The following is a 51,185-nucleotide window of genomic DNA, read 5'->3' on the forward strand; positions in this document are numbered from 1 at the left end:
ATCCCCCAGAGCCCCCAGAGCCCCCAGAGTCCGCAGATCCTGCCGGAACAAGGCGGCCCGCAGGAACAGCCTGGGCAGGAGCAGCCCGGGCAGGAATAGCCTCGGGACGATCAACGCTGACGCTGGCGGAGGTGACCGGCTGTGGCCGATGAACAGCGGGATGAACAGCAGGAGACGTACCGGATCGAGCACGACTCCATGGGCGAGGTGCGGGTTCCGGCGGACGCGAAATGGCGGGCGCAGACCCAGCGGGCCGTGGAGAACTTCCCCATCTCCGGGCAGCACCTGGAGCGGGCGCACATCGAGGCCCTCGCCCGGATCAAGGCGGCGGCCGCCAAGGTGAACGCCGAACTGGGGGTGCTCGACAAGGATGTCGCGGACGCCGTCCAGGACGCGGCCGGCGAAGTCGCCGAGGGGCGCTGGGACGCGCATTTTCCGGTGGACGTCTTCCAGACAGGTTCCGGCACCTCCTCCAACATGAACACGAACGAGGTCATCGCCACGCTCGCGACGGAGCGGCTCGGCAGGGACGTACACCCCAATGACCATGTGAACGCGTCACAGTCGTCGAACGACGTCTTCCCCTCCTCCATCCACATCGCGGCGACCGCCGCCGTCACCCGCGATCTCGTCCCCGCCCTGGAGCACCTCGCCGCGTCCCTGGAGCGGAAGGCCGAGGAGTTCGCGGACGTCGTGAAGTCCGGGCGTACGCATCTGATGGACGCGACACCCGTGACGCTGGGCCAGGAGTTCGGCGGGTACGCGGCCCAGGTGCGGTACGGGATCGAGCGGCTCAGCGCCTCGCTGCCGCGGCTCGCCGAACTGCCGCTTGGCGGAACGGCCGTCGGCACCGGTATCAACACACCGCCCGGGTTCTCCGCCGCCGTGATCGCCGAGGTCGCGCGGACGACCGGGCTGCCGCTCACCGAGGCGCGCAACCACTTCGAGGCGCAGGGCGCGCGGGACGGGATCGTCGAGACGAGCGGGCAGCTGCGGACCATCGCGGTCGGGCTGACCAAGATCGCGAACGATCTGCGGTGGATGGCCTCCGGGCCGCGTACCGGCCTCGCCGAGATCACTCTCCCCGACCTCCAGCCCGGCTCGTCGATCATGCCGGGCAAGGTGAATCCGGTCATTCCCGAGGCGGTGCTGATGGTCGCCGCGCAGGTGACCGGGAACGACGCCACCGTCGCGGCGGCGGGCGCGGCCGGCAACTTCGAGCTGAACGTGATGCTTCCGGTCATCGCGAAGAACGTCCTGGAGTCCGTACGCCTCCTCGCGAACGTCTCCCGGCTGCTCGCCGACCGGACCGTCGACGGGATCAGCGCGAACCGCGAGCGGGCCCGTGAGTACGCCGAGTCGTCGCCGTCCGTGGTGACGCCGCTCAACAAGTACATCGGGTACGAGGAGGCCGCGAAGGTGGCCAAAAAGTCCCTCGCCGAGCGCAAGACGATCCGCCAGGTCGTTCTGGAGTCCGGGTACGTCGACCGGGGCGACCTCACCCTTGAGCAACTGGACGAGGCGCTGGATGTCCTGGGGATGACACGCCCGTAACGTCCTGACGCGCGGCGGGCGAACCGTGACGCGCGCCGCAGCGTCGTATGTCCTGGGCACCTAATATCTGGCCATGACAGAGGGCGGAGCGGTGGCAGACGTGCGGACGGGCGGAGCGGCGGCGTTCTGGACCCCCGGGAGTCAGATCCTGTGGCGGTACCGGGAGAACGGCGGCGCGGGCGTCCACATCTGCCGTCCCGTGACCGTCGTACGGGACGACGCCGAACTGCTCGCCGTGTGGATGGCGCCCGGCACGGAGTGCGTGAAGCCGGTGCTCGCCGACGGCACACCCGTCCACGAGGAGCCGCTGGAGTCCCGCTACACCAAGCCGCGGACCGTACAGCGCGACCGCTGGTTCGGCACGGGCGTGCTGAAGCTGGCGCGGCCCGGCGAGCCGTGGTCGGTGTGGCTGTTCTGGGAGCCGGGCTGGCAGTTCAAGAACTGGTACGTCAACTTGGAGGAACCGCTGGTCAGATGGGCCGGTGGGGTCGACTCCGAGGACCACTTCCTGGACATTTGCGTGTATCCGGACCGGACCTGGGGCTGGCGCGACGAGGACGAGTTCGCGCAGGCTCAGCGGGACGGTCTGATGGATGTCCAACTGGCCGAAGAAGTAAGGGAAGCGGGGCGGTCCGCGGTGGAGGTGATCCGCGCCTGGGGCCCGCCGTTCTCGGACGGCTGGCAGCACTGGCGCCCTGATCCTGCCTGGTCCGTGCCGTCGCTGCCGGACGACTGGGACCGTACGCCCGCCCACGTGTCCACATGAGACCCTTGTTGCGCCCCCGTGGTACAACCGTAGGATCGTCCTCCGCAACGAGATCGCAGTCGGCGCGCAGCGTCGTCGTTGAGGGGTGGTGGTCGGGTGGCGGGCGGGTGCGCAGCTGCAGCAACTCCCGTGGCATGCGCTGGGCTTGACCATACGTCACCGAGGGGCGGCAGGACGTGAGCGAGGGGTACGAGGGGTACTGTCGTACGGCTGGGAAACGGCCGGACGGGCTGTCCTTGTCGGCGTCGTCGGCCGGGCCCGGCCCTGAGAGGCTGTCTGACGACGCGGGAATTCCGTTCCTGGGGCACGTATTCCGGGTATCGGCATTCCTGCGGGACGAACCGCACGCACGGCGCGCAGCCCCGGACGGATGGATTCGACAGGCGTGACGGAGCACTCCAACTCCCACGAGGGCCACCAGCCAACGGCTGCCAGGCCCACCACCCCCGCGGACCCCCGCGGGGCGCTCCTGCGTACCCCGGAGTCGCCGGTGCAGGCCTCCGCCGCGTTACCGGCGCAGAGCCCCCTGGGTTCTCCCGCCCCGGCCGAGGCCCGCAGTGCCGCCACCGATACGCCCGCGGGCAGCCACGGCACGCCCACCCCTTCCGACCGTCACGGCCCGGCAGGTACGCCCGCGCCCTCGGGCCCCGAGCACTCCCAGCCGTCGGCCGCTGAACCCGATCCGCACCGGCCGCGTCCGGTTCCGGAGGCCATTCCGGCGCAGTCGGCCGGCGAGGCGGCCGCGGTTCCGGCGGGCCAGGACCGCCGCAAGGGTCAGGGCCCGGCTCCGGGCGCCCCCATGCCCATGCGGCGCGACGGCGACCGGCTGCGCTTCGTGGGGGCCGCGACCCGGCGGATCGCCCGCGGCATCGACCTCGACGAGATCGTGATGGGCCTGTGCCGGGCCACCGTGCCGACGTTCTCGGACGCGATCCTGGTCTATCTGCGCGATCCGCTGCCGGTCGGCGACGAACGGCCCACCGGGCCCGTCGTGCTGCGGCTGCGGCGTACGGACCGGATCCCGGAGGACCGGGACACCGAGGGTTTCCTGCTGCCCGCGCTCCAGCCCGAGCCCGACCTCGGGGCCACCTCCGAACTGTGCACGGTGCGGCCCGGCGGCGCGCTCGCCGAGGTGCTGCGCGGCGTACGGCCCGTCTTCGCGGACGCGCCCGCCGCACGCGCCGCGCTGCCCGAGCTGATCGGCGAGGAGTTGACGGTGCCGGGCGGCCAGCGCGCGATCCTCGCCCCACTGCGCGGCCGCAGACGTGTGATCGGCGCGGCGCTGTTCCTGCGCCGCCCCGACCGGCCGGCCTTCGAGGCCGACGATCTCCTCGTCGCGGCCCAGCTCGCCACGCACAGCGCGCTCGGCATCGACAAGGCGGTGCTGTACGGCCGCGAGGCGTACATCGCCGACGAGTTGCAGCGCACGATGCTGCCCGAGACGCTGCCGCGCCCGACGGGTGTGCGGCTGGCCTCGCGCTACCTTCCGGCGGCCGAGACGGCCCGGGTCGGCGGCGACTGGTACGACGCGATTCCGCTGCCCGGCAGCCGGGTCGCCCTCGTCGTGGGCGATGTGATGGGTCACTCCATGACGTCGGCGGCCATCATGGGCCAGCTGCGGACGACCGCGCAGACCCTCGCCGGGCTCGATCTGCCGCCGCAGGAGGTGCTGCACCACCTGGACGAGCAGGCCCAGCGCCTGGGCACCGACCGCATGGCGACCTGCCTGTACGCCGTCTACGACCCGGTCGCGCACCGGATCACCATCGCCAACGCCGGCCATCCCCCGCCGGTCCTGCTGCATCTGGGCGGCCGGGCCGAGGTGCTGCGGGTGCCGCCGGGCGCCCCCATCGGCGTAGGAGGTGTGGACTTCGAGGCGGTCGAGCTTGAGGCGCCCGCCGGGGCCACCCTGCTGCTCTACACCGACGGTCTGGTCGAGTCCCGGCTGCGGGACGTGTGGACCGGCATAGAGCAGCTGCGCGAAAAGCTCGCCGCCACCGCCCAGTTGACCGGTGCGGACCATGCGCCGCCCCTTGAGGCGCTGTGTGACGAGGTGCTCGACATGCTCGGCCCGGGCGACCGGGACGACGACATCGCGCTGCTCGCCGCCCGCTTCGACGGCATCGCGCCCAGCGACGTCGCGTTCTGGCACCTGGACCCCGAGGAGACGGCACCGGGCCGGGCCCGGCGCCTGGCGCGGCGTGCGCTGTCCCGCTGGGGCCTGGAGGAGATGAGCGACTCCGTGGAGCTGCTCGTCAGCGAGGTCGTGACCAACGCGGTGCGTTATGCGTCGCGGCCCGTCACGCTGCGCCTGCTGCGGACGGACGTACTGCGCTGCGAGGTCGGCGACGACGTACCGCAGTTGCCGCGGCTGCGCCAGGCGCGTGCGACGGACGAGGGCGGCCGCGGTCTGTACCTGGTGAACCGGCTGGCCAGGCGGTGGGGTGCCACTCGGCTGAGTACGGGCAAGGTGGTCTGGTTCGAGCTGAACCGGAGCTGACCCCGGGCCTCCACGACGGAGGACACCGCGGTAGGACACCGCGGGAGGAAACTTTTCGAGGGCGCCCGGTCACACCGGGCGCCCTCGCCGTTCAGCGCGGGGAAATCGCTGCGGGGAAATCGCTGGGGAGCTAGGGAGTTACGGGGCCGGTGTCCGCGTCGCCGTTCCCGTCCCCGTCTCCGCCCCCGTTCCCGTCCTCCGGGGGCTCGATCGGCGTAGTCGACTCCTCCGTGGACTCCTCCGGCGGTGTCGGCTCCTCCGCGGACTCCTCCGGCGGCGGCGGCTCCTCGCTGGATTCATCCGGCGTCGGCTCCTCGACGGGCTCCTCCGGCGCCGGATCCTCCGAGGGCTGCTCCTCCGGCTCTTCCGGCACCACGGTCGGTGTCGGCGGAGCCGTCGGCCGGACGCCCGCGCCCTGGTCGGTGTCCAGCTCGAACTTGCTCACGTCGCCCATCGCGTTGAAGGTGTACGCGGACCAGATCCGGGCGGGGTAACTGCCGCCGGCGACACGGCCCTTGCCCGGCAGAAGGCCGGTGGCACCCTGCAACGAGACCTGGGCGTCCTTGACGACCTTCACCGGCTTGTCGCCCTCACACCGCGTGGTGCCCGCCTTGGCCGCTTGACCGAACAGGCCCACCGAGGTGACGAGGTCCGGGGTGTAACCGGTGAACCAGGCCGACCTGTTGCAGTCGGAGGTACCCGTCTTGCCCGCCACCTGCTGACCGTCGCGGGCCGGGTTGTCCCGTACGGAGGTCTGGGCCGTACCGTCGTCGACCACGCCGGTGAGCACCGAGGTGACCGTGTCGGCGGCCTCGCGGCTGATGACCTGTTCGCCGATCGCTTCCGGGATCTCGACCGTACGGTCCTTGTGCTCGGCCGACTTGAGCATGGCGGGGGTGACCTTCTCGCCATGGTTGGCGAGAGTCGCGTACACCGCGGCCATCTCCATCGGGCTCGCGCCCATCGAGCCGAGCGTCTGCGCGGGCACGGCCTCCAGGCCCTCGACATCCATGCCGAGATCGCCCGCGGTCTTCATGACCTGGTCCATGCCGACGTCGACGCCCATCTGCGCGAAGACGGAGTTGATGGACTTGTTCATCGCCGTCTGCACGGTGACGTCGCCGTAGTCGTCGTCGTCCTCGTTCGGCGGCGAGAATCCGACCTTCTTGCCGTCATCCACGACGGGACGCTTGCTCGTGCCGTCGTAGATGGTGTCCGCCGTGATCGGAATGCCGTCCTGCGTCTCGGCCTCCTTCTCCACGGCTGCGGCCAGGATCACCGGCTTGAAGGTGGAGGCGGGCTGGTAGTCGCTGCGGGTCGCGTTGTTCGTGTAGTGCTTCAGGTAGTCCACGCCGCCGTACAGCGCGACGACCCTGCCGGTCTTCGGGTCGACGGAGACGGCTCCGGCCTGCACATCGGCGTCGACCTTGCGCTTCTTGGCATCCAGCTTGCTGGTGAGCTGCGTCTTGACGGCCTTCTCGAGCTGCTTCTGCTTCTTCTTGTCGACGTTCAGCGTGACGGTCCAGCCGCCCGCGTCGACCATCGCCTTGGCGTCGTCCAGGCCGGAGGCCGTGCCCTGGGCGACGAGTTGACGCTCCAGCGACCTGTTGGCCGCCTCCACCAGGTAGCCGGTCTGCCCCTGCAGACCCGGCGCGCCCTTGGGGTCCTCGGGCACGGGGAACTTCATGCCGTCGCGCTCGGAGGAGTCCAGCCAGTTCTCCTCGACCATGTTGTTCAGTACGTACTCCCAGCGCTGCTTGACGAGTTCCTTGCCCTCGTCCGTCGCGACCGCCCAGTCGTACTGGCTCGGGGCCTGCAACAACGCCGCGAGATAGGCGCCCTGTTCCACCGTCAGTTTGCTTGCGTCGACGCGGTAGTACGCCTGGGCGGCGGCCTGGATGCCGTAGGCGTTGCGGCCGTAGTAGCTGGTGTTGATGTAGCCCGCGAGGATGTCGTCCTTGGACGTCGTGCGGTCCACCTTCAGCGAGATGACCAGTTCCTTGAGCTTGCGCGTGACGGTCTGGTCCTGCTCGAGGTAGTAGTTCTTGACGTACTGCTGGGTGATCGTCGAACCACCCTGCTTGCCCTTGCCGGAGAGCGTGTTGAGCAGACCGCGGGCCGTGCCCTTGAAGTCGACGCCGGCGTCCTTGTAGAAGGACTTGTTCTCGGCGGCGACGAAGGTCCGCTGGACCTCCTTGGGGACTTCGGCGAGGTCCACGAGCTCACGGTTGACCGTACCCGTGCGGGCCAGGACCGAGCCGTCGCTGTACTGGTAGAGGTTGCTCTGCTGCCTCGCCGCGGCGTTGCCCTTGGGAACGTCGATGACCAGATAGAGCACGACGAAGGCGGCCATGCCGAGCAGGCAGAGGCCGAAGAACGTGCCCAGGACCTTCTTCAAGGTGAAGAACCGGCGTATGCCGCTGCCCCCGGCGGAGCGCTTCGGCGCAGCGCGGCGGCGGCCACCGCCCTGCCGCGCCCGTCTCTCTTCCGCTCTTCCCATGGGTCCGATCCGCTCCGCTTCGCTTTCAGGGGCCGTTCAACTCACGCGTCACACAGGTTCGCCGTTCAGGTCAGCTCAGCAAACTAACACCACGCGTTGCGACAAAGGACGGTCGATCCGGCCTTTTCCGGACGTGACAATCAGCACCCGTCCAGCACTCGTCGCCACAGGAACCGACGTCCGAGAGGGTTGGAAGGTTGTCGTGAGGGGGTAAAGTGATATCACTTAGATAGAACAAAGCTATGCAGCAAGCCAAGCAACAGAACCCGGCCTGAACCCAGCAGGACCCAGCAGGACTACGAAACGGGGGACCATCCATGTCCACAGAAGACTCCACGGCCACCAGCGACGTACCCGAGATGCCCGCGCCGCGCGTGCGCGAGTTCACCGCGCACAGCATCGGCGGCGGACTCGCGCTGCTGCTCGGCCTGGTCGGACTGCTCGTCGGGATCGGGTCGGTCGTCATCGGCGGGGCGGTGGCGACCGGCGGCGCCCAGCCGGCGCTGATCGTCCTAGGCATCCTGATCGCCCTCGCGGCCATCATCGCCATGTCCGGCCTGAACACGGTGGCGCCGGGTGAGGCCCGTGTCGTCCAGCTCTTCGGCCGCTACCGGGGCACGATCCGGGAGGACGGACTGCGCTGGGTGAACCCGCTGACCTCGCGTACGAAGATCTCGACGCGCGTACGCAACCACGAGACCGCCGTCCTCAAGGTCAACGACGCCTACGGCAACCCCATCGAGCTCGCCGCGGTCGTGGTGTGGAAGGTCGAGGACACCGCACAGGCCACTTTCGAGGTGGACGAGTTCCTGGAGTTCGTCGCCACGCAGACCGAGGCGGCGGTGCGGCACATCGCGATCGAGTACCCCTATGACGCGCACGACGAGGAGGGCCTGTCGCTGCGCGGCAACGCGGAGGAGATCACCGAGAAGCTCGCCGTCGAGCTGCACGCGCGCGTGGAGGCCGCCGGGGTGCAGATCATCGAGTCCCGCTTCACGCACCTCGCGTACGCACCCGAGATCGCCTCGGCGATGCTCCAGCGGCAGCAGGCGGGAGCGGTCGTGGCGGCGCGCCGCCAGATCGTGGACGGAGCGGTCGGCATGGTCGAGGCCGCGCTCGCCCGCATCACCGAGCAGGACATCGTCGAGCTCGACTCCGAGCGGAAAGCGGCGATGGTGTCGAACCTGATGGTGGTCCTGTGCGGCGACCGCGCGGCCCAGCCGGTCCTCAACACCGGGTCCCTCTACCAGTGACGGCACCCTCCGAGGGCCCCGCCCCCAAGCGACGGCCGCAGCAGCGCAAGCAGGTGCTGCTGCGGCTGGACCCGCTCGTGTACGAGGCGCTGGCGCGCTGGGCCGGCGACGAACTCCGTTCCACCAACGCGCAGATCGAGTTCCTGCTGCGGCGAGCTCTCGCGGAGGCGGGCCGCCTGCCCGGCGGGGCGGGCCCGATCGCCCGCAGAGGGCGTCCGCCCGCCTCCGAGGAACCCGAGGAGTAGGCGGCCTTGGCGCGCATCGCTCTCGCCATGCGCACCAGGGCCGCCCCCTGTCCGTCACTCCGTGCGCGTCACTCCGTGCGCAGCCCGTCCGGCCGCATCAGCCGCAGCAGCGGTGGCAGGCTGAAGAGGGTCACCACGAGGACGACTCCCGCGCCGATGCCCGTCATCGCGAGGACGCTCGACCAGTCGACTCGTACCGGTGTGCTCGTCATCTTCAGCAGGACCGCCCCGAGGGTCAGGCCGACCGCCGAGGCGAGGGCCAGGCCGAGTGCGATCGGAATCGCGGTCTGCCACAGCACCGACAGGCTCAGCGTGCTGCGCCGGGTGCCGAAGGCGACCAGGGCGGAGAGGAGCTTCTTGCGCTCGCGCAGCTGCTCCAGCTGGGAGACGAGCAGGCTCGCGCCGATCAGGAACAGGACGCACGCGGCGCCGACGAACAGGCCCGTACGGATGGACGTGTAGCGCCGGGACTGCTCGCTCGCGCTCCAGGTTATGGAGTCCGTGAGCGGGTCGAGCCGCGCCGCCGTGTTCCGTACGTACTCGCGGGCGTCCGGCACCGACGAGTCGAGCCCGACGTAGACCCCGCCGGTGAGGGCCGGCGCGGCCTTCGCGGGCAGGGCGCCCGGGGTGGCCAGGAGGCCCTCGCGCGCCCCACCTGCCGGGTCCTTGCCCTCGGTGGCCTTCTTGATGCCCTGGGGCACCGTCCAGACGACCTCCTCGCTCCTGGGGGAACCGGTGTAGGACGGGTCGATGTAGAGCTTCCGGCCGGGCTTGCCCAACTCCGGCGGGGCCGCGTCGTCCTGAGGCTGCGGCCCGGCCGTGTCGTACACAGGCCTCGGCAGGGCGAAGACGTCACCGTCGCGGCACGAGGGCAGCTTGGCCACCTCGCGCAGCGCCGCGCAGTCGCCGACGGTCAGGTTCGCGGCGTTTTCCGGGTCCTTCCTCCGGTCGCCCACCGAACTGTCGGACAGCGCGAACGTGTGCCGTACGCCCTTGGTCTGTTTCAACTGCCGGTCGGCCTCGGCGAGCGGGACGTCGCCCGGCACGCGAACCGACATCTGGGCGCGCGAGAGGTCCTTGCCCGTCTCCTTCGTGTAGTCGCTGGAGACCCCGGCGAACAGCATCTGCAGGGCGATCGCACCGGCCACCGCCACCGCGATGCCGTTGACCATGCGAGCCGCCGTACCGCTGCTCAACTGCAGTCGGCGTACGGCCAGTTGCCAGGCGACCGAACCGGAGCCGAGCCGCGCGACGACCGCCTCCACGATCCAGGGCAGCAGCGCGGTGATGCCGACGAGGATCAGGATGACACCGGCGGTCACCATGTACTGGTTGAAGTCGCCGTTGCCGCGACCCTGCCCGATCATCGGGTAGAGCAGGCCGAGTCCGCCCACCGGGAGCAGCAGCCGCCACCACAGCCGGCGCCGCGCGGGCCGGGCCGTGCGCACCACGCCGAGCGGCTCGATGACGACGCCGCGCAGCGCGAGCAGCGTCACCGCCACCGCGGCCGCCGGGACGGCGATCGCGACCAGCAGGGCGAGGGTGGGCGTCGGGTCGAGGTAGCTCGGGAAGACGCTGATGTCGAAGAGCTCGACCGAGCCCGCGATCTGACGGCCGATCAGGAAGAGACCCGTGCCGAAGACCAGCCCGAGCATCGCTCCCGCAAGGGCCTCTCCCGCGGCGATCCGCCGGGTCATCCGGCTGTCGGAGCCGACCAGGCGCAGCGCGGCGAGCCTGCGGTCGCGCCGTTCCCCGCCGAAGCGGACGGCCGCGGCGATGAAGACGCCGACCGGCATCAGCAGCACCACGAAGACCACGAGGACCAGCAGGAGGAGGACGGGGTCCATCCGCTCCGACGGCGCCCGCTCGGGCTGGAAGGTGTCGATGCGCGCGACCGTGGTGCCGTCGGCCTTCGGGGCGAGCCCGTCGGCGCCCGTGTAGAAGGCGAGTTCGGCCGAGCCGATCAGTCCGCTCTCACCGATGGTGCCGGTGACGCGGTACGGCAGCCGTTCGCGCAGCAGCTTGCCGTCCTGGGACTTCAGCAGCTCCTCCAGCGCCGGCGAGACCACCATCTCGCCCGGTGCCGGGAACTTCCCCAGCCCTGGTGGCAACGGCGCCCGGTCCCCCTCGGGCTCCAACTGCCGCCCGCGGACGTCCTTTCCGCGGTACTCCGTGTGGACCTTGGCGACGAGCAGGGTGTTGTCGGCCCGGGGAATGCCTGCGTCGCCGGTGTACGTGATGTCCATGCGGGCGTACTCGCGGTCGCTGCGGGCCTGCATCGCGTTCGGGATCGCCGTGGTGAGCAGCAGCAGCGCCACCCCCAGGCCGACGCCGACGGCGGTGAGCAGGACGCGCCCCCAGCCCTCAGGCCCGCCGGTGAACGCGAACTTGAAGCCCATGCCGAGGTCCCGCGACCACTGACGCAACCTCATACGACGCGCTCCATGTCCCGGGACTTCCCGTCCCGTACGACGATCTCGCGGTCCGAGTACGCGGCGACGCGGGGCTCGTGCGTGACGAGGACGACGGCGGCGTTGGCGGAGCGGGCGGCGTCCGTGAGCAGATCCATCACGCGCTCGCCGTTGAGGGAGTCGAGCGCGCCCGTGGGTTCGTCGGCGAACAGCACACGCGGGCTGGTGACCAGCGCGCGGGCGACGGCGACGCGCTGCCCCTGACCGCCGGAGACCTCGCCGGGCCGTTTGGCCTTGACGTCGTCGACCTCCAGGCGTTCCATCCAGGACAGGGCGGTGCGCTCGGCCGCCTTACGGCTGCTTCCGTTCAGGCGCAGCGGCAGGGCGACGTTCTCGACGCAGGTCAGCTCGGGGACGAGCTGGCCGAACTGGAAGACGAAGCCGAACTCCGAGCGCCTGAGCGCGCTGCGCTGGGCGTCGTTCATCGTCGCCATCTCCCGGCCGTTGTACGTGATCGAGCCCGAGTCGGGCGTCACGATTCCGGCGAGGCAGTGCAGCAGGGTCGACTTGCCCGACCCGGAGGGACCCATCACCGCGACGATCTCGCCGGGGTGGATGGAGAACTCCGCGCCGTCGAGCGCGGTGGTCGGGCCGTACGCCTTCCGCAGATCCTCGGCGGCAAGCAGGGAACCGGGGGGAGGAGTCACAGGGTCACCGCCTCAGCGAGTTTGTCGAGGCGCGCCGCGGTGAGCTCCAGCCAGCGCAGGTCGGCCTCGAGGTGGAAGAGTGCGTGGTCGCAGATGAGCTGGTCGGCGAGGTCGCCCTTGCGCTTGCGGTCGGTGAGGATCCGCATCATGCGCAGATGCTCGGAGCGCTGCGTGTCGAGGATCTCGGACGCGTTCCGGTGGGTGAGCAGCGCGAGGACGACCTTGGTGTACAGGGTCGACTGGAGGTACGGCTCCGGCTTCTCCGGCGTCCCGAGCCATCGCTGGACGTCGACGACGCCCGCCTCCGTGATCGCGTACCGCTTCCGCTCGGGGCCGCCGCCCGGCTCTATGCCGTCGACCTCCACGAGGCCGTTCTTCAGCAGCCGGGACATCGTCGAGTAGACCTGGCCGTAGTGCAGCGGCCGGTCGTGACCGAACTTCTCGTCGAAGGCCCGCTTCAGGTCGTAACCGTGGCGCGGCCCCGACTCCAGGAGCCCTAGAAGGGTGTGACCGATGGACATGCGGAGCACTCTACACACGGCGTATACACCACGTGTATACGCGTCGTGCATAGACCGCAGCAGGGCGTACGGGAGGGCAGGTCAGGGCCGATTGTCACGGTTCCGCTACACGGAACCGGGGCCTCCGTCGGCTACTCCGGCCGCGACGTGTCCGAAGGCGGGCCCTCCACCGGAGCAGGAGCCGGAGACGGAGCCGGAGCCGGCTGCGCCGCCGCATCCGTCGCCGTGGCCCCATGCGGTGCCGGCGACTGTTGTGGAGAAGCCTCACGGGAGTACGTGCGCAGATAGCCGACCACCGTGTTCGTCACGGCGACCAACGGCACCGCGACCACCGCGCCGCCGATCCCCGCGACCATGCCGCCCGCCGCGACCGACAGGACCACCGCGAGCGGATGGACGCGGACCGCGCGCCCGAGGATGAAGGGCTGGAGGATGTGACCCTCGATCTGCTGGACGGCCAGTACGACCACCAGGGTCATGACCGCCGTGAAGACGCCCTGCGTCACCAGCGCGACCACCACCGCCAGCGCCCCGGACACGACCGCGCCCACGAGCGGGATGAACGAGAACAGGAAGATGAAGACGGCGAGCGGGACGGCCATCGGGACGTCGAGGAAGAAGATGCCGAGGCCGATGAAGATGGCGTCGATCAATGCCACCATCACCGTCCCGCGGACGTAGGCGGTCAGTGTGCGCCACGCGCGCGGGCCCGCGCCCGCGACCCCGGGACGGGCGGCGGCCGGGACGAGCTTGAGCGTCCACTGCCAGATGCGCTTGCCGTCGTAGAGAAGGAACAGCGTCGAGAACATCGTCAGGAGGATGCCGGTCAGCGCCTCCACGATGACCGTCACGCCCTCCAGACCCGCCGAGGTGATCTCCTCGGTGTTCGCGCTGACCGCCTCACGCAGGTTCTTCGCGATGTCGTTGATCTGGTCCTCGGTGACATGGAACGGGCTGTTGAGCAGCCAGCGGCGCAGCTCGTCGATGCCGTCCTGGATCTGGTCGGAGAGGTTGTCGAGGTTCTCCATGACCTGCCAGGTCACGAACCACCCCATCAGGCCGATGACCACGAAGCCGAGGATCGCGGTGAGCGCGGTGGCGAGCCCGCGCGGCATCCCGTACCGCCGCAGGCGGGCCACCGTGGGCTGGAGCAGCGCGGTGATGAGGAGTGCGGCCGCGAAGGCGAAGACGACGAGCTGTACGGCGCTGATGACCCGCATCAGCACCCAGAGAGTGCCCGCGAGGACGAGAAGCCGCCAGCCGGCCTCGGCGGCCACGCGCATCCCCCACGGCACGACGGCGGCGGGATCGGGGCGAGGGGCGACACCAGGGGCGTACGAGGGCGGGGACGGCACGTGCTCGGGAGGGGCCGTCTCGGAGTCCTCCTGGGCCTCCTTCTCCGCCTCGGCGCGGCGCCGCTCTTCCAACCGCTCTCCCATGCGGGTGAGTCCGCCGCCGACCCGGCCGAGCCACCCTGGCACTCGCGACATGATCCGTCCTTTTCCCCCGAGCCCGCTCACCACTCCCCCCTGGAGTTGTCGGGTCCGACCGTACATGGCCGAAGCCCCTCACCGAAGGACGGTGAGGGGCTGCGCAAGGTTGAGCGGCGGACGGCTCAGTACCAGTTGTTGGCCTGCCAGAATTCCCAGGCCCCGCACGGGCCGCCGTAGCGGTCCTCCATGTAGCTGAGGCCCCACTTGATCTGGGTGGCCGGATTGGTCTGCCAGTCGGCGCCGGCCGAGGACATCTTGGAGCCCGGCAGCGCCTGCACGAGGCCGTAGGCGTCGGAGGTGGGGTTGTCCGCCCGGTAGTTCCAGCTGGACTCGTGGTCCACGATGTTGCTGAAGCACTGGAACTGGCCCGACGGGACGATCTGCCGCGCCATCTCCTGGACTTCCGCGACCGTGTACGACGCCTGGGGCGCGAAGCTGGACGGGTCACGCGTCGCGGACCGGCTGGCGGCCTCCTGCTGGGCCTCCTTGCGCTCCTTCGCCAGCTGCGCTGCCTTCTCGGCGGCCTTCTGCTTGGCGACGGCGTCGTCGGCGGCCTTCTTGCGCGCGGCTGCCTCGGCGTCCTTCTTGGCGGTCGCGTCCGCCGCGATGGCCTGAGAGTCTGCCTGCTGCGTCAGGGATGCGGTCTGCACCTGGGCCTGCTGGCCCGCGGGTATGTCCGCGAGGAGCGTCGAGTCGCCCGCGAGCGCCTCGGCGTCATCCGACGAGGTCTGTGCGGTGGTACCCGAGGCAACACCGACGACACAGCCGACAGTGGTGACCGCGGTGGCCGAGGCCACTGCGAATCCCCGGACCGAAATCCGGCTCACACGGTTTCCTTCCAGCATCGCCCGCCGCGGTGACCCTGGCGGACGCAATCGTGCCCCTGACTCTGGCCTCCCAACTGCGGGGTCACGGGAGGCACGGGCCCGGTGGGCAACCCCCTTGGCGGGAGCGCCGCGTGGTGCGCGGGCGGCATACGACGACTGTATGGAGTTCTGGGTCCTGCTGTTGTGCCGTACCGCTGGGGGTACAGGTGTGTCGTATGCGGGGCCTGACAGGAGTGAGACTCTGCCGTACCCCGATGGCGGTAGGCAATTCTGTGTTGCGTGTGAAAGCTCACACCTTGTTTGGTCCCGTAGATTTTCGGAAAACCGCACATGCCGAGGCGCCGCCCAACTAGGCTCACTGCCTTTGCTGGACGGCGCCAACTAGCGCGTAACCGCCGTGAAGTTGTGCAGTTCGGTCAGATGTGTCCGTCCTCCAGCATTTCCGTCACAAGGGCGGCAATCCGGGACCTCTCGGACCGCGTGAGGGTCACATGCGCGAACAGCGGATGGCCCTTCAGTTTCTCCACGACGGCGACGACTCCGTCGTACCGGCCGACCCTGAGATTGTCCCGCTGCGCCACGTCATGGGTCAGAACGACCCGTGAATTCGAGCCGATTCGGGACAGAACGGTCAACAGGACGTTCCGCTCCAGGGATTGGGCCTCGTCCACGATCACAAAGGCGTCGTGGAGGGAGCGGCCGCGGATGTGCGTGAGCGGCAGGACCTCCAGCATGCCGCGCGCGGTGACCTCTTCGATGACCTCGCGCGAGGTGACCGCCGACAGGGTGTCGAAGACCGCCTGCGCCCAGGGGCTCATCTTCTCGGACTCGGAGCCGGGCAGATAGCCGAGCTCCTGCCCGCCCACCGCGTACAGCGGCCGGAAGACCATCACCTTCTCGTGCTGTCGGCGTTCGAGCACGGCCTCCAGGCCAGCGCACAGCGCCAGCGCGGACTTTCCGGTGCCGGCCCGGCCGCCCATGGACACGATCCCGACCTCCGGGTCGAGCAGCAGATCCAGCGCGATGCGCTGCTCCGCGCTGCGCCCCTTGATGCCGAAGACCTCCCGATCGCCGCGTACGACACGGATGTTGCCCTCGGGCGTCATGCGCCCCAGGGCCTTGCCGCGCTCGGACTGGATCATCAGACCCGTGTGCACCGGGAGTTCGGACGCCTCGGGGACGTACAGGCTCTCCTGCTCGAAGAGAAGGTCCACCTGCTCGCCGGAGAGGGTCAGCTCGGACATTCCGGTCCAGCCGGAGGAGCCCGTGATGGCGAGCTCCGCACGGTACTCCTCGGCGAGGAGGCCCACGGACGACGCCTTGATGCGCAGCGGCAGGTCCTTCGACACGACCGTGACATCGAACCCCTCGGCCTGCAGATTGCGGGCGACCGCGAGGATGCGGGAGTCGTTGTCCCCCAGGCGGTAGCCGGTGGGCAGCACGCTGGGGTCCGAGTGATTGAGCTCGACACGTACGGTCCCGCCCAGATCCCCGATGGGGATGGGGGCGTCGAGTCGCCCGTACTTCACCCGGTAGTCGTCGAGCAGGCGCAGGGCCTGCCGGGCGAAGTAACCGAGTTCGGGATGGTGCCGCTTGGCCTCCAGTTCCGTCACCACGACGACGGGAAGCACAACCTCGTGCTCGTCGAAGCGGTTCATGGCGTGCGGGTCGGCCAGCAGAACGCTGGTGTCGAGAACGTAAGTGCGCCGGTCTGGCTTGTGGCGCTTTGTGCTGGTCACCACGGAAGGACGTACCCCCTCGGATGAGGTCGGGGAGCGACGGAGAGGATCTGGGCCGGTCGTCGGCCGCGATGCACGGGCCGAGAACCGGCCCTCCGCTTCGTCCGCGCTGTGACCGCACGGTCGGGCTGGTGCAAAGGGCCTCCCGGGCGGACGGCCCCGTGCCGTCCGCTGAGATACGACACCCGTGGTTCGGGTGTCGACCTGGAGGGCTTATGCCCTGGATGAGGCGCGGCCATGCCACGGCATATGACGGCGAACGCGTTAACTCCAGATGACATACATCACTGGCTACGTCACTGATGAGCGAGGGCTCGCCCGGCGAGTGAGCCGAAGGGGCGCGTCGGTGTCGAGAGTGCGACCGCGCGGAGTGCCCGACGAAGGAGGGTCGAGCACGGTCGTGCTCTCGACACCGGCTGCAGCGCCCCGGAGGCGAACCGAGCCCCAAAAAAGGGGGGCTCAGCCTCCGTAGCGGCGGTGTCGCGCCGCGTAGTCGCGCAGGGCGCGCAGGAAGTCGACCTTGCGGAAGGCCGGCCAGAAGACCTCGCAGAAGTAGTACTCGGAGTGCGCGGTCTGCCAGAGCATGAATCCGGAAAGGCGTTGTTCGCCACTGGTCCGGATGACGAGGTCGGGGTCGGGCTGGTCGCTGGTGTAGAGGTGCTTGCCGATCATGTCGACGTCGACGCTCTCGGCGAGCTGCTCCATGGAGGTGCCCTTGTCGGCATGGTCGAGGAGCATCGAGCGGACGGCGTCGGCGATCTCCTGGCGGCCGCCGTAGCCGATGGCGACGTTCACGACTATGCCGTCGACGTGCGCGGTGGACTGCTGGGCCTGCTTGAGCGCGGTCTGCACATGCGAGGGGAGGATGTCCGGCGTGCCGACGTGGTGTACGCGCCAGCGGCCGTCGGCGGCGAGGGTGCGTACGACGTTCTCGATGATGCCGAACAGCGGGACCAGTTCTTCCTGCGGGCGGTCGAAGTTGTCCGTCGACAGCAGCCAGAGGGTGACGACCTCGACGTCGGTCTCCGAGCACCAGCCGAGGAACTCCTCGATCTTGTCCGCCCCGGCACGGTGGCCCTGTGCGGTGGTGCTGCCGGCCGCCTTCGCCCAGCGCCGGTTGCCGTCCATGATGACCCCGATGTGCTTGGGCACCTGGTCGTGGTCGAGGTGGACTTCCACCCTGCGTGCGTAGACCCTGAGCAGCAAGCGGCGCAGGTTGTCGCGCAGGTTCACGTTATTAGTCAGCCCCTCCGTGCAGATGGCGGTCCCCCGAGGGCGACACCCTACCGCTGTGGGAGCCCCGCATTCCCTTGGGGTGCAAGGCCTGTGCGTTCCCGGCCGACCGCGATGCGACGGGCTGGGGCTGAGGAAACCTCGGCTGTTCGGGGGTGCCGTCGGCGGCAGCAGGGAGGAGTTCGAGGAGTGCTTTGAAGAGTGCTTCGAGGAGCGCTTCGAGGAGTGCATAGAAAACGGGCCGGTCCGTGGGGGGGAGACGGACCGGCCCGAGGGGGGGTTTCCACCATAACCCTTCGTAAGTGCTGCTGTGTGCATCGGCGTGCCACAACTACTCTCCGAAATCGCCCGGCAACGCCGAGGTGGATGCGGAGACGTTAATTCAGGTGCTGATCATGGCCGGATTGCAACAGAATCCAAGGAGAACGAGCGGGATGAGGGCGAATTCAGGGGTTCCTGACCCCTTGTGGGGCCTTCGGTGACATGTTCCCGGGGTACTCCGCATGGGTGACCGACCGCGAACGCCCGCTTGACGCCGTCGCTAACTTCGCAGCCATGGCCACCTTCACGACACCGGAGACGCCGGAGCCCATCCCGCTGGAGCTCGCCGAGTCGCGCCGGGCCCGGCGCCGCGGACTGCTCGGGCGGGACGGGATCGAGGGTGCGATGCTGCTGACTCCGGCGAGCGCCGTGCACACGGTGGGGATGCGGTTCGCGGTCGACGTGGCCTACCTGGACCGGACGTTTCGGGTCCTGGCGGTGCGGACGATGCGTCCGGGGCGGGTCGGGCTGCCCAGGTTCCGAGCCCGGCACGTATTAGAGGCGGAGGCCGGGGTGATGGAGCGGTGGAGCCTGCGGCCCGGGGTGCGGGTGACTGTACGGGACTTCTGAGCGGACCCGACGGACCTTCCGAGCGGACTTCCCACCCGGCCTTGCACCCGGTGGCCGGGCACCGCGCAGCCCCCTCCACTGCGCGGCACCGCCCGCGCAGCTTTGCTTACGCGAATTACCTTGGACTGAACCTATGCGAGGCGGAGAGGCGAGTCGAGCTGTTCCGGATAACGATGCGGAAAACCCGCCGGCCGATCTACCCGCCCCCTCCCATCTCAGCCCGCCTGCCCGACCGTCGACGGCTCTGCACTCGCGGCCGGATGTTCCGGGTGTTTACGGGTGATGATTTCCCTCATGTGGCGATCGCCCCATTCGCCCAGTGGCAGCAGCGCCGTGTTGAGCGCCTCGCCCAGCTCGGTCAGCGAGTACTCGACCCGGGGCGGCACCTCCCGGTACACCTCGCGGTGCACGACACCGTCCGCCTCCAGCTCACGCACCTGCTGGATCAGCACCTTCTCGCTGACCCCCGAGACATGCCGGCGCAGCTCCCCGAAACGCAGCGTCCCGCCCGCGTGCAGCGCCCACAGGATCATCGGCTTCCACTTGCCGCCCACCACATCCACGGCGGCGTCGAGACCGCAGCTGTAAGGACCCTTGCCCTTCGACATGTCCATCTCTCCCAACAGTGCCAACAACAGCAGGTAGCGGACAGGAACTGACCTAGTTCGGTTCTAACGTCGCCGCCATGACATCGAGGATCACATGGGACGAGGCAAGCGCGCGGCGCTATGAGCGACAACTGCTGCGTACGCCCTCGCCGTCCGGCACACCGGTCGCCGAGGTCGTCGGCGCGCTGCTCGCCGCGCACGCGCAGGTCCTGTCGGCGGCCGAGCTCTCGGTGGGCCTCCGGCTCGACGGCGCGACTCGGCAGGACGTACGCGCGGCCCTGTGGGAGGACCGGAGTGTGGTGAAGACGTACGGCCCGCGTGGCACGGTCCATCTCCTCGCGTCCGCCGAACTCCCCTTCTGGAGCGCCGCGTTGACCGCGATCCCGGTCGGCCCGAGCCCGTTCCCGCCGGACGTGCGGATGACGCCCGGGCAGGAGGACGAGGTGGTCGCCGCGATCGGTGACGCCCTGGACGGGAAGCAGCTGACCATCGACGAGCTGAACGAGGAGGTCGTCGCCCGCACCGGGCCCTGGGCCGGTGACCTGGTGATGGAGGCGTTCCAGGGCAAGTGGCCGCGCTGGCGACAGGTGATGCACCGGGCGGGCCAGTCCGGCGCCCTGTGCTTCGCCCCCAACCGCGGCCGCAAAGCCACGTACACCCGCCCGCCGCGCTTCGAGGCACTGCCCGCGGAGGAGGCCCTCGCCACGCTCGTACGCCATTATCTGTACGCCTACGGCCCGGCAACCCCTCAGCATTTCGCCAAGTGGGTTGATGGGCCGAAGAGTTGGGCTGCCGATCTCTTCGCCTCCCTGGCCGCCCGCAGCGGGATCGAGGAGGTCGACTTCGAGGGGGTGCCCGCCTGGGTCGTGGCGGGTGACACCGGCTTCCCCTCGGAGGGCGTACGCGGGGTGCGGCTGCTGCCGTACTTCGACGCGTACGCCATCGCCGCGCAGCCGCGTGAGCGGATGTTCCCCGGGGCCGCGTACCAGCGGGCCCTGGCGGGCGGCCAGGCCGGGAACTATCCCGTGCTGCTCGTCGACGGTGTGGTCGCCGGGGTCTGGCACCAGCGGCGGCAGGGGAAGCGCACGACGGTGACGGTGGAGCCGCTGGATCCGATGGGGCGCTTGGGGCGGCTGAGCGGGGCGCGGGAGCGGGAGCTCAGGGAGCAGGTCGAGCGGGTGGGTGAAATCCTTGAGGCCGCGCCGGAGTTGGTGGTGGGGAAGGTGACAGTCGGCGCGCACGCATGATCTGCGTCCGGCTGTAGTCCGCTGCGGCCGTTTCAGCTGTTTCAGTTGTTTCCGCTGTTTCGGCCGTTCCAGTGGTTTCGGCTGCTTGTCCGGTCGCGTCGATACGATGACGTCATGGGCCATGGAGTCGATGCGAAGAGCACCCGCGAACGTCTGGACGCCGTCGGCGCCGTGGACGTCGCCGCCACGCTCCAGGCCCTGGCCACGCCCTCGCGGCTGCGGATCCTGGCCCGCCTCCAGGAGGGGCCGTGCGCGGTCGGCGAGCTCGCGGAGGCGGCCGGGCTCGAGCAGTCGGCCTGCTCGCATCAGCTCCGGTTGCTGCGGAACCTCGGGCTCGTGACAGGTGAGCGGCGCGGGCGGTCGATCGTGTACGCGCTGTACGACGCCCATGTCGCGGAACTCCTTGAGCAGGCGCTGCACCATGTGGAGCACTTGCGGCTGGGGCTGCGGGACGAGACCTGAGGCCGCGTGGCTCACGGCCTGCGGGCCTCGATGAGGTGGCGGGTGCTGTGGGCCACGAACGGGCCCTCCGCCTCGATCCGTTCGTGCAGGGTGCGCAGGCGGTCCCGGTACCGGTCGACGGTGAAGCCGGGGACCATCCACACCACCTTCCGCAGGAAGTGCACGACCGCCCCGATGTCGTAGAACTCCATCCGCAGCCGTTCCGCCCGCAGTTCGACGATCTCGAGCCCGGCCGCCTCGGCCTCGGCGCGCTCGCGGTCGGGGTGGCGGGCGTTGTGCTGGGCGTCCGGCTGCGGGCCGAGGAAGTACTCGACGACCTCGTACGCGCTGCTGGGCCCCACGTGCTGGGCGAAGTACGTGCCGCCGGGTCTGAGGACGCGGGCGATCTCGGTCCAGTACGCCCGTACCGGGTGCCTGCTCACGACCAGGTCGAACGTCTCGTCGGCGAACGGGAGCGGGGCGTCCTCCGGGGACGCGACGACGACCGCGCCGCGCGGGTGGAGGAGGGCGGTGGCCTTGGCGACGTTCGGGGGCCAGCCTTCGGTGGCGACGGTCAGAGGCGGGAGCGTGTCGGCCGAGTTGAGGACCTCGCCGCCGCCGGTCTGGATGTCGAGCGCGGCCTCGGCCTTCGCCAGCCGCTCCCCCATCGCCCACGCGTATCCCCACGAGGGCCGCGCCTCGGTGGCCCGCCCCTCGAACCAGGAGAAGTCCCAGCCTTCGGTGGGGGCCGCTTCGGCTTCCGCGACGAGTTCTTCGAAGGTCGTGCGTGCGCGGCTCATGGCGTGATGGTGGCACCCTGGCTTTCCGGCTCGCGACTGATTTTGTTAGGCGTCGTTGTCGTGTCCGTGCCCCCGGCAGTCGGTGGGTGGGGTGTCGAAGCGGGTGGCCGTCGATGCGTTGCCGGTGAGGTCGTTGTCGGAGATCCGGCCGCCCGTCCAGGTGCCGTCGTGGGTGATCCAGATGCCGTGTGTCTGGGTCTTGCGTCGCTGGTCGTCCCAGACGCGGTTGCTGTGCACATGGGGGCCCGTGACAGCGGCCGCGGTGGTGAGTCCGGCTCGTACGGCGGGGGAATCCGGCAGTCGGTAGGCGGAGCCCGCTGCGGGGGTGCCGTCGCTCCAGGCCGTGGCCGCGCCGGGGTGCGCGGGAGCCAGGGCGAGTTCGGTCGCGGTGTTGAACGTGACCACGGCGCTCTGTGTGCCCACCGTCAGCTGCTTGCCGCGGTGTCCGTCCGGGGGCCAGTCGGCGTTTTCGTCGGTCATGGAGAGGCTGGTGAAGTGCACTCCTTCGCCGCCGCCCGATGTCGCCGGTGCGGCGCGGCGGCCGTTGTTGCGGATCCGGTTGCCCGCGATCGCCGTTTCCCGGAGGGCGGCGTCGATGCGTACGCCGTCGAGCGCGTTGTCCCGGATGTCGTTGGACTCCAGCACGATGTCCGTGGCCGGCTCCTGATCGCCGCCCGTCAGGTTGTGCTCCCAGTAGCCGTATCGTCCGTTGTTGCTGATGCGGTTGCCGCGGAAGGCGTACGGGCCTGGGGTGTTGCCGATCCCGAGGCCGTCGCGGACGTTGCCGTCGATGACGCAGCCGGTGACGATGCCGCCTCGTCCGCCGACGCCCGAGGTGCCCTGCGAGGACACGTCGAACCCGGCCTCGTGGTTGCCGAGCATCGTCGAGGAGGTGACCAGGAGTCCGTCGGCGCCCCAGTCGGAGATGCCGTACCGGTTGTCCTCGGCGTGGCAGGCGGTGATGCGGATGCCGCGGGGCGGCGGCCAGTTCTCCCGTTGCAGCTCCACGAAGATGCCGTTGGTTCCGTTGCCGATCGCGGTGCAGGCGGTCACCGTCAGCCGTTCGACGCCGCCCCAGCCGCCGATGCCGATTCCGATGCCCGCGCCTCCCATCTCCTCGCCGCCGATCTCCTCGCCGGGGTCCAGCCGTCCGCACCGTACGGCCAGGACGCCCTCGACGACCGTGTCCTGGAGGAAGTCACAGCCGAAACCGGTCGCCGCGGCGTCGTGCACGTACAGGTCGCTGAAGCGGCCCCGCAGCACGTACTGCAGGCCGATTCCCTTGGCCAGCGGGTCGTACCGCTCCGTCCGTACGCCCGAGCCGTCGACTTCGAAATGCGCGAAGGTGATGTCCGCCAGATGGTTGTCCGGGCCGGCTCCGTGCTGTGCGGCGGTGAACCAGGCGAGCGGCACCGGTGTCGTCGGATTGCCGGGATTGCACAGTACGAAGCAGGTGGCGCCCCGTCCGGCGCCGATCAGGGACACGCCGCTGCGCCAGAGTGTCGGCTGATCCCGCATCACATAGCGGCCGGCGGGGATGTGAATGGTCCGTGGTCGGCCGTCGGCGGCGCAGGCCGCGCCCACCGCGTCCACGAGCTTCGCGAACGCCGGCTGGTCGTTGGTGGTTCCGTCACCGACCAGACCGTGTTCGCGGGCGTCGACCGTCAACGGCATGGGCATGTGGGCGCTCCTCTCGGAGGGGACGCACACGAGTGGTGCGGCGGGCAGCCACCCGGTGGGGCGACGGCTCCTCAACTCCGAGTACCGGCTGTCCGCATCGCCCAATCATGCGGCCGGTCACGGATGCTGCGGGTGCCTTGGAATGTCCTTGCGGGTGCCTTGGGACGCTCTGAGCGGCCTTGGTCAAGCCCGGTGCGGCACCGCGCCCCGTAGGGGCGCGGGGAACTGCGCGACCAGCCCCCACCGGCCCGCGGGTTCACAACCGTTCCTCCAGCGGAGCGCTCAGCCTTGGGATGCCCTAGGGAACGAGAGGGCGTACCTCCTCGGCCGCGAAGCGGATGAAGCCTTCGGGGTCCGGTTCGTCGGCTGTGGGCTGGAGGATCACCGTGTCGGCTCCGGCGTCGGCCAGGCGTTCTACGGCCTTGGCGACCGTCTCCGCGTTGCCGGCGACTCCGGAGTCCGGGACCGATGCCCGGCCTTCTGTCTCCAGCACGGCCCGGAGGCGGGCGGCGGCGTCCGGGCCGGTGGCGGTGTGGAGGTAGACGACCAGCTTGTGGGGGTCGGTACGGCTGACCGACTGCCGCCCCTCGTCGATGAGTTGGCGAGCCTTCCGTATGCCCTCCGGCGGGGTGCCGGCGGTGAGGAGCGTACCGTCGGCGGCCTCGCCGGCCAGGCGCAGCGAACGGGGGCCGGTGACGCCGGCGAGGACTTCGGGGGCTGCGGGCGGGGGCCAGTCGAGGGCGACGTCGTCCAGCTTCACGTACCGGCCGTCGGTGGTGACGCGTTCGCCGCGCAGCAGGGCCCGCAGCGCGTCGAGGTACTCGCGCAGCAGCGTGACGGGCGACTCGGCCCGGGCGCCGACCTGCCCCATCCAGCTCTGCACCCCGTGCCCGACGGTCGGCATGAAGCGCCCTGGATACAGGCGGTCGAGCGTGGCGATCTCCATCGCGGTGACGGCGACGTTCCGCAGGGGCACGGGCAGCAGCCCGATCCCCACCCGCAACCGCTCGGTCCAGGCGAGCGCGGCGGACACGGTGGAGATCCCGCCCTCCAGAAAACAGTCCTCCCACAACCACAGCTCTTCGAGCCCCGCGGCATCGGCGGCGCGGGCCATGTCTCGCAGTTTTTCGGGCGGCAACTGGGGGCGGAACACGGCGCCGAGAGCAGTCATGGGACCTTCCTAACCCGGGGGTTCAGGACATACAACTCCTTTTTCAGTTGTACCTGAGTGGCGCAATCGCCCCATTGCCGCCCCTACTCCCCCTTGTTGGCCTCACGCGCGCCCGCATGATCAACTCTCGTGCCCTGCAAGGGAGACGGAGATGAGAACGATGGGAACAGGGCGACCGGGACAACTGCGGAACGGTGAAGACCAACCCCAGAAGCGTGAGGATGGGTGGCTTGGCTGCGCGGTGGCGCTGGGTGCGGGTTGCCTCGATCGGGGCCGACGCATCGTTCTGCACGGCCTCTGGCTCGGGGAACGCGCGTCGGGTGATGTCGCGCGTCGTCCTGTTCACGCGGCACGTCGCCAAGCGGCGGTCGTTCTGCGCGCCGCTCGGCGACGAAGTCCGCACCGACCCCGGCCTCGCCCTGCCTCGCCCTCTGCCCTGGGATCGGCTGGGATGCGCTGCCGGTCCCAGGGGGCGGCGGTCAGTTGTACATCTCCCAGTCGTACGTGAGCTGGTAGTGAGCTCCCTTCCCCGTGAAGTCGATCGTCTTCTCCGGGCTGTTGGGCTGGCCCGCCCAGCGGCTGTTCGGCGAAGAGATGACGGTTTGGACCGCGACCGGCTTCAAGATCTCGTCGCTCCACACGCGCTTGAGGAGGTCGACGATCTCGCCGAGCACGTAGCTCACGGCGAGCCCGATGGCCATGATGACGGCCGCGCTGGGATCGTCGAGCTTCCCGGTGATGGCTTTGGTGACCGCCTTGGCAACCTCTTCCCTCACCTTGTCGAGCAGGTTGCTGAGGAATTCGGAGATACCGCCCTTGTCGGCGTCCGAGAGCACCAGGATGACGGTGTACACCTTCGGGAATGTCACCTTGCTGTTCTCGGTGAGGCTGAACGTGGTGAACTGCTTCGGCGGCGAGTAAGTGTGCACCTCTCCGGAGTCGAATTGGCGCACCCGGAACTTCGGGACCGGGTGGGTGCCGCCGTCCTCGTCAACGGCCGTGCCGCTCAGGTCGATGTCGTCCTGGCCGATCTCGCCCCCAGTCTCCTTCACGCACTTGATCTTGTGGATCCGCAGCTCCAGGTTGCGCAGCTCGGTGCCGGTCGCCTGCGCCACCGACCCGCTCACGTCACCCACCAGCGAGTGGACCATCCGCTGCAGCTCGGTCTCCGGGAACTTCAGCGTCTCCGGGAACGGCAACCTGCTTATCTGCGCTTCGACGCCGGCCGACGACTTCAGGTCGACCCTGGCGAGGTCGCCGAACCGCTTCGTGCGGGACGTGCTGCCCTTCAGCTCCACCGTGATCTTGTCGACCGCCTCTTTCCGCTGCCCTTCGGGCAGTTCCTTGAAGCGACGGGCGAGTAATTGCTCGGTGGTCGTGGCTGCAGACGGCAGCGGATACTTGGCTGGGTCGCCGTGGTGCGCGGCGACCTTGTCCGCGGCGAGCTGGAATTGCAGCGCGACCCGGTCGGCGACGGCTTTGAGTTTGGCGCTGGGGATGTCGGTGACGACGAGTTCCTTGTTCTCGGCCATGGACGTGTCTTCTCCTGTGGTCGGTGGCTGCGTGACGGGACGACTCTTCTTGACGATGGATGTGGCTGCGGAGGAGGCCGCAGGTCGTTTCCGCCGTGTGCTTGCTCTGTCACCGAGGAGGCGTGAGGTGTCGTCTTACGCGGGAAGATCGGCCCTTACGACGGGCTTTACAGAAGGTCAATGGGGGCGAGGCGTGGTGGGCGAGTGTGCGAGCCGCAGGCGTGGAGCCGGTGGCAGCGGCGCGGGCGCTCCCGTCTCCGGCGTGGCACGGAACGCCTCGATCATGTAGGCGGCGAAGCGGCGGGAAGCCGTGAGCCGGGCGGGCCGCGGCAGATCCTGGACTCCCCGGTGGGCCATGAGCATGAGGGTCAGGTCGTCGACGACGAAGCCGGGGCGCAGCTGACCGGTCTCCTGGGCGCGTCGGGCCAGTTCGGCAACCGCGCTCGTGGTCCGCTCCCGGTCGGCGTCGAAATCCATGGCCTCGGGGAAGGCCGCCATGAAGGCGTCGGCGAACCCCCGGCTGTGCGCGTGGAGTTCGCAGATCCGCTCGATCAGGCTCCGGAGTCCGTGCCACGGGTCCGAGTCCGCGAGGGCATCGCGGACGGCGGCCTGGCAGGCTCGCCACTGCTCGGCGTAGGTCTCCACGATCAGTTCCTGCTTGGTCGGGAAGTGCCGGTACAGGGTGGCCGGGCCGACGCCTGACTGCCGGGCGACCTCGCGCATGGGCGCGTTCAGGCCCTCCTCGCCGAACACCGCGCGGGCGGCGTCCAGGATGCGGGCCCGGTTGTCGCGGGCGTCGGAGCGCACGAGGTGAGGCAAACGGTCGGTCATGGCCTCTCACTTTAGCCAAACGGACGGGGGCGTCCGTTACGGTCCGACGACGGGTGATGCCACAGGTGATGCCACCCCGTACGCAGTACCCGTGACCTGTACGTTCACCACCCCGAGGAGCAGCGATGAAAGCCGTCGTGATCAGGGAGTTCGGAAACCCCGACGGACTGGAGGTCGTCGACTTGCCTGTGCCCGTCCCTGGTCCGGGGCAGGTGCGGATCACCACGGAGGCGATCGGGGTGGGCGGTGTGGACGCCGTGATCCGCCGCGGAACGCTCGCCGGGCTCGGCCTCCGGGAGGGCCACCTCCTCGGCAGCGAGGTGGCGGGAACCGTCACCGCGGTGGCAGAGGGCGTGGACCCCTCGTGGATGGGGCGGCGGGTGTGGGCGTTCACCGGCCTGTCCGGTGGGTACGCCGAGCAGGCCGTCGCCTCGGTCGAGGACGTCCTTCCGCTGCCCGACGGCATGACCGGCGCGGACGCGGTGACGCTCGGCAGCTCCGGCGCGGTCGCCCACTTCGCCCTGGACCGGGCCCGTGTCGCGCCCGGCGAGACGGTGCTCGTGCGCGGTGCGGCGGGCAGCATCGGGATCACCGCGGTCCAGCTCGCGGCCAGGGGCGGCGCGGGCGCGGTGGTGGTCACCACCTCGTCCCAGGAGCGTGGCGCCCGCCTACGGGACCTGGGCGCGACCCATGTCCTCGACCGCTCCGGCGAGGGCGGCCCGGACGCGCCGTCGGGCTTCGACGTGGTGATCGATGTCGTGGGCGGTCCCGAGCTTCCCCAGTTCCTGGACCGGCTGAACCCCAACGGGCGGTATGTGGCGGTCGGCGTGGTCGCCGGGCAGCCGCCCGCGGACTTCGGCATGCGGCTGATCGACGCCTTCCGCAGCTCGCTGTCGTTCGCCACGTTCAGCCTGGACACCGTGCCCGGCCCCGACCGGCAGGCCGTCCGGTCGTCCCAGTTCGCCGCGGCCGCCCACGGGGACCTGCGCACGGTCGTGCACGAGGTGCTCCCGCTGGACAAGGCAGCACTGGCCCACCGCGAGATGGATGCGGGCAAGGTGTTCGGCAGGGTCGTGCTGGCCCCCTGAGCCAGCCGGCCAGCCGGCCAGCTCGCCCGGGGCCGGTCGCCGCGCGTGCGGTCCGTGCGGTCAAATCACTCCGCTTGGGGCCGCTGCGGTTGGCCTCGGTCACGCCCCCTTCGGGAACGTCACCTCCACTCGGCGGTTTTTGCGGCGGCCCTGTTCCGAGGTGTTGTCTGCGATGGGGTAGTCCTCGCTGTAGCCGCGTACCTCGAAGGTGACGTCGGGGCCGAGGCCTGCGGCTGCCAGCTCGTCGTGCACCACTTCGGCCCTGTTCTTGGAGAGGGTCACGCCGTGGGCGTACGAGCCGAGGTTGTCCGTGAAGCCGAAGACGCGGACCTTCGTGGCCTTCTGGGCCTTGATCTCGTCCGCGATCGCCTGGATCCGTGAGCGGGCCTCGGGGTTCAGTTTCGAGCTGTCCTTGGGGAACAGCACCTCCGCCTGGAGCGCGAACGTCACGTCCTCGTTCGTGTCCTCGCGGCGTTCCTCACCGCCGAGGTCCTCGACAACCGACTTGATGTCCAGCACGCGTGCGGGCGCGAGCGTCGCGCCGTCGGCGAGCTTCAGGCCCGGGCTGTTCGCGTCCACCTCCGGTGGTTGGGAGGTGGTGACGCTGCCCGGGGGCTCGCTGGGGTCGCCTTCGTCGGCGTACACGGGGGTGAGGGGGGTCATGAAGACGAGGGTGGTGAGGGCGGTGAGGGTGGTGGCGGTTGCCCTCGCTCGGAAGGTGGAGGGGAGGGGCATGGTTACTCGCCCTCGGAGAGTTCGACGGAGGCCGGGGGCATGGCGCCGACCTGGAAGGAGACCTTGGTGGTGCCTTCGGGAGGGGCCGGGAATTGCGCGTACCAACTCGCCGTAGCACCCGGGCTGATCTGGCCGCTGAACTTCGTACACAGGCAACGCCCCGAGGTATCCCGAAGGATGAGGTACTTCTTCTTGCCCTCGTTGTCGACCAGGCTGGCACCCGACAGGGACCCTCCGTTCGAGCGCAACTCCCGTTCGTCACTCGCCCAGTTGGCACCGAGCCAGGAACGGCTGCCGTCGTTCTTCACATTGCCGGAAACAGTGACGAAGCCACCGGAGTCGCGTTCGGCAGATGTGATCGTGACTGTAATGTCCCCGTCCTTGGCCGTCGCCAACGGATCACCGGACGGCGCTGCAGACGTTTCCTGACCCCCGTCATCGTCATTGCTCGCAGCAGGAGCCGACGAGGGTGACTCCTTGTCAGCCTTGTCGTCGTCACCGCCACCCCCGCCGCAGCCGGCCACCGTGAGGACCAGCCCAGTCGTGATCGCCACCGCGGTCAGTACCGTGCGGCCCTTCATGGTGTGCCGAAGATTCATCGGTCCGGCTTCCTTTCACTCAACCAGATGCACAGAGAACAGCACGGACGCGTCGGGAAGGTCGTCCAAAACGAAATCTTCGGGGTCGATTTCCACGGGGTCGCCGTCACAGTTGAGTTCGACGATGTCCGTGGGGTTGTCAGGTACCTCGAAGTCGCAGCGGGGCTCGATGACTGCCACGGCATTCGCCGTCGCCTGCATGTCCTCTGTGCCCGGGATGATCGAGTCCCCGACCGCGTAGTTCGTCTCGATCTCTACCTCGTAGCCGGGGTAGTCGCCCTCCTCCCAAGGCTGGAACCCCGTGACGCTCGCGTCGTTTTCGGCAGCCAGCTGATTGGCCGCGGCGGCAGCTCCGGCGCCGGTGGCCTCTTCGGGGTCGAGCCAGTCCAGCCAGTTGTCGTCCACGCCGATGGCGCCTTCCAGGCCCTCCATCAGCTCGTCCCGATCCTCTTGCGCAGCCGCCAACGCAGCAGCGTCCGCCGCGGATTGAGCTCCATTCCGCGCGGACGCTGCCTGGGCGAACGCAAAGAGGGCGAACGCGGCAAAGAGCAGAATCCCCGTCAGCCAGATGTAGATCGGGAGAGTCTGCCCTCTGTCGCTGCGTAGGTGGCTACTGCTTAGCCACCGCCTCCACCGATCACGTCGTTCACTGCGTCGCCGATCGCACCCGAGATCAACCCGTCCAACCCCAACTGGTCGATCAACGTGAAGATCCCCGCAATCAAAATCATCAGCCCCGCATACTCCACAAAGCCCGCGCCGCGATCCCGCTCGCGCCCCCGCATCCGGGAGACAACAGTCCGCTTCCACGTCCCGAGCCCGCGCTTGACACCGTCCATCGACATCTTCGCCACCATGGCCACTGTCCTCCCGCCCAAGACCACAACCGTCCCGCGCACCGTACGTGAGAACCCGCCTACTCCGGGTGGGCCCAGGGACCCAACTTCCCGAGATCGGAGTCACCGGTTCCACCCCCCGTGAGCCGTGCCCAGCCAGTAAGCGATTGCTTCGCTGCGCGAAGAACTGTGCAGCTTTGCGAAGATGCGGTTGATGTGGTTCTTGACGGTCTTCTCGCTGATGAAGCAGGTGGCGGCGATCTGCTGGTTGTTCATGCCGGCCGCGATGAGATCCATGACCTCCACCTCCCGTGAACTCAGTCCGAAATCCCGTCGGTTGTGGTCGCCGCGGTGGAGCCCCGCCGCGTAGCCGAGTCGAGCCTTTGACGACTGTGCCACAACTGGTTGCAGCTGCGAAGAGAATTCGTTCGGTTCGTACGAAACGCTGAGCGAATCCGAGACAGATTCCGAGACAGCCGCGGCGGAGGCCGTGAAGGCAGCACGCCCGTCCCTCAAGTCCCGTACCGCCGTGATCAGTTCCTCGGCCGTGAACTCGCCGTGGACCAGATAGCCCACCGCACCCAGGCGCAACGCCTCCGCCACCACCTCGGGTTCACGGCTGTACGTCAGCATCATCACCGGTGCCCGGCGTGCCAGCGAAGGGAGAGCGGTCAGGCCGTCCGTGCCGGGCATGCGTACGTCCAGCAGGATCACGTCCGGGCGTTCGTGGGTCGCGGACGTGAGCGCTTCCGCTCCGTTCGCCGCCTGTGCGACGACCCGGATGTCCGGGTGTGCGCCCAGCAGGGCCGCGAGGCCCGCCCGGACGACCGGGTTGTCGTCGGCCACGAGCACTCGCAGGAGCGGGCCGGGAAGTGCCTGGTCAGGCATGTGCGGCCTCCTCTTGGGGAGTGTGTGAGGGGAGCGGGGGCAGCGGAGTGCCGGACGTTCCCAGGGGGAGGTCCACCTTGACTTCCGTGCCTCCGTGCTCCCCTCGGTGCAGCTGGATGCCCGCGCCTATCGACGTCGCGCGTTCCAGCATTCCCAGCAGACCGAAGTGGCCGGATTTCGTCAGGTGTTGTACGTCATCGAGGGATACGGACGTGCCGGTTCCGTCGTCTCGTACGGTCAGGTGCAGTGTCGAGGTGTTGTCGGATTCGGATTCGGATTCGGCTTCGAGGGTTACCTCCACCGCCGTCGCGTCCCTCGCGTGCCGGTGTGTGTTCTCCAGTGCCTCCGAGAGGATGGCGAGGAGTTGGTCGGCTGCTCCGGGAGGGAGTACGAGGGTGGGGGCTGCCCTGTAGGCGAGCGTCGCCTTGGTGCCCGTACGGGATTCGAAGTCCTCCACCCTGGATGTCAGTTCCGTTCGCAGGTCCGTGGGTGGGCTCGACAGGGCTGTGTGGTGGCGGAGATCCGTCAGGACGTCCCTGGACTCCGCCGCCGCGCGGCGGGCCGCGCTCGCCACCGCCGTCGCCTGGTCCTTCAGCACACGCGGATCCGTGTCGTGGTCGGCGGAGACCGCGAGTGCCTCGGCCGCCAGGGACAGGCCGTGCAGGGTCTTGGCCACCGAATCGTGCATCTCGCGGGCGAGCCGGGCCCGTTCGGACTCGACGGCCTCGGCGACGGCGAGGCGGGAGTTGGCCTCCGCGAGCGCCTGGCTGGCCGTACCGAAGTGGAACATCAGATTGCGGAGGGTTACGCCGATGATGCCGGCCGCGATGCAGAAACCGGCGACGAGGAGGGTGCTGGCGCCGGCGCCGGGGCGGTGTTCCCAGGCCCTGAACACCGTGAGCAGGACGACGAGTTGGAGGCCCGTGAAGATGCCGGAGCCGCGCCAGCCGTACAGCAGGCCGGAGAGGAGGGGGGTGCAGACGGCCGCGTACGCGAGGGGGGAGGCGGGAGATGCCGTCAGCAGGAGTACCGCGCCGAAGACCAGGTCCACCGCCATGAGGGTGGGGTGGGCGAGGAGGCGGGGGGCGAAGCGGTCCCAGTCCCTGAGCATGGCGTACGAGCCCATGACGCCGAGGACGGCTGCCGCGAGCACTCCGTAGCGGGGTGGGCCGTCCGTCGCGTTGGCCATCGCGAAGGGGGCGCCGATCGCGATCAGGGTCAGGCGGACTGCGAAGGCCTGGCGGCACAGGGCCTGCAAGGCGTTGAGTTGAAGGCGGAGGCTGCCAGGCGCTGCCGCGTCCTCTGCGAAGTAGCCTGCGGCTCGCTTGGCGAGGGGGACAGTTTGGACGCTGCGGGTCCGTTGTGGCTTGTCGCGCCGTTCCCCGCGCCCCTGACGGGGCAAGGCAGTTCGGACAGTGCCGGTCCGTTGTGGCTTGTCGCGCCGTTCCCCGCGCCCCTGATGGGGCGCTCCAGCCGAGCTCTGCTTCCATAGGCCAGCCATCTCAACGCCCCAGAATCGAGCCGAAGTTCGTTCCCGACCCCAAGAACATCCCCGTGGCGATGAGGATCATCGTGGCCGGGAGCATGAAGACGAGGGTGACCATCGTGGCCTTGGGGATTGTTTTGGCGGCGCGGCGGCGGGAGTTCTGGGCGTCTGTCCTTCTCATGTCCGTGGCCAGTTGGATGAGGGTTTCCGCGATCGGGGAGCCCAGTTCCTCGCCCTGCTGTAGGGCCGAGACGAACTGGGCTACCTGCTCGGACGAGTTGCGCTTGCGGAGTTCGTCGAAGGCCTGGCGGCGGCTGACGCCCATGTCCATCTGGCGCAACGTGATCCTCAACTCATCCGCCCACGGGCCCTCGTAGTGGTCCGCCACCCGGTCCAGGGCCTGGCGGAAGCCGAGGCCCGCCGAGACCACGACCGCCAGGACGTCCAGGAAGTCCGGGAGGGTGCGGTCGATGACTTCCTTGCGTTCGCGGATGGCCTGCCAGATGAGGGCGTCGGCGGCCAGCAGGCCGAAGGCCAGGGTCAGCACGGCGAACAGGAGCTGTCCGTTCGTGAAGAAGACCAGTCCGAGTACGACGCCGAAGAGGCCGTAGACCGCGCGGCGGGCCGCGTAACGGTTGAGGGTGAGGCCGCCTGGGTTGCCCGCCATGTCGATGCGGCGGCGCTTGGCGTCGACGCGGCGCGGGCCCATCAGGCGCAGGACGAGGGGCGCGAAGCGCATGCCGAGGCGGTCGACGGCGGAGTCGGCCTTCGAGACGCGGGTGGATCCGACCTCCAGGGCGAGGGCCAGGTCGCCCGGGAGCTTGGCCTCCGCGCGGATCATACGGATGCCGAGGAAGAGGCCCGCGACGGCGAGGCCGGTCAGTGCGGCGAGCAGTAAGGCCAGCAACGTAACTCCCCCTCACACTTCGATCTTGCCGAGGCGGCGGATGACGAAGAAGCCGACCGTGTAGAGGCCCATGGCGATGAGGACCAGGACCTGGCCTACCGGGGAGCCTGTCACTCGGGCCAGGGCGCCCTCGTTCGAGGAGTTGATGAGCAAGAGCGAGCCGAGGCCTAGTAGCGGGACCGTGAAGGCGGTCGCGTTGACCTCGGAGAGCATCGTGCGGACCTCGCGGCGGGTCTCCTTGCGGTCCTCCAGGGTCTGGGTGAGGTTCCGCAGGGAGTTGACCACCGAGCCGCCCGCCTTGTTGGACAGGACCAAGGTGGTGACCAGGACTACGAGTTCGCGGGACGGGAGGCGTTCGGCGAGTTCGCCGAGGGTGTCGTCGATGGAGCGGCCGAGGCTCAGCTGGTCCGCGACCCGGGCGAGTTCCTCGCCGGCCGGGGCCTCCAGTTCCTCCGCGGCCATCGCCAGGGCCGTACGCAGGGCGAGGCCCGCGGCGGAGGCGTTGGCCAGGAGGCGGGCCACGTCGGGGAGTTGGTTGATGAAGGCCTCGATGCGTTTCTGGCGCTGGTAGTTGAGGAAGATCGCGGCGCCCCAGACGCCGATCGCGGCCGCGATGGGGCCGAAGAAGGGGGCCAGGGCGGCGGCCGCGATCAGCCACAGCGCCACGACGACGGCAGTGACGTACGTGAAGAACTCGCCCGCCGTCACGTCGAGTCCCGTCGCCGAGAGACGCAGGTGGATGGTGCGGCCCAGGCGGGTGTGGCGCAGGCGGCGGTCGACGGCCGCGAAGCGGCGGGCGCGGCCCGCGGCCGTGCGCAGCGGGCCGCCGGCGAGGCGATCGACGAGGGCCTGGCGCTGGGCGCGTCCGGACGCGTACGTGTGCACGCCCGCGACGGCGAGTGTGCCGCACAGGACGGTGGCGCCGAGGGCGAGCAGGGCGGGGTTGTTCATGACTCGCTCCTCTCAGTCTGGTCTGTCTCTGTCTGGTCTGTCTCTGTCTCTGTCTGGTCTGCCTGGTCCGTCTTGTCTGTCTTGTCTGTCTTGTCTGTCCTGGTGGTGGGGGTCATCCGATGGCCTGCCTCGTCTGGAGTACGTCGATGGCCTCGGCCACGCGGAACGCGGAAGGCAGCGGTTCGCCCGCGACGTACAGCTTCTCGGCGACCGGGCGGGGCAGCGGAAGGTGTTCGAAGTGGCCGTGGACGACGCGGTCGGGGCCGGTGGGGCGAGGGACGAAGCGGGTGACGGGGGCGATGCGGAACTGTTCCCGGCCGTGCGAGACGAGCAGGGCGATCTCGGTGACCTTGCGCGAGCCGTCGGCGTGGCGGGCGAGCTGGACGACCACGTCCACCGCGGAGTTGATCTGGTCCTTGAGGGCCTCGAAGGGGATCTGGACCTCGGACATCGAGCCGAGGGTCTGGAGGCGCATGAGGGCGTCCTCGGCGGAGTTCGCGTGCACGGTGGCCAGTGAACCGTCGTGGCCCGTCGACATGGCCTGGAGCATGTCGAGGGTCTCGCCGCCTCGGACCTCGCCGACGATGATGCGGTCGGGGCGCATACGCAGCGAGTTGCGGACCAGGTCGCGGATGGTGATCTGGCCCTTGCCCTCCACGTTCGGGGGACGGGATTCGAGGCGGATCACGTGCTCCTGCTGGAGCTGAAGCTCCGCCGAGTCCTCGATGGTGATGATGCGCTCCTGGGACGGGATGAGCCCGGAGAGCGCGTTGAGGAGGGTGGTCTTGCCCGTGCCCGTACCGCCGCTGACGATGACGTTGAAGCGGGCCCGGACGAACGCCGCGAGCAGCATCAGCATCTGCTCGTCGAGCGAGCCGAGGCCGATCAGCTCCGGGAGCGTGTACGCGCGGGGGAAGCGGCGGATCGTGAGGGTGGGGCCGGTGAGGGCGAGCGGCGGGATGATGACGTTCACGCGCTCGCCGGTGGGGAGGCGGGCGTCGACCATGGGGTTCGACTCGTCGACGCGCCGGTTGACGGTCGAGACGATGCGCTCGATGGTCTGCATCAGCTGCTCGTTGGAGGCGAAGCGCAGGGGCAGTTGCTCCACGCGGCCCGCTCGCTCGACGAAGATCGAGTCGGGCCCGTTGACCATGATCTCGGTGATGGACGCGTCGGCGAGGAGTGGTTCGAGTACGCCGAGCCCAAGGGCCTCGTCGACGACTCGCCTGATGAGCTGGGAGCGTTCGGAGGACGAGAGGACCGGCCCCTCGCGGCTGATGATGTGCCCGAGCACCCGCTCAAGGCGCACACGCCGCTCGGCCGCCGCGAGGCTGGACATCTCGGCCAGGTCGATCTCTTCGAGCAGCTTGGCACGGTAGACGGCGACGAGGTGGCCGTCCTCACGCGCGGCTCCGCCCTCTTCGGGGGCGGCGATACGGGCCTTGAGGCTCATGTCTTCAACTCCCTTCCGGGGGAGAGTCGTTCGGCATCGGCATCGGCATCGGCATCGGGATCGGGGGTTCAGTCGTCTTCGTCATTGGGCATGGTCGCGTGGCGGACGATGTCCAGGTCGGCCCAGTCGTCCCCCACGAACGGGATGAGGACGGGCACGTCCACGGTCACGGTGGAGGTGGTGGTGTCGCCGCCTCCCTTGGGTGCGGATACGTCCGCGTCGAGCCAGTCGCTCATCGCTGCGTACCCCGCCGCCTCCCCCGCCCCGTCCTGCGACGCGACCCGTGCCGCCGCCCGCGCCCCTGAACCGGCCTGGTTGATCGCGTAGCCGATGAGCCCGAGCTGGATGGCGGCCATGCCGATGATGAGGAGGATGGGCAGATACCCGGCGAACTCGAGCATGGAGACGCCTCGGTCGTCCCGAAGACGTTTCAGACGCTTGAGACGCTTCAGGAGGGGCTTCATCCGTCATCCCCCTCCCCCTCCAGCGCGGCCCCCGCCTCTCCGTCGACGGTCCAGTTCACGTCGAAGCCCGGGAAGAAGAGGGGTACTTGAGCCCTGACGCTGGCCTTCATGACCGCCCCGTCCACGGAGCAGCCGATCTGGGCGCCGTCCCAGGCACCCGGCAGACGCTCGCTGCCCGCGTCCTGGCAGGCACCGCCGTACGCGCCCGGAGTCACCGCGTTCGCCGCCGTGGCGGCCCTGGCCGCCTCATCCGCCGCGTTCCCCGCCAGCGAGTACGTGTAGCCGTACAACACGCACTGCCACAGGATCGTCATCACGACCAGCAACAGCGGGAACATCCCCGCGAACTCGAGCGTCACCGCGCCCCGGTCGCCGCCCTTGCGGCGCAGGGCCAGCGCGCCCCGGTCCGAGGAGGACTTGCGGCGCTTGCCGCCGCCCCCTTCCTTGGTGGCCACCAGGCCCAGCTCCCCCGCAAGACCCCACAGCGCCTGCTTCACGGTGGAGCGTGCGTCCAGGTCCTGCATGCGGCCCGCGTCGACCACGGACTGGAGTTCCTTGAAGGCGGCCGGGACCGCGGTGTGGGCCACCTTCGTGCCGGTGACCCGTTCGACGAGGGACGGCTGGATCTCCGTACCGCGGGAGAAGCGGTTGACGACCGTCAGCGTTTCCTCCGCCTTGCGGATCTGGAGGCGGTCCCACATGCGGACCATGCGTTTGGCGGCGCGGACGGCGACCACGTCGGGGGTGACGAGGAGGAGGGCCTGGTCGGCGAGTTCGACGGCGGCGGCGGTGGCCGAGTTCATCTGGGCGCCGCAGTCGACGACCACGATCTCGTAGCGGGAGCGCAGGGCGTTCAGGATCAGGCGGGCCGCCCGGTCGGTGATCTCCTCGCCGCGTTCGCCCTCGGCGGGGGCCAGGAGCAGGCCGAGCCCGGTGTCGTGGGTATAGACGGCGTCCTGGAGGACGCGTGGGTTGATGTCCGCGATACCGGCCAGGTCGGCGACGGACCTGCGGAACTGGACGTCCAGGTACGAGGCCACGTCTCCCGACTGGAGGTCCAGGTCCAGGAGAGCGACCGTACGGCCCGACGCCCGTGCGGCCAGCGCGAGCTGGACCGCCGTGACCGTCGCGCCCACGCCGCCCTTCGCCCCGGTCACCGTGACGACGGTGCCGCCGGGGCCCGCGTACAACTCCGGCGTACCGCTGCCGAGATGGCGCCGCATGCCGAGCGACCACGCCGCGGCGGCCTGGACGCGTTCGGCGAGGGCGTCGTAGCCGAGAGGCAGGCCGATGATGCCGCGGGCGCCGGAGTCCATCGCCGCGGTCAGTACGCCCGTACTGGTGTCGGCGGTGATGAGGACGACCCCGACCGCCGGGAACCGCATCACCACGTCGCGGACGACGTCCAGCGCCGGCATCGGGCCTATGCGCTCGTGGACCAGGACGACCTCGGGCAACTCGTCGAGGGACTCCGCCGCGAGCCGCGCCAGGGTGTCCTGGAGCGCCGTGGTGTCCGGGACCGGCGCCGCGGGTTCGGCGTCGGGGAGCTGGCTCAGCAGCGTGGTGAGGGCGCGGGCGGAGTCGATGTCGCCGACGGCCGGCAGGATGCGGATGGTCATCGGCCGGTCCCTCGGCCGGGCTTCGTGGGCTCCGACACAGGCTCTGAGCGCATCACGGCCTCCTACTTGTCCTCGTCGAGGGTGTACGAGCGGTCGTCGGGTGCGACGGCGGTGTCGGAGCCGCCCGCGACCAGGGCGAGTCGTACATGGGTCGCGAACGACTCGGCGTACGCGACGCGTTGGGTGTCGGCGGTGTCGAGGGCGAAGGTGATCGGGACCGCCTCGGTGGCGGTACGGCGGCGGTCGTCGCTGTTCTGGGACGGGTCGAGGGCGGTCAGCTTGCCCACGTCGATGACCCTGGCGCCCTCGACGATGACCTTCGACTGGTCCTTGCCGGCGTCGTTCTCGGCCTCGAACGTGGCGTAGATGTTGACCCGCGCACCCGGGTTGATCTTCCCCGCCACACCGGTCGCCGCGTCGATCATGATCGCGATCTCCTGCTGGCCGGCCTCCAGCTCGGGCCGGTCCACGATCATGTCCGTCTGGAGCAGCGAGCCCTTCTCCAGCCGGGTGACCGCGATCTTCCCGCGGATCTCGGACAGGTCGGTGACGGCGGTCGACGACAGCCACCGCTCGGGCATCGAGACCTTCTCGAACTGGTCGGACGTCAGCTCACGGTAGGGCGCGACGTCGCTCTTCAGGCGGTACGCCGCCACCTCTGGGCCGACCTTCGAGTTCACGTCGCGGATCACCGAGAGCACTCCGGCGAAGGCGCCCAGGGCGCACAGGACCGAGAGGACCAGCAGGATGACGCCGCGGCGCTGGCGTGAGTTCATGACGCGGACAACCTCGATCGGGGGGCGGGGACAGCGGGGGTCGGGCGGTTGTGCCTGGTGCTCGGCTTCTGTGCTTGGTGCAGTTGCTGTGGCTCTGGCTCTGGCTCTGGCTGTTCAGGTGTACGTACGTGACTTACGTAGTGCTCTGCGGCTTACGTAGTGCCTGGGGGCAAGGCGCGTACAGAAGAAACTGCCCGTACCGCGGCGTTCGGAAGCTCCGGTGGCGGAGGCAAAGGTGCCGCACAGAAACCGCAGCGGTCACCGATGAGTTCAAGGCCGCACCAGTGGCACTCCTCGCGCCGTACGGACGAGACCAGTTGGTAGAGCACGGACACGTCGTGCAGTCCCGCGGCGAACTCGGCGACCTTCCCCGTGCCCCACCAGCGCGCGGACTCGGCGGGCAGCGGCACGGTGGCGACGCCCTGTACGCGCCAGGCGGGCGCGAGGGTCGCGGTGATCCAGTCGCCGGGCAACTGCCCGGGCGCGACGAGCATCCGCGTGCCGAACTCGGGCCCGTTCAGCTCCTCTTGACCATGGCCGACACGGATGAGCTGCGGCCGCGGATTGGCCAGTACGGCGAACTGGGCACCCGGCACCCACGACTTGGCGTGGGACTTCAGGGACACGGGGATCCGGTCGAGCTTGGTGACCGAGCCGAGCAGGGCGCCCGCGTAGATGTAGTGGGCGAGCAGACGGGCGGAGGAGGCGAGCACACCCGGGCTGAAGTCGCAGACGGAGAGCTGGCGCAGCTGCTGAGCGAGGAGGGCGAGGCCGAGTGGCGGCAGGTCGACGCCGATCAGTGCGATGCGGTCGCTCTCCAGGACGGAACGCACGGCGTGCAGCCGCCGGGGGACGTCGACGGGTACGGAGGACGGGTATAACGCGATCACGTATCCGTGCTGCTCGATGAGCGTGTGCATCCCCGTGATGGAGCTTTCGAGGCTGTCGAGGGGCTGGACGACGGCGGGCGGCGTCTGCCGGTCGTGCGGGGGGAGCACCAGATCGGAACTGGTGACGGCTATCGCGGTCGGCACGCTGCACACCACCCCGTTCACTGTGGCGGGGGTGGTCGACCACCGCCTCAGATCGCCCCTGTGACGTCGCCCTGTGACGTCATCTTGCAGCAGAACCATATCCACGGCATGGCCCGATCAACACCGAATCTCCGAGATCAACTCACCGAAGGTGCAGGGTGATCCACACAGAGTGAAACGCATATGCCTCAAGTCGGGTGTTGTGCAAGGGGTTTGAGGTCGGCGTGTCCGAAGTCGAAGCCGGGCGAGAGGTCTTGACAACTCGATTGGTCTGGACCAGCTTGTACGTCCAGCGGTGGCCACCGTTCCCCCACACCTACCCCCCACCGGAGGCCGAAGTGAACCGCGTACCAGGCATGCCCAGATGCACCTTGGCGGGAGCCCTCGCGGCCGTGCTCACCGCGTCCGCCCTCGTCCTCACCGGCCTGGCGGGCCAGGCGACGGCGACGAAGGCACAGGCGATCAAGGAATCGCCGAGCGACGCATCCGCGAACGAGGCCGCCGCCCTGCCCAAGCACGCCGTGACCGGCTACTGGCAGAACTTCAACAACGGCGCGACGGTCCAGAAGCTCTCCGATGTCCAGTCCCAGTACGACATCATCGCCGTGGCCTTCGCGGACGCGACGGGGACGCCGGGCGCCGTGACCTTCAACCTCGACTCGGCCGGGCTCGGCGGCTACGGCGTCGACCAGTTCAAGGCGGACATCAAGGCCAAGCAGGCCGCGGGCAAGAAGGTGATCGTCTCGGTCGGCGGCGAACGCGGCGCGGTGTCGGTGAACGACTCGGCCTCGGCCACGAACTTCGCGAACTCGGTGTACGCCCTGATGCAGGAGTACGGCTTCGACGGCGTCGACATCGACCTGGAGAACGGCCTGAACGCGACGTACATGACGCAGGCGCTCAAGTCCCTGTCCTCGAAGGCGGGCGCGTCGCTGGTCATCACCATGGCACCGCAGACGATCGACATGCAGTCGACGTCGAACGGCTACTTCCAGACGGCCCTGAACATCAAGGACATCCTCACGGTCGTCAACATGCAGTACTACAACAGCGGTTCGATGCTGGGCTGCGACGGCAAGGTGTACTCCCAGGGCTCGGTGGACTTCCTGACGGCCCTGGCCTGCATCCAGCTGGAGGGCGGCCTCGCCCCCTCCCAGGTGGGCCTCGGCGTCCCGGCCTCCCCCAGCGGCGCGGGCAGCGGCTACGTCTCCCCGTCCGTGGTGAACAACGCCCTGGACTGCCTGACGAAGGGCACGAACTGCGGCTCCTTCAAGCCGTCACGCACGTACCCCGACCTGCGGGGCGCGATGACGTGGTCGACGAACTGGGACGCGGCGGCGGGTAACGCGTGGTCGAACGCGGTGGGGCCGCACGTGCACGCGCTGCCCTGACGATTGCCCTGCCCCAGACGGAAGCCCGGCGGCAGAACGGCCCGCATACGCGCGCCACCGCCGGGCTTCCATCTGCCCCGACCAACGATTGGAAGATCCAAACCTTCCCATCACACCTCAGCGGCCAGTTCGAACCACACCACCTTCCAGCCGGGGGTTCGGGAGCGGCCGGTGAGGGGGTAGCGGCCCCAGGAGTCCGCCAAGGCTTCGACCAGGTACAGGCCTCGGCCGAAGTCCTCGTCGGGCGTGCGGCGTAGTGGGACGGGGAGTTCCGGGTGGTCGTCCATGACTCCGATGCGTACGACTCCGGCGCGGGAGCGGAGTCTGACGGTCACCGGGCCGTCGGAGTGCTTCACCGCGTTCGAGACCAGTTCCGAGGTCAACAGCTCTGCGGTGCCGGCCAGTTCGAGGGAGCAGCTGTAGACCGTGCTGTACGCGGAAGGGCCCGTGCCCCAGCTCGACACCGTGCAGATCGACAACTCGCACGGGCCCGACTTCCTGCATGCCGACACCCAATTGGCGAAGTACCGTGCCCACTTGGACTGGATGGAACGCATCGCCCTGTCGCCAAAGGCGTCACGCGACTACATCCGCGATATCGCCAACAGCCTTTGAGGAGAAGCCAGATGAACGACATCACCTGGGACGAGCCCTTCTGCGGGGAGGGAAACTCCTGCTTCCGCCTCGGCACCGACAACCACGACAACGCCTACATCGCCATAGCCGGCGCCGAGGACGTTCTACCTCACCGACACCCGCGAAGCGCTCCGCATCCTCATCCGCGACATCAAGGCGGGCAAGGCAGATCACCTCCTCTGACGGCCCGCACCGACAGCCGGTTCGGAAACGGTGAAACATTTCCCGGGGGTCACCGCATCAATGAAGTGAGGGCGGCGGTTCAGGGATCGCCAAGGGATCACGGGGGGCGTACGCATGAGGCACGGGCGCGCTGACGGCTACGCGGAGTTCGCCGCGGCGCGGGCCGGGCATCTGTACCGGTCGGCCTGTCTGCTCACCGGCGGGGACACCCATCTCGCCGAGGATCTCGTGCAGGAGACGCTCGGGCGGCTGTACGTCAGCTGGCGGCGGGTCTCCCGGGCCGACAACCCCGCCGGGTACGCCCAGACCGTCCTCACGCGTACGTTTCTTGCCCACCAGCGGCGGCGCAGCAGTACGGAACGTGCCACGGACGTCCTGCCCGACCTGCCCGATCCGTACAGCGCCACCGCCGACGCGCCGCTGCGGCTGACCCTCGTCGAGGCGCTGGGGCGGCTGCCCGTCAAGGACCGGGCCGTGGTCGTCCTGCGGTACTGGGAGGACCGCAGTATCGAGGAGACCGCCGACGCGATGAACGTCAGCCCGGCGGCGGTGCGCACGCGCTGCGTGCGGGCCCTCGGGCGGCTGCGGGTGCTCCTCGGTGACGGGCTCAGCGAGTACGCGCCCTCCTGAACGGTCCCGGCCAGGCCCGGCCCTCTCGTCCTGTCCCAGTTTCCCCAGTCCCATTCCGACGACCTTGCGAAGACGGTGGTTTGCCATGCCCGCTGAAGACCACGAGAGCCACGACGCCCACACCGACCCTTTCGAAGACCGGCTCGGCCTCGCCATGCGCCAGGCCGGCGGCTCCTTCGAGACCGACCGGAGCGCCCTCGCCGCCGGCGGCGCGGTACGCGGCCGCAGGTTCCTGCTGCGGCGCCGGGCCGCCGTCGCGGGAGGCGTGGCCGCCGTCGCGCTCGTGGGGGTGGGCGGGACGCTGCTCGTGCCCTGGGGCGGCGAAGCCGATGGGCGGCAGTCCGTGGCCGCCGGCCGGACGACCCCGACCGCTCCCACCGAGAACGCCGGCCAGGTCTCCGGCGCCGACCTGGTCCGAACCCTCAAGAGCCTGCTGCCCGAGGGCGAGTTCAGCGAGGAGCAGGGGCGGGACACGGGTGCGGAGTCGCTGCCGTACGCCCGGGTCGTGTTCGACGACGGCAAGGGCAAAGGTGCCGTCTCCGTCAGCCTGAACCGCGTCGAGCCGGGGAGCGAGCAGGCCCGCCAGGTGACCGAATGCCCGGACAAGGCGCTGGTGCCGTACGACCACTGCACCACCAGCGAACTGGCCGACGGCTCGGCCCTCAAGCTCTTCCAGGGGTACGAGTACCCGGACCGCCGCGTGGACACGAAGTGGTGGACGGCCGACCTCGTCACCCCTCAGGGGCAGCACATCAGCGTGAGCGAATGGAATGCCGCGGCGGAGAAGGACGCTCCGGTCAGCCGGGTCAACCCGCCCCTGTCCACGGACCAGTTGAAGCAGGTGGTCACCGCCGCGGCCTGGCGTGCCGCCGTCGACGCCATCCCCGAGAACCCGAAGGCCCAGGCCCCGGGGACCACGCCGAGCACGCCTCCGGGTGCCGACGGAGCCGCGGTCGGGCAGACGCTCGCCTCCCTGCTCCCCCAGGGCGTCGAGGTGGTCTCGAAGGGCGGCCAGGAGACCGAGTACGCGAATGTCGTGGTGGACGACGGGAAGGGGAAGAGCCTGGTTCAGATCAACGTGCAGCACGGCATGTCGGATGTCGAGGACCAGCTCTTCGGGGCCGACGCCGAGACCCTGCCCGACGGAACGAAGGTCGCCACGCATCAGGGGCCGGGCGAGAAGGGCGGGGCCGGGGTCGTCATGTGGACGGTCGACACCATCGGGACCGATGGCATGCGCGTGGTGGTCAGCGCCTTCAACTCCGGTACGCAGCACGACGCCGCGACCCGCGAGACACCCGCGCTCACGATGAAGCAGCTCAGGGACATCGCCACGAGCGCGAAGTGGCGACAGCAGGGGTGAGACGCCCAGGTCAGAAGAACTCCGACCACGGCTGGTCCCAGATCTGCTTCACGCACAGGACGATGAAGATCAGGCCCGCGATCACCAGCATGGCGTTGCTGAGCATACCGTTGCGCCATTCGGCGGGCGTGCGGGATGAGTTGAGGAGCCAGACCAGGGTGAGGGCGAGGAAGGGGAGGAAGGCCGCGCCCAGGACGCCGTACAGGATGATCAGACGGAAGGGCTGGCCCTCGAACAGCAGCACCATCGGAGGGAAGGTCAGCCACAGCAGGTACGCGCGGAAGGGCCAGGACTTCTCGCGGGCGCCGGACGCGATCTCCTCGCCGGTCACCGCGCGGCGCGCCCGGTAGCGCTCGACGAAGTCCGCGAACATCAGGCTGACGCCGTGCCAGACGCCGATCAGCGAAGTGAACGACGTGGCGAAGAAGCCGATGAGGAAGAACTTCGACGTCGCCGTGCCGTACTCGTCCTCCAGGATGTCGCCGAGCTGGACGAGGCCCTTGTCGCCGTCGGCGATGGCGACGTTCGAGGCGTGGAGGAGTTCCGCGCCGACGAAGAGCATGGCGATGACGAAGATGCCGGTCGTGGCGTACGCGACGCGGTTGTCGAGGCGCATCACCTTCATCCAGCCGGTGTTCGTCCAGCCCTTCGCGTTGACCCAGTAGCCGTACGCGGCAAGGGTGATGGTGCCGCCGACGCCGCCGATCAGGCCGAGGGTGTTGAGGATGGAGTCCTTCTCGTCGGGGAGGACCGGGAGCAGGCCCGCGAAGGCGTCGCCGAGGTTCGGGGTGACGCGGATCGCCAGGTAGACGGTGACGACGAACATGACGCCCACCAGGACCGTCATGACCTTCTCGAAGACCGCGTACTTGTTGAACCAGACGAAGGCCAGGCCGACCAGTCCGCTGAGGATGGCCCACCACTTGAGGTCCATCACGTCCGGGAAGAGGGCCTGGAGGGGTAGTCCCGACGAGGACATGGCCGCGGCGCCGTAGACGAAGCCCCAGATCACGACGTAGACGACGAAGAACCAGGACGTCCAGCGGCCCAGGCTCGCCCAGCCCTCGAAGAGGGTGCGGCCGGTGGACAGATGCCAGCGGCCCGCCGCCTCGGCCAGGGAGATCTTGACGAGACAGCCGATGATGGCGGCCCAGAGGAGGGTGTAGCCGAAGTTCGAGCCCGCGATGAGGGTCGCGACGAGGTCACCCGCACCGACACCGGTGGCGGCGACCACGATGCCGGGGCCGATGTACTTCCAACTGGATTTACGGGGGCTGGAGATGGCCTCGCCTGTCGCTGTCTTTCCTGTCTTTGCCGTGTTTCCCGTGGTGTCCGCCATGCCGATCAAGAAATCGCAAAGTGGGCGATGGCACAAGAGGGCATGCGGTGAAGGAAATCCGGCCGTACGCCCATCTAATTTCGGCCTGGTCTTGACCCGGTCATGCCAGACCTCCACGATGAGCGCCACACCCGCACACAGGGACCTGTCGGCCACTTCGACGACAGGCCCGGGCACGTCGCACTGAACCACCCCCCGCTCCAATCCCCACATTTCCGGAGACCCCGGAAACCCTGGAGAACCTAGGAGACTTCATGCGGCTACGCACGAGAGGCAGACGCGCCGCCTTCCTCGCCACCCTCCTCGCCCTCGCCCTCGCGGCCCCCATCACCGCCACGACCACCGCCTCCGGCGCGCCCGGCGAGGCACCGGCGGCCGCGTCCGGCGCCGACGACGAGATCCGCCAGTACGAGATCCATCTGCACCACAGCACCGCGGCCACCCGCACGGCCATAGCCAGGACGGGCGTGTCGGTGGACGAGGCCGACGAGGAGACCGTCGTCGTCTCGGGCCGCGCGTCCCAGGCCAAGAAGCTGAGCCAACTCGGTTACGAGGTCTCGCCGCTGGGCTCGGCTCCCGACCGTTCGAGCAGCGCCGACGCGGGCGTCCTGGACTTCCCCTCCGCCGACTCGCGCTACCACAACTACGCCGAGATGAACACGGAGATCAGCCAGCGGCTCTCGGCGTACCCGAACATCATGAGCAGGCGCGTGATCGGGAAGTCGTACCAGGGCCGGGACATCGTCGCCATCAAGATCAGCGACAACGTCGCCACCGACGAGTCCGAGCCCGAGGTCCTGTTCACCCATCACCAGCACGCGCGCGAGCACCTCACCGTCGAGATGGCGCTCTATCTGCTGCGTGAGCTGGGTGCCGGGTACGGCTCCGACTCCCGGATCACGAACCTCGTGAACAACCGCGAGATCTGGATCCTCCCGGACCTCAACCCGGACGGCGGCGAGTACGACATCGCGACCGGCGCCTATCGCTCGTGGCGCAAGAACCGCCAGCCCAACAGTGGTTCGTCGTACGTCGGTACCGATATGAACCGCAACTGGAACTATCGCTGGGGCTGCTGCGGCGGGTCCTCCGGTTCCACGTCCTCGGAGACCTACCGGGGTGCCGCTCCCGAGTCCGCTCCCGAGGTGAAGGTCGTCGCCGACTTCGTGCGCAGCCGGGTCGTCGGCGGTACGCAGCAGATCAAGGCGGGCGTCGACTTCCACACGTACAGCGAGCTGGTGCTGTGGCCCTTCGGCTACACCTCCGCCGACACCACGACGGGGATGACGGCCGACGACCGCAACGCCTTCGCCACGGTCGGCGGGAAGATGGCCGCCAGCAACGGCTACACGGCCGAGCAGTCCAGTGACCTCTACATCACGGACGGCTCGATCGACGACTGGCTGTGGGGCAACCAGAAGATCTTCGGCTACACCTTCGAGATGTATCCCTCGTCCAGCTCCGGCGGCGGCTTCTACCCGCCCGACGAGGTCATCGAGCGCGAGACGTCCCGCAACCGGGACGCGGTGCTCCAGCTGCTGGAGAACGCGGACTGCATGTACCGGTCCATAGGCAAGGAGGACCAGTACTGCTGACGGACGTGTGAGGGTGCGCCCCGGCCTGCCGGCGTGCGGCGCACCCTTACTCCTGGAAGTACGTGCCTACTCCTGGAAGTACGCGTCCAGGACCTCGTCCAGCTCCGTTTCCCACTGCTTGACCTGGCCGCGGGACGGGATCGCGATCTCGACCGGGTACCAGCGGCGGTCGGGCGTGTGCACCGTGACGGTGAACCAGCGGCCGAAGCGCGACGTCTCCGTCTCGACCGCGCCGATCTCGTCCCAGCGGAACTCGGCCTGCTGGTCGTCCAGGCGCAGTCGTACGCCACTGTGGTCGGCGGTGATCTTCGCGCGCCGGTCGGACACCTCGAAGACGGGACCTTCGGGATCGGCCTCCTCCTCGGACGACGCCGACTCTTCGGCCTCTTCGGCGGGGGTCTTGTCCCCGGCCTTGTCCGCCGCCTCGTCGTCGGTCTCGTCGGCCTCGTCGTCGGCATGGTCGGCAGCCGTCTCTTCGGAGACGGCCTCTTCGTCTGCCGCGGTCTCCTCGACCGCGTCCTCCGGCTCGGCAGGGCGCGGGCCCGTGATGCCGGGGACGAACGCCGGGTCGGCTGCCGCGCCTTGCAAGGGCTGGATGCTGGGTCCTATGCGCTGCTCCACGGTGGGCAGTATGGTCGACGATCCTGTGCCTGGAACAGTCGGGCCCCATTCTCCTGTGCGTCTGTCTGTGGGTCTGTCCCCTTTGTCGTCCTGTAGTCCTGCCGTCCTGCCCCGCAAGGGAACCAGGGAACCAAGGTGCCGCATGGCGGCGTGGACTGTACGGGGATTGCATCGCGGACGTCAGGGGGCGGGACGTGAGCGGCGTTTCAGGCGGAGGCTTGGACGGGGGCCGACGTGTGCTGCCCCCCGGAGCGGACGATCCCGAATCCATCGGGCCGTACCGCGTCCTGGGGCGGCTCAGCACCGTCGGCATGGGCCGCGTCCATGTCGGGCGCTCGCCCGGCGGGCGGCTCGTCGCCGTCAAGACCCTGCTCGCCGAAGGTGAGGTGAGCGACGCAGCCCGCAGGCGGTTCGCCCGCGAGGTGAGCCTCGCACGGCGGGTCGGCGGCCCGTACACGGCGAACGTCGTCGACGCCGCGCCGGACGCCGAACGGCCCTGGATGGCCACCGAGTTCATCCCAGGACCCTCGCTCCACGACCTGGTGCGCCTCTGCGGGCCGCTGCCGTCCGACGCCGTGCTCCGGGTGGCGGCCGGTGCGGCGGAGGCGCTGCACGCCCTGCACGAGGCGGGCGTCGTGCACCGGGACGTCAAACCGGGGAACATCCTGCTGCCTGCGGACGGTCCCCGGCTGATCGACTTCGGCATCTCGCAGGCCACCGACATCACCCGCACGACGCTCACCCTGGGGACGATCTCCTACACGTCCCCCGAGCAGGCCCGCGGCGAGGAGTCGACGGCCGCGTCCGACGTCTACTCGCTCGGTGCCACCCTCTTCCACATCGCCACCGGCCGTCCGCCGTACCGGGACACCGGCGACACCCTGCGGCTGCTCGGCCAGGTCGCACGCGGCGACCTCGACCTCGCCGGGCTGCCGCCCGAGCTGGAGCCGCTGGTCATGCGCTGCCTGCGCGACGACCCGGGGCAACGCCCCCGGCCCGGGGAACTCCTCGACGAGTTGGCCCCGGTCGTCGCCGCCCGACAGGCCGCGACCGGCGGCGCGCCCTGGCTGCCGCCGGAGTGGCTGCGCCTGATCGAGGCGTACGAGACGGAGGTGCGCGCCCTCGGGGAACGGGGCCCGGCGGTCCCGGATCCGCGTGCGCCCGGCCGACCGGGCGGGGGCTCCGATCCGGCGGACCCGGCGGCCACAGCGTTTCCAGCACCCCCGTCGACGCCTCTGCCGGAGCCCGCGGCGGCCCCGGCTGTCCTGGCGTCCCCGGCCGGCGACGCTCCGACGCGGGACCTGCGGGCGGCTCCAGCGCCGGATCCACGGCTGCGCGTGAGCGGCCCGCCGCCCCGGCCCTTCGGGCGCGGGCCGGGCGGACCGGGGAGGAGGTTCTCGGGTGTCTGGTGGCTGGTACCGCCGGTCGTCCTGAGCATTCTGGCCGCCCTGATCGTGCTCTGGGTGGTGCCCGGCCGGGACAACGACTCGGCCGCCGCCGGCGGCTCGCCCGCCACCGTGACCGCGACGGCCACGCGCACCACGGAGAACTCCCCGACTCCCACATCCGACCCGACGGCCCGGGCCTTCGCGGCCGTGCGCACGGGGGACTGTCTCGACGCCTACAAGAACACCTTCACGGGCAGGTGGAGCGCCGAGATGCCGAAGCGGGTCAACTGCGCCGCCTACGAAGCCCATGTGAAGGTGACGTCCACGAACAAGGACGACGGCACCGACTGCCCCCGTGGGCCGGACCGAAGCCATTGGCTGTACGACAGCGGCGCGGACACCAAGATCCTGTGCCTTGAACGACAGTTCTCCCCCGCCAGGTGTTTCCCCGCCAGGAGCTCGGGCGACGACGTGGAAGGCGATCTGATGGCCTCCTGGGACTGCGACAAGGGGGACCAGCTGGCGCTCCCCTACGAGTTTCTGATGCAGATGACCGGCCTGAACCAGGGGTCGAGCGGCGACTGCTCGTCCGATGACGGGCACCGCTACTGGAAGTGGATAGTGCAGGGCGGGGAGGCGCACATCTGCGCGTGGCGGCTCCCGCCCGGCTACCCGGAGACGAAGAGCTAGCGCGCCGGAAACGGTCCGGCCGCCCGGCCGCGTGGGTCGGGCGGCTGGGCGGTCGGGCCGTTTCAGGCGCGCTGTGTCGCCGCTCTATACGAAGACGCTCAATACCGCCGCCACCACGAACCCGGCCACGGACAGCACCGACTCCAGGACCGTCCAGGTCTTGAGGGTGTCCCGTTCGGAGAGGCCGAAGTACTTGGCCACGATCCAGAAGCCGCCGTCGTTGACGTGCGAGGCGAAGATGGAGCCCGCCGAGATCGCCATGATGACCAGGGCGATGAAGGCCTGCGAGTGGTCGCCCTCCGACAGCAGCGGCGCCACGATGCCCGCAGTCGTCACGATCGCGACCGTCGCCGAACCCTGGGCCACGCGCAGCACCAGCGAGATCAGGTACGACAGGACGAGCACCGGCAGGCCCACGTCGTTGAAGGTGTCCGAGAGGGCCTGCGCGACCCCGCTGCCCTTGAGCACGGCGCCGAAGATACCGCCCGCGCCGACCACCAGCAGGATGTTGCCGACCGGCTTGAGGGAGGCGGTCGACACGGTCTCCAGGGACTTGCGGGACCAGCCGCGGCGGATGCCGAGGAGGTAGTACGCGAGCAGCAGCGCGATGGTGAGCGCGACGAAGGGGTGGCCGAAGAACTCGATCACGCTGCGGCCCGTGGAGGGGTCGAAGGCGATGGAGGAGAACGTTGACAGGAGGATGAGGAGCAGCGGGGTGCCGATGATCGTGAAGACGATGCCGAGCGGGACCGGCTTCTCCGGGGGCGTCACACCGTCCTTGCGCTGCTCTTCGGCGAGCGCGGCCTTCGCCTCGTCGGCGGCCTCGACCATGTCCTGCGGTACGGGGACGAAGAGCCGCTGACCGATCCACGCGGACCAGGCCCAGGCGGCGAGTACGGCGGGGATGCCGCAGACGATGCCCATCAGGATGACCCAGCCGAGGTCGACCTTCAGCAGTCCGGCGGCGGCGACGGGACCCGGGTGCGGCGGCAGGAAGGCGTGGGTCATGGACAGTCCGGCGAGCAGCGGCATCGCGTAGAGCACGATCGACTTGCCGCCGCGCTTGGCCGCCGCGTACACGATCGGCGCGAGCACGAAGATGCCGACGTCGAAGAAGACCGGGATGCCGAAGATCAGGCCGGTCAGGCCCATGGCGAGCGGGGCGCGCTTCTCGCCGAAGAGGCCCAGCAGCCGGGAGGCCAGCACCTCGGCTCCGCCGGAGACTTCGAGCACGGCGCCGAGCATGGTGCCCAGGCCGATGATGATCGCTACGTGTCCGAGGGTGCCGCCCATCCCGTCTTCGATGAGCGAGACGGCTTCGGACCGCTGGACGGTGCCGAAGAGTTCGGTGACGGAGAGGCCGGCCGCGAGGCCGACGGCTATCGATACGGCGAGCAGGGCGACGAACGGCTGGAGTCTGACCTTGATGATCAGGAAGAGGAGCAGAACGATGCCGAGGGCTGCGATGGTCAGCAGGCCTGCTGTGCCATCGATGAGCAGGAGCAGGCCGCCGGTGTGGGGTGGGGTTTCGGACATTTGGGGGTCCTCTGGGTGGGGGCATGG

The 51,185-nt window shown here is 69.5% G+C and carries 45 protein-coding genes and 2 pseudogenes; 16 read left to right on the top strand and 31 right to left on the bottom strand.

The window, feature by feature from the left end:
• Window positions 1-141 precede the first annotated feature (141 nt).
• From G5C60_RS20105 to G5C60_RS20115, 3 genes are all read left to right on the top strand, one after another.
• Window positions 142-1,554, top strand: coding sequence for an aspartate ammonia-lyase (locus tag G5C60_RS20105; protein ID WP_165261224.1), 1,413 nt, complete (start codon window positions 142-144; stop codon window positions 1,552-1,554).
• A gap of 73 nt (window positions 1,555-1,627) precedes the next feature.
• A complete protein-coding gene (fomD, locus tag G5C60_RS20110) occupies window positions 1,628-2,320 on the top strand; it encodes a cytidylyl-2-hydroxypropylphosphonate hydrolase (protein ID WP_165261226.1) in 693 nt (230 codons plus the stop codon).
• Window positions 2,321-2,690: 370 nt separating this feature from the next.
• Entirely contained in the window at window positions 2,691-4,820 is a 2,130-nt protein-coding gene (locus tag G5C60_RS20115) for an ATP-binding SpoIIE family protein phosphatase (RefSeq protein WP_206439758.1), read from the top strand.
• Between the two features lie 130 nt (window positions 4,821-4,950).
• Here the strand turns inward: G5C60_RS20115 and G5C60_RS20120 are convergent, their stop codons facing one another.
• Complete coding sequence (locus G5C60_RS20120; RefSeq protein ID WP_165261230.1) at window positions 4,951-7,320, bottom strand: transglycosylase domain-containing protein; 2,370 nt, start codon at window positions 7,318-7,320, stop codon at window positions 4,951-4,953.
• Between the two features lie 317 nt (window positions 7,321-7,637).
• On the opposite strand from G5C60_RS20120, the gene G5C60_RS20125 reads away from it, so the two are divergent.
• Together G5C60_RS20125 and G5C60_RS20130 are read left to right on the top strand one after the other, a co-directional pair.
• Window positions 7,638-8,573 (top strand): SPFH domain-containing protein, encoded by a 936-nt coding sequence (locus tag G5C60_RS20125; protein WP_165261232.1) that lies wholly within the window; start codon window positions 7,638-7,640, stop codon window positions 8,571-8,573.
• On the top strand, window positions 8,570-8,818 hold the full coding sequence (locus G5C60_RS20130) for a hypothetical protein (RefSeq protein WP_165261234.1): 249 nt from the start codon (window positions 8,570-8,572) through the stop codon (window positions 8,816-8,818). Before G5C60_RS20125 ends, G5C60_RS20130 begins: the two co-directional genes overlap by 4 nt.
• Before the next feature lie 68 nt (window positions 8,819-8,886).
• Here the strand turns inward: G5C60_RS20130 and G5C60_RS20135 are convergent, their stop codons facing one another.
• From G5C60_RS20135 to G5C60_RS20165, 7 genes are all read right to left on the bottom strand, one after another.
• Window positions 8,887-11,250: an ABC transporter permease gene (locus G5C60_RS20135; protein ID WP_165261236.1), complete on the bottom strand. Its 2,364-nt coding sequence runs from the start codon at window positions 11,248-11,250 to the stop codon at window positions 8,887-8,889.
• A complete protein-coding gene (locus G5C60_RS20140) occupies window positions 11,247-11,936 on the bottom strand; it encodes an ATP-binding cassette domain-containing protein (RefSeq protein WP_165261238.1) in 690 nt (229 codons plus the stop codon). The genes G5C60_RS20135 and G5C60_RS20140 overlap by 4 nt, the downstream gene beginning before the upstream one ends.
• Window positions 11,933-12,457 carry a PadR family transcriptional regulator gene (locus tag G5C60_RS20145; protein ID WP_165261240.1) on the bottom strand — a complete coding sequence of 175 codons (525 nt, stop codon included), beginning with the start codon at window positions 12,455-12,457 and terminating at the stop codon, window positions 11,933-11,935. Before G5C60_RS20145 ends, G5C60_RS20140 begins: the two co-directional genes overlap by 4 nt.
• Before the next feature lie 131 nt (window positions 12,458-12,588).
• Entirely contained in the window at window positions 12,589-13,947 is a 1,359-nt protein-coding gene (locus G5C60_RS20150; RefSeq protein WP_165261242.1) for an AI-2E family transporter, read from the bottom strand.
• Window positions 13,948-14,072: 125 nt separating this feature from the next.
• On the bottom strand, window positions 14,073-14,777 hold the full coding sequence (locus G5C60_RS20155) for an aggregation-promoting factor C-terminal-like domain-containing protein (RefSeq protein ID WP_478503349.1): 705 nt from the start codon (window positions 14,775-14,777) through the stop codon (window positions 14,073-14,075).
• A 416-nt stretch (window positions 14,778-15,193) separates the two neighbouring features.
• Window positions 15,194-16,519: a PhoH family protein gene (locus G5C60_RS20160; protein WP_165261246.1), complete on the bottom strand. Its 1,326-nt coding sequence runs from the start codon at window positions 16,517-16,519 to the stop codon at window positions 15,194-15,196.
• Window positions 16,520-16,975: 456 nt separating this feature from the next.
• Window positions 16,976-17,749 (bottom strand): isoprenyl transferase, encoded by a 774-nt coding sequence (locus G5C60_RS20165; RefSeq protein ID WP_165261248.1) that lies wholly within the window; start codon window positions 17,747-17,749, stop codon window positions 16,976-16,978.
• 555 nt (window positions 17,750-18,304) lie between these two features.
• Here G5C60_RS20165 and G5C60_RS20170 point away from each other — a divergent pair.
• A complete protein-coding gene (locus tag G5C60_RS20170; RefSeq protein ID WP_165261250.1) occupies window positions 18,305-18,640 on the top strand; it encodes a DUF192 domain-containing protein in 336 nt (111 codons plus the stop codon).
• A gap of 215 nt (window positions 18,641-18,855) precedes the next feature.
• Here the strand turns inward: G5C60_RS20170 and G5C60_RS20175 are convergent, their stop codons facing one another.
• The gene (locus G5C60_RS20175; RefSeq protein WP_165261252.1) at window positions 18,856-19,248 is read right to left on the bottom strand and encodes a winged helix-turn-helix transcriptional regulator; all 393 of its coding nucleotides are present in this window, start codon (window positions 19,246-19,248) and stop codon (window positions 18,856-18,858) included.
• Between the two features lie 77 nt (window positions 19,249-19,325).
• Here G5C60_RS20175 and G5C60_RS20180 point away from each other — a divergent pair, with 77 nt between their 5' ends.
• Both G5C60_RS20180 and G5C60_RS20185 read left to right on the top strand, forming a co-directional pair.
• Window positions 19,326-20,495: a winged helix DNA-binding domain-containing protein gene (locus tag G5C60_RS20180; protein WP_165261254.1), complete on the top strand. Its 1,170-nt coding sequence runs from the start codon at window positions 19,326-19,328 to the stop codon at window positions 20,493-20,495.
• A 114-nt stretch (window positions 20,496-20,609) separates the two neighbouring features.
• Window positions 20,610-20,957 carry an ArsR/SmtB family transcription factor gene (locus tag G5C60_RS20185; RefSeq protein ID WP_165261256.1) on the top strand — a complete coding sequence of 116 codons (348 nt, stop codon included), beginning with the start codon at window positions 20,610-20,612 and terminating at the stop codon, window positions 20,955-20,957.
• An 11-nt stretch (window positions 20,958-20,968) separates the two neighbouring features.
• Here G5C60_RS20185 and G5C60_RS20190 read toward each other — a convergent pair whose 3' ends face one another.
• The 5 genes from G5C60_RS20190 to G5C60_RS20210 form a co-directional block, all read right to left on the bottom strand.
• Window positions 20,969-21,736, bottom strand: coding sequence for a class I SAM-dependent methyltransferase (locus G5C60_RS20190; protein ID WP_165261258.1), 768 nt, complete (start codon window positions 21,734-21,736; stop codon window positions 20,969-20,971).
• A 45-nt stretch (window positions 21,737-21,781) separates the two neighbouring features.
• Entirely contained in the window at window positions 21,782-23,416 is a 1,635-nt protein-coding gene (locus G5C60_RS20195; RefSeq protein WP_165261260.1) for a right-handed parallel beta-helix repeat-containing protein, read from the bottom strand.
• A 298-nt stretch (window positions 23,417-23,714) separates the two neighbouring features.
• Entirely contained in the window at window positions 23,715-24,587 is an 873-nt protein-coding gene (locus tag G5C60_RS20200; RefSeq protein ID WP_165261262.1) for an LLM class flavin-dependent oxidoreductase, read from the bottom strand.
• Window positions 24,588-25,066: 479 nt separating this feature from the next.
• On the bottom strand, window positions 25,067-26,119 hold the full coding sequence (locus G5C60_RS20205; RefSeq protein WP_165261264.1) for a hypothetical protein: 1,053 nt from the start codon (window positions 26,117-26,119) through the stop codon (window positions 25,067-25,069).
• Between the two features lie 177 nt (window positions 26,120-26,296).
• Complete coding sequence (locus G5C60_RS20210; RefSeq protein ID WP_206439759.1) at window positions 26,297-26,950, bottom strand: TetR/AcrR family transcriptional regulator; 654 nt, start codon at window positions 26,948-26,950, stop codon at window positions 26,297-26,299.
• 125 nt (window positions 26,951-27,075) lie between these two features.
• Here G5C60_RS20210 and G5C60_RS20215 point away from each other — a divergent pair, with 125 nt between their 5' ends.
• Window positions 27,076-28,038, top strand: a complete 963-nt coding sequence (locus tag G5C60_RS20215; RefSeq protein WP_165261266.1) for a zinc-dependent alcohol dehydrogenase family protein — start codon at window positions 27,076-27,078, stop codon at window positions 28,036-28,038.
• 99 nt (window positions 28,039-28,137) lie between these two features.
• Here the strand turns inward: G5C60_RS20215 and G5C60_RS20220 are convergent, their stop codons facing one another.
• From G5C60_RS20220 to G5C60_RS20280, 13 genes are all read right to left on the bottom strand, one after another.
• Complete coding sequence (locus G5C60_RS20220) at window positions 28,138-28,773, bottom strand: OmpA family protein (protein WP_206439760.1); 636 nt, start codon at window positions 28,771-28,773, stop codon at window positions 28,138-28,140.
• 2 nt (window positions 28,774-28,775) lie between these two features.
• On the bottom strand, window positions 28,776-29,372 hold the full coding sequence (locus tag G5C60_RS20225) for a hypothetical protein (protein WP_165261268.1): 597 nt from the start codon (window positions 29,370-29,372) through the stop codon (window positions 28,776-28,778).
• A 15-nt stretch (window positions 29,373-29,387) separates the two neighbouring features.
• Window positions 29,388-29,948, bottom strand: a complete 561-nt coding sequence (locus tag G5C60_RS20230) for a pilus assembly protein TadG-related protein (protein ID WP_165261308.1) — start codon at window positions 29,946-29,948, stop codon at window positions 29,388-29,390.
• 41 nt (window positions 29,949-29,989) lie between these two features.
• Window positions 29,990-30,229 (bottom strand): hypothetical protein, encoded by a 240-nt coding sequence (locus tag G5C60_RS20235; RefSeq protein WP_241266936.1) that lies wholly within the window; start codon window positions 30,227-30,229, stop codon window positions 29,990-29,992.
• A 102-nt stretch (window positions 30,230-30,331) separates the two neighbouring features.
• Entirely contained in the window at window positions 30,332-31,096 is a 765-nt protein-coding gene (locus tag G5C60_RS20240; RefSeq protein ID WP_165261270.1) for a response regulator transcription factor, read from the bottom strand.
• The gene (locus G5C60_RS20245; protein ID WP_165261272.1) at window positions 31,089-32,597 is read right to left on the bottom strand and encodes a sensor histidine kinase; all 1,509 of its coding nucleotides are present in this window, start codon (window positions 32,595-32,597) and stop codon (window positions 31,089-31,091) included. The genes G5C60_RS20240 and G5C60_RS20245 overlap by 8 nt, the downstream gene beginning before the upstream one ends.
• Window position 32,598: 1 nt before the next feature.
• On the bottom strand, window positions 32,599-33,489 hold the full coding sequence (locus G5C60_RS20250; protein WP_165261274.1) for a DUF5936 domain-containing protein: 891 nt from the start codon (window positions 33,487-33,489) through the stop codon (window positions 32,599-32,601).
• 12 nt (window positions 33,490-33,501) lie between these two features.
• Entirely contained in the window at window positions 33,502-34,440 is a 939-nt protein-coding gene (locus tag G5C60_RS20255) for a type II secretion system F family protein (protein ID WP_165261276.1), read from the bottom strand.
• 112 nt (window positions 34,441-34,552) lie between these two features.
• Window positions 34,553-35,893 carry a TadA family conjugal transfer-associated ATPase gene (locus G5C60_RS20260; RefSeq protein WP_165261278.1) on the bottom strand — a complete coding sequence of 447 codons (1,341 nt, stop codon included), beginning with the start codon at window positions 35,891-35,893 and terminating at the stop codon, window positions 34,553-34,555.
• A 68-nt stretch (window positions 35,894-35,961) separates the two neighbouring features.
• Window positions 35,962-36,357 carry a TadE family protein gene (locus tag G5C60_RS20265; RefSeq protein WP_420907392.1) on the bottom strand — a complete coding sequence of 132 codons (396 nt, stop codon included), beginning with the start codon at window positions 36,355-36,357 and terminating at the stop codon, window positions 35,962-35,964.
• Window positions 36,354-37,976 carry a CpaE/TadZ family protein gene (locus G5C60_RS20270; protein ID WP_165261282.1) on the bottom strand — a complete coding sequence of 541 codons (1,623 nt, stop codon included), beginning with the start codon at window positions 37,974-37,976 and terminating at the stop codon, window positions 36,354-36,356. The genes G5C60_RS20265 and G5C60_RS20270 overlap by 4 nt, the downstream gene beginning before the upstream one ends.
• A gap of 62 nt (window positions 37,977-38,038) precedes the next feature.
• Window positions 38,039-38,752, bottom strand: coding sequence for a Flp pilus assembly protein CpaB (cpaB, locus tag G5C60_RS20275; RefSeq protein WP_165261284.1), 714 nt, complete (start codon window positions 38,750-38,752; stop codon window positions 38,039-38,041).
• A gap of 152 nt (window positions 38,753-38,904) precedes the next feature.
• Entirely contained in the window at window positions 38,905-39,786 is an 882-nt protein-coding gene (locus G5C60_RS20280; RefSeq protein ID WP_338145871.1) for a hypothetical protein, read from the bottom strand.
• A 356-nt stretch (window positions 39,787-40,142) separates the two neighbouring features.
• Between G5C60_RS20280 and G5C60_RS20285 the strand changes: the two genes are divergently transcribed.
• Window positions 40,143-41,177, top strand: a complete 1,035-nt coding sequence (locus G5C60_RS20285; protein WP_338145872.1) for a chitinase — start codon at window positions 40,143-40,145, stop codon at window positions 41,175-41,177.
• 110 nt (window positions 41,178-41,287) lie between these two features.
• On the opposite strand, the gene G5C60_RS52185 is transcribed toward G5C60_RS20285, so the two are convergent.
• Window positions 41,288-41,641: an ATP-binding protein gene (locus G5C60_RS52185; RefSeq protein ID WP_338145873.1), complete on the bottom strand. Its 354-nt coding sequence runs from the start codon at window positions 41,639-41,641 to the stop codon at window positions 41,288-41,290.
• Between G5C60_RS52185 and G5C60_RS52190 the strand changes: the two are divergent.
• The 4 genes and pseudogenes from G5C60_RS52190 to G5C60_RS20305 form a co-directional block, all read left to right on the top strand.
• Window positions 41,604-41,792: pseudogene (locus tag G5C60_RS52190) on the top strand (Scr1 family TA system antitoxin-like transcriptional regulator); the annotation flags it as partial. The gene G5C60_RS52185 and the pseudogene G5C60_RS52190 sit on opposite strands and share 38 nt — an antisense overlap.
• Before the next feature lie 11 nt (window positions 41,793-41,803).
• Window positions 41,804-41,996: pseudogene (locus tag G5C60_RS52195) on the top strand (hypothetical protein).
• Window positions 41,997-42,110: 114 nt separating this feature from the next.
• On the top strand, window positions 42,111-42,626 hold the full coding sequence (locus G5C60_RS20300) for a SigE family RNA polymerase sigma factor (RefSeq protein WP_165261290.1): 516 nt from the start codon (window positions 42,111-42,113) through the stop codon (window positions 42,624-42,626).
• Between the two features lie 85 nt (window positions 42,627-42,711).
• Window positions 42,712-43,989 carry a hypothetical protein gene (locus tag G5C60_RS20305; RefSeq protein WP_165261292.1) on the top strand — a complete coding sequence of 426 codons (1,278 nt, stop codon included), beginning with the start codon at window positions 42,712-42,714 and terminating at the stop codon, window positions 43,987-43,989.
• A gap of 10 nt (window positions 43,990-43,999) precedes the next feature.
• Here the strand turns inward: G5C60_RS20305 and G5C60_RS20310 are convergent, their stop codons facing one another.
• The gene (locus tag G5C60_RS20310) at window positions 44,000-45,328 is read right to left on the bottom strand and encodes an Nramp family divalent metal transporter (RefSeq protein ID WP_165261294.1); all 1,329 of its coding nucleotides are present in this window, start codon (window positions 45,326-45,328) and stop codon (window positions 44,000-44,002) included.
• 254 nt (window positions 45,329-45,582) lie between these two features.
• Here G5C60_RS20310 and G5C60_RS20315 point away from each other — a divergent pair, with 254 nt between their 5' ends.
• The gene (locus tag G5C60_RS20315; RefSeq protein WP_165261296.1) at window positions 45,583-46,923 is read left to right on the top strand and encodes a M14 family metallopeptidase; all 1,341 of its coding nucleotides are present in this window, start codon (window positions 45,583-45,585) and stop codon (window positions 46,921-46,923) included.
• Window positions 46,924-46,989: 66 nt separating this feature from the next.
• Here the strand turns inward: G5C60_RS20315 and G5C60_RS20320 are convergent, their stop codons facing one another.
• Complete coding sequence (locus G5C60_RS20320; RefSeq protein ID WP_165261298.1) at window positions 46,990-47,544, bottom strand: hypothetical protein; 555 nt, start codon at window positions 47,542-47,544, stop codon at window positions 46,990-46,992.
• A gap of 236 nt (window positions 47,545-47,780) precedes the next feature.
• Between G5C60_RS20320 and G5C60_RS20325 the strand changes: the two genes are divergently transcribed.
• Window positions 47,781-49,622 carry a protein kinase domain-containing protein gene (locus G5C60_RS20325; protein ID WP_165261300.1) on the top strand — a complete coding sequence of 614 codons (1,842 nt, stop codon included), beginning with the start codon at window positions 47,781-47,783 and terminating at the stop codon, window positions 49,620-49,622.
• 84 nt (window positions 49,623-49,706) lie between these two features.
• Here G5C60_RS20325 and G5C60_RS20330 read toward each other — a convergent pair whose 3' ends face one another.
• Window positions 49,707-51,158: a GntP family permease gene (locus G5C60_RS20330; protein ID WP_165261302.1), complete on the bottom strand. Its 1,452-nt coding sequence runs from the start codon at window positions 51,156-51,158 to the stop codon at window positions 49,707-49,709.
• Window positions 51,159-51,185 lie beyond the last annotated feature (27 nt).

This window comes from Streptomyces scabichelini, from assembly GCF_011045015.1.
Taxonomy (GTDB): Bacteria; Actinomycetota; Actinomycetes; order Streptomycetales; family Streptomycetaceae; genus Streptomyces; species Streptomyces scabichelini.

Bases quoted from the DNA above. Each gene is read 5' to 3' on its own strand.
- fomD (WP_165261226.1), top strand. From the start codon at position 1,628: ATGACAGAGGGCGGAGCGGTGGCAGACGTGCGGACGGGCGGAGCGGCG.
- G5C60_RS20115 (WP_206439758.1), top strand. From the start codon at position 2,691: ATGGATTCGACAGGCGTGACGGAGCACTCCAACTCCCACGAGGGCCAC.
- G5C60_RS20120 (WP_165261230.1), bottom strand. From the start codon at position 7,320: ATGGGAAGAGCGGAAGAGAGACGGGCGCGGCAGGGCGGTGGCCGCCGC.
- G5C60_RS20125 (WP_165261232.1), top strand. From the start codon at position 7,638: ATGTCCACAGAAGACTCCACGGCCACCAGCGACGTACCCGAGATGCCC.
- G5C60_RS20135 (WP_165261236.1), bottom strand. From the start codon at position 11,250: ATGAGGTTGCGTCAGTGGTCGCGGGACCTCGGCATGGGCTTCAAGTTC.
- G5C60_RS20145 (WP_165261240.1), bottom strand. From the start codon at position 12,457: ATGTCCATCGGTCACACCCTTCTAGGGCTCCTGGAGTCGGGGCCGCGC.
- G5C60_RS20150 (WP_165261242.1), bottom strand. From the start codon at position 13,947: ATGTCGCGAGTGCCAGGGTGGCTCGGCCGGGTCGGCGGCGGACTCACC.
- G5C60_RS20170 (WP_165261250.1), top strand. From the start codon at position 18,305: ATGGCCACCTTCACGACACCGGAGACGCCGGAGCCCATCCCGCTGGAG.
- G5C60_RS20175 (WP_165261252.1), bottom strand. From the start codon at position 19,248: ATGTCGAAGGGCAAGGGTCCTTACAGCTGCGGTCTCGACGCCGCCGTG.
- G5C60_RS20180 (WP_165261254.1), top strand. From the start codon at position 19,326: ATGACATCGAGGATCACATGGGACGAGGCAAGCGCGCGGCGCTATGAG.
- G5C60_RS20185 (WP_165261256.1), top strand. From the start codon at position 20,610: ATGGGCCATGGAGTCGATGCGAAGAGCACCCGCGAACGTCTGGACGCC.
- G5C60_RS20190 (WP_165261258.1), bottom strand. From the start codon at position 21,736: ATGAGCCGCGCACGCACGACCTTCGAAGAACTCGTCGCGGAAGCCGAA.
- G5C60_RS20195 (WP_165261260.1), bottom strand. From the start codon at position 23,416: ATGCCCATGCCGTTGACGGTCGACGCCCGCGAACACGGTCTGGTCGGT.
- G5C60_RS20200 (WP_165261262.1), bottom strand. From the start codon at position 24,587: ATGACTGCTCTCGGCGCCGTGTTCCGCCCCCAGTTGCCGCCCGAAAAA.
- G5C60_RS20205 (WP_165261264.1), bottom strand. From the start codon at position 26,119: ATGGCCGAGAACAAGGAACTCGTCGTCACCGACATCCCCAGCGCCAAA.
- G5C60_RS20210 (WP_206439759.1), bottom strand. From the start codon at position 26,950: ATGACCGACCGTTTGCCTCACCTCGTGCGCTCCGACGCCCGCGACAAC.
- G5C60_RS20215 (WP_165261266.1), top strand. From the start codon at position 27,076: ATGAAAGCCGTCGTGATCAGGGAGTTCGGAAACCCCGACGGACTGGAG.
- G5C60_RS20220 (WP_206439760.1), bottom strand. From the start codon at position 28,773: ATGCCCCTCCCCTCCACCTTCCGAGCGAGGGCAACCGCCACCACCCTC.
- G5C60_RS20225 (WP_165261268.1), bottom strand. From the start codon at position 29,372: ATGAATCTTCGGCACACCATGAAGGGCCGCACGGTACTGACCGCGGTG.
- G5C60_RS20235 (WP_241266936.1), bottom strand. From the start codon at position 30,229: ATGGTGGCGAAGATGTCGATGGACGGTGTCAAGCGCGGGCTCGGGACG.
- G5C60_RS20240 (WP_165261270.1), bottom strand. From the start codon at position 31,096: ATGCCTGACCAGGCACTTCCCGGCCCGCTCCTGCGAGTGCTCGTGGCC.
- G5C60_RS20245 (WP_165261272.1), bottom strand. From the start codon at position 32,597: ATGGCTGGCCTATGGAAGCAGAGCTCGGCTGGAGCGCCCCATCAGGGG.
- G5C60_RS20255 (WP_165261276.1), bottom strand. From the start codon at position 34,440: ATGAACAACCCCGCCCTGCTCGCCCTCGGCGCCACCGTCCTGTGCGGC.
- G5C60_RS20260 (WP_165261278.1), bottom strand. From the start codon at position 35,893: ATGAGCCTCAAGGCCCGTATCGCCGCCCCCGAAGAGGGCGGAGCCGCG.
- G5C60_RS20265 (WP_420907392.1), bottom strand. From the start codon at position 36,357: ATGAAGCCCCTCCTGAAGCGTCTCAAGCGTCTGAAACGTCTTCGGGAC.
- G5C60_RS20270 (WP_165261282.1), bottom strand. From the start codon at position 37,976: ATGACCATCCGCATCCTGCCGGCCGTCGGCGACATCGACTCCGCCCGC.
- cpaB (WP_165261284.1), bottom strand. From the start codon at position 38,752: ATGAACTCACGCCAGCGCCGCGGCGTCATCCTGCTGGTCCTCTCGGTC.
- G5C60_RS20285 (WP_338145872.1), top strand. From the start codon at position 40,143: ATGCCCAGATGCACCTTGGCGGGAGCCCTCGCGGCCGTGCTCACCGCG.
- G5C60_RS20300 (WP_165261290.1), top strand. From the start codon at position 42,111: ATGAGGCACGGGCGCGCTGACGGCTACGCGGAGTTCGCCGCGGCGCGG.
- G5C60_RS20305 (WP_165261292.1), top strand. From the start codon at position 42,712: ATGCCCGCTGAAGACCACGAGAGCCACGACGCCCACACCGACCCTTTC.
- G5C60_RS20310 (WP_165261294.1), bottom strand. From the start codon at position 45,328: ATGGCGGACACCACGGGAAACACGGCAAAGACAGGAAAGACAGCGACA.
- G5C60_RS20315 (WP_165261296.1), top strand. From the start codon at position 45,583: ATGCGGCTACGCACGAGAGGCAGACGCGCCGCCTTCCTCGCCACCCTC.
- G5C60_RS20330 (WP_165261302.1), bottom strand. From the start codon at position 51,158: ATGTCCGAAACCCCACCCCACACCGGCGGCCTGCTCCTGCTCATCGAT.